This is a genomic window from Inquilinus sp. YAF38 (genome assembly GCF_052113205.1).
Classification (GTDB): Bacteria; Pseudomonadota; Alphaproteobacteria; order DSM-16000; family Inquilinaceae; genus Inquilinus.
Genome location: NZ_JBFRCU010000016.1, coordinates 1 through 55,395, shown reverse-complemented (window position 1 = coordinate 55,395; position 55,395 = coordinate 1). Strand labels below are relative to the sequence as shown.

Genomic DNA, 55,395 nt, shown 5'->3' with positions numbered 1-55,395 from the left:
CGGCGATGATCGAGGATCACGTCCGCAGCGGCGCCGACATCACCGTCGGCTGCGTCGAGGTGCCGCGCATGGAGGCCACGGCCTTCGGCGTGATGCATGTCAACGACCAGTGGCGCGTCACCAGCTTCCTGGAGAAGCCGGCCGACCCGCCGCCGATGCCCGGCCGCCCCGACATCGCCCTGGCCAGCATGGGCATCTACGTGTTCAGCATGCGCTTCCTGGCCGAGCAGCTGCGCCGCGACGCCGCCGACCCGACCTCGGAGCATGATTTCGGCAAGAACATCGTGCCGTTCCTGGTCGAGAGCGGCCATGTCCGCGCCCACCGCTTCTCCGAAAGCGCGATCCCGAACCCGAGCTACGTCGAGCCCTATTGGCGCGACGTCGGCACCATCGACGCCTATTGGGAAGCCAATATGGACCTGACGACGGTGACCCCGGCGCTCGACCTCTATGACCGCGACTGGCCGATCCACACCTATCAGGAGCAGCTGCCGCCGGCGAAGTTCGTGTTCGAGGATGGGGCCCGGGTCGGCAAGGCGGTGAACAGCACGGTGTCCGGCGGCTGCATCGTCTCCGGCTCCACCGTCCGCCAGTCGGTGCTGTTCTCCAAGGTGCGGGTCAACTCCTTCGCCCGGCTGCACGAGGCGGTGGTGCTGCCGGAATGCGACATCGGCCGCCACGCCCGGCTGACCCGGGTGGTGATCGACCATGGCGTGAAGATCCCCGAAGGGCTGGTGGTCGGCGAGGACCCCGAGCTCGACGCCAAGCGCTTCCACCGCACCGAGAGCGGCATCGTCCTGATCACCCAGCCGATGATCGACGCGCTGGATTGAGGTCTCGCCGACCACTCCTTTCACCGTCATTCCCGCGAAAGCGGGAATCTCTCGACCGCCTGTCTGTCCGCACGGTAAGAGATCCCCGCTTTCGCGGGGATGACGACCCATTTCTTCCAAGTGGAGGGTTGGCCGCATGAACGTCCTGCACGCGGTGTCGGAGATCTATCCGCTGGTCAAGACCGGCGGCCTGGCCGATGTCGCCGGGGCGCTGCCGCCGGCGCTGGCGGCGGCCGGGGTCGCGGCGAGGGTCCTGGTCCCGGCCTATCCCGCCGTGCTGCAGGCGATGCGCCGGCCGGAGGTGGTGCTGGAGGACCCGGCGCTGTTCGGCGGCGGCCCGGCGCAACTGATGCTGGCCGAGCTCGACGGCATCGCCGTCCCGGCCTATGTGCTCGACTGCCCCGGCCTGTTCGCCCGGCCCGGCAACCCCTATCAAGGCCCCGACCGGCAGGACTGGCCGGACAACCACCGCCGCTTCGCCGCCCTCGGCTGGGCCGCCGCCCGCCTCGGCCTCGGCGCCGATCCGCGCTGGCGGCCGGACATCGTGCACGGCCATGACTGGCAGGCCGGCCTGGCCCCGGCCTATCTGGCGTTCCAGGCGGCCGGTGCCCCCCCCCTGAACGTAAAGAGGCCGCGCACGGTCACGACGATCCACAATATCGGCTTCCCCGGCTGGTTCCCGGCCGCGACGGCGGCGGAGCTCGGCCTGCCGCCCGAAAGCCTGGCGATCGACGGGCTGGAGTATTTCGGCGGCGTCGGCTTCCTCAAGGCCGGGCTGCACTACGCCGACCGCATCACCACGGTCAGCCGCACCTATGCGCGGGAGATCCAGACGCCGGACTACGGCTACGCCCTGTCCGGCCTGTTGGCCGCCCGTGCCGCCGACCTGGTCGGCATCGTCAACGGCACCGATTACGGCGTGTGGGATCCGCGCCGCGACCCGCATCTGCCGGCGCCCTACGGGCCGGACGACCTGTCCGGCAAGGCACTGTCGAAGGCGGCGCTGCTCAAGGAATTCGGCCTGCCGGAGGATGACGGCTCGCCGCTCTTCGCCATGGTCAGCCGGCTGACCGGGCAGAAGGGCTGCGACCTGCTGCTCGAGGCGATCCCGGCGCTGCTCGCGGGCGGCGGCCGGCTGGTGCTGCTCGGCTCCGGCGACGCCGGGCTCGAGGCCGGGTTCCAGGCTGCGGCGGCGACGTATCCCGGCCGGGTCTCCGTCCGCATCGGCTATGACGAGGCGCTGTCGCATCTGCTGCAGGCCGGCGCCGACGTGCTGCTGGTGCCGTCGCGCACCGAACCCTGCGGCCTGACCCAGATGTACGCGCTGCGCTACGGCACCCTGCCGCTGGTGCGCCGCACCGGCGGCCTGGCCGACACCGTGGTCAATGCCACCCACGACGCCATCGTCGAGGACCGCGCCACCGGCTTCAGCTTCGACGACCCGACCGGCCCGGCGTTGGCCGGCACGATCAGCTGGGTCTGCGGCCTGTGGCGCGACCGGGCGCTGTGGGCGCAGCTGCAGCGCCGCGCCATGGCCCAGGATTTCAGCTGGGACCGTGCGGCGGTCGACTATGTCGCCCTCTACCGCGACCTGCTGGCGACGCCATGACCGAGGAGACCGGAACACTCCCGGCCGTCGACGGCACGCCGGTCGCCTGGCGCCGCCGCACGGGCAAAGGCGATGGCCGGCCGGGCCTGGTGTTCTGCGGCGGCTTCCGCTCCTCCATGGCGGGAGAGAAGGCGACCTTCCTCGACGGCGTCGCCGCCGACCGCGGCCTCGAATTCCTGCGCTTCGACTATCGCGGCCACGGCGCCTCCGGCGGCGCCTTCACCGATCTGACGCTGGGCGACTGGATCGCCGATGCGCTGCTGGTGCTGGACCGGCTGACCGAGGGCCCGCAGATCCTGGTCGGCTCCTCCATGGGCGCCTGGGTCGCCGCCTGCGCCGCGCTGGCCCGGCCGGGCCGGGTGGCGGGGCTGGTCGGCATCGCCGCCGCGCCGGACTTCACCGAGGATCTGATGCTGCCGGCCCTGGGCGAGATGGGCCTGGCGCGGATGCGGCGCAACGGCTTCGTCGACCGCCCCTCGGCCTATGGCGACGGCCCTTATCGCATCACCTGGCGGCTGATTCAGGAGGCGCGCTCGCACCTGCTGCTGCGCGGCCCGGTGCCCTTCGCCGGCCCGGTGCGCCTGCTGCACGGCATGGCCGACCCCGACGTCCCCTGGCGCCAGAGCCTGAAGCTGGCCGAGGCCCTGACCGGCCCGGATGTCCGCCTGACCCTGGTCAAGGACGGCGACCACCGCCTGTCCCGTCCGCAGGACCTGGCGCTGCTGGGCCAGGCGGTGGAGGAGGTGATATCGGAGGTGTGGAATCGCAGGTCGGGTTGAGCAAGGCTCAATCCAACCGAACCGTCATGGCGAGCCCCGAAGGGGCGTGGCCATCCAAGCGGTGCGCATCCCTGGATGGATCACGGCGCCGCGCGTCTCGCAATGACGGATTCCAAAGCGCCGAGAGTCGGAAATTCGCTCGATCCGTGTCAAAGGTCGACGTCGCGGAGCGGAACGTTCACCCGCTCGAACTCGATGTCGACCTTCGGTGCGGACAGAAGATATTCGGCTAGGCTTTGGCGCGGCTTGACCAGCGTCTGATACTCGGCCTCGGAAATCACCACCACCGTCGGCCGGCCGCGACGAGTCACATGTTGCGGACCTTCGGTCAGCGCCTTCTCGACCAGCTCGCTGAACCGGTCTCTCGCATCGCGCAGCCGCCAGCTCATTCGACCCTCCCGTCCAGGTGAGTGACGGCGGCCGCCGGCTCAAGGGCCAGGAACTCCTTCGTGATCGCCACCGCCTCGGCCAGGCCGATGCGCTGGACCTCGACGCCGGGCGGGAAGGCGGTGCACAGGCGGGTCGGCATCATCGGGTCCAGCAGCACGAAGACGCCGCGGTCGTCGGCCCGCCGCACCAGCCGGCCGAAGGCCTGCTTCAGCCGGAAGCGGGTCTGCATGTCGCTCCAGCGCTGCTTGCCGAAATGCAGGCCGCGGGCGCGCGACAGGATGTCGGGGCGCGGCCAGGGCACCCGGTCGAACACCATCAGCCGCAGCGCCCGGCCCGGCACGTCGACGCCGTCGCGCACCGCATCGGTGCCCAGCAGGCAGGCGTCGGTCTCGCCGCGGAAGATGTCGACCAGCGTGCCGACATCCATGCCGTCGAGATGCTGGGCATAGAGCGGCAGCCCTGCCGCCTGCAGCGCCGGGGCGATGGCGTGGTGCACCGCGCGCAGCCGGGTCACGGCGGTGAACAGCCCCAGCGCGCCGCCGCCCGCCGCCAGGAACAGCTCGCGATAGGCGGCGCCGACCTGCTCCAGGTCGTCCTTGCGCACGTCGCGCACGATCAGCACCCGGGTCAGCGCCGGATAGTCGAAGGGCGAGGCCACCTGGGCGCGGATCGCCGGGCGCGGCAGGTGGCCGGCGCCGGTGCGGTCCTCGGCCGCCCGCCAGTCGTCGGGATCGTCGCCGGCGCCGTCGGTCAGGGTGGCGGAGGTGACGACGACGCCATGCGCCTGCCGCACCAGCGCGTCGACGAAGGGCCGGGTCGGGTCGACATGGTGGCGGTAGAAGCCGAAATCGAGCTCGCGCCCCTCCACCCGCTCGATCCCGAACCAGTCGACCAGCCAGGGCGGCGTCGGCTCGCTCAGGGATTTCAGCATGCCGCGCCAGCCGCCGATCTCCATCTTCGCCCGCCGGTCCAGCGACCGGGCGGCGGCGTCCAGGCGCTGGCGCTGGTTCGGGTCCAGCGACCCGGCCTCCTCGTCCAGCCGGTCGCGGAACGCCTTGGCCAGGGCCTGCAGCGGCGCCTGCAGCTCGGCCAAGGCGGCGTCCAGGGCCAAGGCGGCGTCGACCAGCCCCTCGACCGGATCGCTGGTGTCGCATTCCAGCGTGTAGGGCCCGTCGGCGCCCTGGGCCCGGGCATAGACCTGGGTCCGGGTCAGCGCCAGGAAGCGCTCGGCCGGGCCGCGCGGGTCGTCGCCATGGATGCGCCGGCCCCAGCCCGGGCCGGGCAAAGCGCGGGCGGCGCGCTCGATGTCGTCGACCGTCGCCAGCGCCTCCTCGCCCGGCAGCAGGTCCTCGACCCGGCGCTTCAGCCCGCGGCCGCGGCTGGCCCGGCGCCCGCCCTCCTCATGGCCCAGCAGCCAGCGCCGCAGGTCGGTGGCCTCCAGCCCGGTCAGGTGCCCGGCGAAGGCGGAATCCGCCGCCTCGAACAGGTGGTGCCCCTCGTCGAAGACGAAACGGCTGGGCGCGTCGCGGTCGTCCACCCCGCCCAGCGCCGCCTGGATCATCACCAGCGCGTGGTTGGCGATGACGATCTGCGCCTTGCGCGCCCGGCGGATGCCGCGCTCGATGAAGCAGCGGCTGTAATGCGGGCAGCCGGAATGGATGCATTCGCCGCGCCGGTCGGCCAGGGCCGTGCTGTTCGGCCGGCCGATGATGTCGCCCAGCCAGCCGGGGAAGTCGCCGCCGGTCAGGTCGCCGTCGCGGGTCGCCGCGGCCCAGCGCGCCATCAGCCCCAGCGGCACCGCGTCGCGCGGGTTCAGCGCCAGGCCGCGCACCGCATCCTCGTAGTTCAGCAGGCACAGATAGTTCTCGCGCCCCTTGCGCAGCACCACCTGGCGGGCCTTCAGCACCGGGTCCGGGAACAGCCGGTCCATCTCGCCGTCGATCTGGTGCTGCAGGTTGCGGGTGTAGGTCGACACCCACACCGGCGCGCCGTTCTTCTGCGCCCAGACCGTGGCCGGGGCCAGGTAGCCCAGGGTCTTGCCGGTGCCGGTGCCGGCCTGGGCCAGCACCACGGTCGGCTCGTCCGGCGCCGGGCGGGGGGCGAAGGCGGCGGCCACGGCGCTGGCATAGTCGCCCTGCTGCGGCCGCGGCTCGGCGCCCTCGCCCAGCATCAGGGCCAGGCGGGCGCGGGCCTCGCGCGGCTCGACCCCATGCTGCGACGGCGGCGGGTTCGGCGGCTCGGCCTCCCATTCCGGCAGATGGGCCCAGATTTGGTAGGCGCCGCGCTTGCGGTGGTCCTCGACCGGCGCGCGCAGCCCCAGCGCCCGCGCCACGAAGGGCGCCCAGGGCCAGCCGGCCTCGCCCATCCGCGCCGCCAGCGCCGCCGGGTCGCTGCGCTCGTCGGCGGCCGGGATCGACAGGCCGCGCAGCAGCGTCTCGGCCAGCCGGGGCAGGGTGATCGCCGCATCCTCCAGGCTGGCCGGCACCGGCAGGCCCAGCGCTGCCGCGAGGCCGCGCGGCGTCGGCGCGCAGAACCGGCCGGGCCGGGCGAAGGCGAACAGCTCCAGCAGGTCGAAGGCGCCCATCACCTCCAGCCCACAGCGCCGGCCGACGGCCTTGGCGTGGCACAGCAGCAGCGGCGGCCCGTCGACCCGCCGGCGCAGCGCCGCCGGGTCCAGCATCATCAGCTCGCCATCGGCGGTCAGCAGCACGCCGCCCTCCGGCGCCAGCACCAGCGGCTCGGCATCCGGCAATGAGAAGGCGAGGGCGGGCGGCGCGATCATGCGCGCACTATAGGGGCGCGCCGCGCCGGCACCAGCCCCGACGCACGGGAATGGTCACGAATTGTTCTGGTCCGCTGGGATGCCTCCGCCATTCCTCACCGTCATTGCGAGGAGGCGAAGCCGACGAAGCAATCCATCGTTCCGCACGAACTGATGCATGGATTGCTTCGCTGCGCTCGCAATGACGGTGTGGGGGCGGCCCTTACCCCTGCGCCGTCGACGCCCGATAGATCTCGTCCACCGCCTTCGCCAGCGCCGCGTTGAACTCCGCATCGCTCATGTCGCGCTTCAACTCCTCGACCAGAGCGCGCGAGAAGCTGGCGATCATGCCGGGGTTGGCGGCCAGGCGGCGGCAGGCGTCGGCGCGGGTGTAGCCGCCGGACAGGGCGACCACCCGGGCCACCGCCTTGTGCGCGATCAGCCCGGCATAGAAGCCCGGCTCCTCCGGGATGGTCAGCTTCAGCATCACCTGCTGCCCGGCCGGCAGCGTGTCCAGCCCCTTCAGGATCTCTTCCCGCAGGATCCGCTCGGCCCCGGCCTTGTCGGGGCTCTTGATCAGCACCTCCGGCTCCAGGATCGGCATCAGCCCGTGGGCGGAGATCTGCGCCCCCAGCTCGAACTGCTGCGCCACCAGCGCGGCGATGCCGCTCTGCGACGCCAGGTTGGCGACCGAGCGCGCCTTGGTGCCGTAGACGCCCAGCGCCCTGGCCCGCTCCAGCAGCGCGTCCAGCCCCGGGATCGGCTTCATCAGGCTGACGCCGTCGGCCTCCGGGTGCAGTCCCTTGTCGACCTTCAGGAACGGCACCACGCCCCGCTCCTGCCACAGGAAGGTCGGCACCGGCTTACCCTCGGCCTGGCCGTCCATGGTCTTCTCGAACAGGATCGCGCCGATCACCTTGTCGCCGGTGAAGGCCGGCGCGGTCATGATCCGCACCCGCATCTCATGCATCAGCCGGAACATCTCGTCGTCGCCGCTGTAGGCGCTGTCCGGGATGCCGTACAGCCGCAGCGCGCCGGGGGTCGACCCGCCGCTCTGGTCCAGCGCGGCGATGAATCCCGGCTTCTCCGACATCTGCGCCGCCATCGCGTCCTGGGACATCCCGGTCTCCTCCTGGTTCCGGCCCGGGCGGGAGGGCTGGGCCTCGACCGCCGGCCTGTGGGCTGGCCCCCGTTGTGGCATGGCGGCGGCGGCCGGCGCAATCCTCGGCGTCCCGCCGGCCAGGGCAATCGCTTGAAGCGTCTCCGGTGGCGGATAGGGCGCAGATTACCTCTCCCGCCAGGCGGGAGAGGCAATGCAAGGCTGTCGACGTCGCACTGCTTTCACGCGATCGCCCCGACCCGCCGGCGCGCCAGCTACGAATTCACGACAACTTGTCGTTTATTCGGCCGATTCTACCTTGTGGGGCCGCCGCGCTGGGCTAGACTGGACCGACTCCTTGCCTCGAGGTCCGCCATGTCCCCCCGGTTCCCGCTGTCCCGTCGTGCCCTCCTGTCCGGCGTCGGCGCCACCGCGATGCTGTCGATGGTGCGGCCCCGCCGGGCCTGGGCGCAGGATCCGGTCAAGGGCGGCACCCTGACCGTCGCGGCCGACACCGAGCCGCGCAACCTCAACCCGGCCCTGGTCGCCTCCAACGGCGTGTTCTACGTCGCCAGCAAGGTGGTCGAGCCGCTGGCCGAGATGGCCACCGACGGCAAGCTGACCCCGCTGCTGGCCACCGCCTGGCAGGGCAGCGCCGACGGCAAGTCCGTCACCTTCGCCCTGCGCGACGGCGTCACCTGGCATGACGGCAAGCCCTTCACCTCGGCCGACGTCGCCTTCTCGGCGACGGAGCTGTGGAGCAAGCGGCAGAATCTCGGCCGGGTGGTGTTCAAGGACCTGGCAGGCGTGGACACGCCGGACGACCGCACCGCCGTGCTCCGCTTCGCCACGCCGATCCCGCTGCAGCTGGTCGAGAACGCCCTGCCGGCCCTGACCGCCGTGGTGCCGAAGCACCTCTACGAGGGCGTCGACATCGACACCAACCCGCACAACCAGCAGCTGGTCGGCACCGGCCCCTTCCGCTACGGCGAGCACAAGCCGGGCGAATACTACCTGCTGGAGCGGAACCCGACCTACTGGGCCCCGGGCGGCCTGCCCTGGCTCGACCGCATCGTCTACCGCGTGCTGCCGGACCGCGGCGCCATCGTCGCGGCGCATGAGGCGGGGGAGATCCAGCTCTCCGCCTTCTCCGCCGTGCCGCTGGAGGAGCTGGAGCGGCTGAAGGGCCTGCCGGAGCTCGCGGTGGTGCGCAAGGGCTATGAGGGCATCACCTACCAGCTGACGGTCGAGATCAACCACCGCCGCAAGGAGCTGCAGGACGTCCGCGTCCGCCGCGCCATCGCCCATGCGATCGACCGGGACTATGTGGTCGGCACCATCTTCCGCGGCTATGCCGACGCGGCCACCGGCCCGGTGCCGAAGACCGGCGTGCCCTTCTACACGCCGGATGTCCCCGCCTACGCCTTCGACCCGAAGAAGGCCGAGGCCCTGCTGGACCAGGCCGGCTATCCGCGCCAGGACGGCGGCACCCGCTTCGCCCTGCGCCTGCTGCCGGCGCCGTGGTTCGAGCAGACCCGCCAGATGGGCGACTACCTCCGCCAGGCGCTGCAGGCGGTGGGCATCGACGCGACGCTGGTGACCAACGACGCGGCCGGCCACACCAAGGCGGTCTACACCGACCATGCCTTCGACCTGGCGATCGGCTCGCCGGTCTACCGCAACGACCCGGCGATCTCGACCACCATCCTGTACCGCGGCGGCCTGCCGGCGGGCGTGCCGTTCTCGAACCAGTACGGCTATGACGACCCGGCGATGAACGACCTGATCGACCGGGCGGCGGTACAGCTCGACCGCGCCAAGCGCATCGACCTGTACCAGCAGTTCCAGGTGCGGGCGTCGGACCAGCTGCCGCTGATCGTGGCGGCGGAGTTCACCTTCATCACCGTCGCCAGCCGGCGCCTGCACAACATCGCGACCAATCCGAGATGGGCGACGTCGTCCTGGGCGGATACGTGGCTGGAGGGGTGAGATAACAAACCTTCAGCCGACAGATCTATACCAAAATCCGAATACTGTTTATATTTTGCGATCGGCGGCAATTTTTCGAATGCCTATTGAATGAGGTGATTATGGCTAACAATCTCCATATTTCATATGACCTTTATAGTCCGGGACAGGATTACGAGAAGGTAATTGAAAAAATCAAATCTCTCGGTGATTGGGCAAAGATACATAAATCATATTGGTATGTTAGATCGAATTATACTGCCAAACAAGCGTGTGATTTTTTGTGGGCTGTGATGGATTCGAGTGACACCGTCTATGTGGTTAACGCTAGCGACAATAGTGCTGCTTGGCAGAATGTATCAAAGGAAGTGTCGGATTTCATTCTGGATAGCTGGAATAAGTAGATATTGCCATGGTCGTTAAATTTGTAACATATATTGACGAATCCGGAGATACCGGAATTGATAAAATCAAACCATTCGACGCCAACGGCGCTAGTGAATGGCTAGTTATTTCATGTTTTCTAGTTAGAGTCGAAAATGATACCAAGACTCTGAGTTGGGTGAGGGAGATTTTATCCAAATTTAAGAACGTTCAATCTTCGCATCTGCATTTTGCCGATCTAATTTCGGCAAAGAAACTAATAGCCTGTGAGGTTATTTCTTCTAAAGACTGTCGATTTTTTGTGGTTATGTCGAACAAGAAAAATATAAGAAAGTATAAAAACAGTAAATTGGATGATGGAAATAAGTCCTGGCTATATTGGTGGATGTGCCGGCTTTTGCTAGAGAGGGTGACGGATTTTTGCGATCGGCATGTTCCTGCTGAAAAAAAAGGTTCTCAAAAACTTCGAATCGTATTCTCAAGAAGAGGTGGGATGAGATATATCGATTTTCATAATTACTTACAAAAATTATATTTGCAAAGCCGTACTGGTAGGCTAGTTATAGATACGGGTGATATCTACTGGCCAGTTATAGATTTTGACGAAATATTTGTATTGGACCACAAGGCGCGAGCAGGATTGCAACTTGCTGATGTCGTAGCCGGCGCGTTCTTTCAGGCCGTCGAGAGAAACAGGCCGGCAGAATGCGATCCGATATATGCAAAGTTGCTTAGACCTCGGATGGCGCGCGACCGGTATCGTAGAATTATGGGTTACGGTATCAAAACGATGCCGGATCTCTGGGAAATGCAACTGGCCCTAGAGCAACGCCCCATTTTCGAGCACTGCGGCTTCTTGCAGAAAGGGTGGTAGGCCCCCGGCCCCTGTACCACCTCCCATTGCTGGAAGGCTGCCACCGCGAATTGGCGACTTGGGGTGATTCCAGCGTTGCCTACCAAAGAAAATTGTAGCTCCTAGATTATGGATAGTCAAGATTCTAAAGCAGAATCAAATACTTAGATAACTCCTTGATTCGATTCGATTTTCAAATGTTCCTTTCTCTGACTCTCCGAGCGAGCTCGCAGGCGAATGCCTCGCCGCGGTGATCCGCAGCATACTGCTTGCCGACCTGATCGTCGGATCGGCTTATCCTTCTAGCTAGCGCCGAGCATGAGAAGCGGGCCGGCCCATCGACTTGCGGGCACTCTTGGTCGCTCCTGCAAGTCGCTCCGGCGCCTCCTTTTTTGGAGTGGGTTTTGCCGGCGGTTCGTCGTCCTCTTCGTTCAAATCAGCCATAAGCGCGGACACGTTGCTGAAGTGTGCTATCTCGCCCCTCTCCGCAGCACGCATACTGGCCTGGGTTTCGCGATTGGGTTCGCGAACCGCGAAAGGCAGCGCGCGCTCTGCCGCAACGCGGACTAGCATCATCCGGATCGCATCGGACACAGAGAGGCCCATCCCAGAAAGGACGGCGCTAGCCTCCTTCTTGAGATTGGAATCAACCCGAGCACGAACGACTTCGGTGGCAGCCATAAGATCACTTCCGTTTATGAGCTACGTTGTAGCCACAACCCTTTAATGTGCTCTTGCGCTCCCGGGATCAATACCCCCACCCCTTCCGGACCATCCCGGCAGCACGGGAAGCACGGTCAGCACATTTAAGCACAGCGAGGAATGAGAAGAACAGTTAAGGGTACAATTAACCTATTGATATCGCTTAATAAACTGGCAACCCATTGCATTATCCATTGCATCTTTCCGGATGTATTACGATGAACATCGAATCCTAATGGTTTGAGATCGCGCCAGGCCCGAAACTCGAGTTACGCCAGATGAAATCTAAATCATTGTTTCAAAACGATTTTCTCTTCATATTGTGACCCATCGGCGGTGACAGTGCTATCGGCCCAGATTTTTGGAGTTTCCCGACAATGGTAACGACAAGAGCGGCGAGTGCGATTGTGAAGAAGCAGCTCGCGATCCGCGATCTCCATTGGCCGGGAATGTTGCCCTGGCTGTGGCATCGCACAGCCTACAAGGGGTTTGCCACAATCCCGAAAACCTTCCCGCTGATCCTCAAGATCATGGACGAGATGACAAAGGGGGCACCGGTCTCGTCGACCTATATGACCCTTTGGTGCAACACCTGGGATAACAGCTTCGTGGTGCTCAACAAGCATGGCGATTTGGCCAACTCCTCTGGCTTTGGGGGGCAGCGTGGCGAGCACACGTGGATGACTCGGATGAAGAAGCTTCAGGAACTGGAGTTCATTGATATCAAGGCTGGCAAGTCCGGCCCGATGAGCAACGCCATCATCTGGAATCCGCACTACATCCTGCGCTGGCATCATCACATCAAGACTCCAGGACTCATTGAGTCGAGTTACAACGCACTGGTCGAAACCGCGCTCGACATCGGTGCCAGCGATATGTTGGTTCCCTGGGATCCAGTATCACCAAAAACGGCTCCGCCGCCGGCTCCCACAACCCCGGCGACGGCCACGGCGACGCCCGCTCCGCCGCCTCCGGCGGACGACGCCAAGGACGGCCTGTGATGCGCACGATTGGACGCACCACAAAGTTCAAGAGCGACTACAAGCGTGAGAAACGGACGGATGCCGCCTTGGACAATGTGTTGATCCCGATGATCGAGCTATTAGCGACCGACGCCAAGATGCCCGAGAGCTATCGCGACCACGCCCTTGGCGGCGATTGGAAGGGTTATCGTGATTGCCACGTGAAGTCCGATCTGGTGATGATATACGCTAAGCCGGATGACCAAACGCTGAGTTTGGTCCGTATCGGCTCGCATAGCGAGTTGTTCCGCTAGGACTATTTGTGCCACCCCAGGCTGCCCAGAGCTGCGGAATTGCGGTGACACTGTCCAAATTGGGTCGGGGACCGAGCAGGGACCATCAATGCCCAAGCTCGCAGGATCCGGTCCAGGACGGCGGCGGTCACCTCCGCCGACACGGTCCCGATCGGCTCGGCGTCGCGGGCCTCAATCGTCGCGATCTTGGAGGGCGGATGATGGACGGCGCCGGCAGGCCGGCCTCGCCAAGATCGGTGATCGGCACGTCCTCCGGCCAGCCGTGGTTCTCGGCGCTGGTGATCATCGCGACCCAGAGCAGTCCGTGCGCCGCCTCGCCCGGTCGGTCTAGGGGAACGGGACCTTGACGACCTCGCCCTGCCTAAAGCTTGGCATAGGCCCGCCTGTCCGCTTCGGACTCCCACTCCTCGAAGGTCCGGAAGGGGTCGTCGGCCGGCGCAGGTTTGGCCTTGCGCAGTATCACGTGGTCGCTCGCGATCTCATAAGCGATCTCGTCGCCGTCGCGCAGCCGCAGCGCGGCGCGGATCGGCTGCGGAATCGTCGTCTGCGCCTTGCTGGTCAATCGGCTGGTGATCATCGCGAGGTCCCGGTAAGGATCTTCCTTACTTTGGGCGAACCGATCCCTCGGTCAAGGGATACCGCTTCTGTCGGAACGGGGTGCCGCATTCCGGGCACCGTCCTATCGCGAACTCGACCGCGAAACTTCGACCGCCCGCCGCGCACCGACTGACCGGGCCCGGTGTGCGGGACGCCTCAGGGCATCGGATGCCGGCTCGACCCGCCGCGGTCAGCCTGCGCGTGCGCCGCTGCTGTCGAACAGGCCGGGAAGTCCGTGTAACCCACGTCGCCACGCCGGGTGTAATAGGTCGATGGGTCCGCTTCGGCTGGCGGCCAGCCGTGCTTGAGTCGCTCGGCGAGGTCCGGGTTGGCGATGTATGGCCGGCCGAAGGCGATCAGGTCCACCAGCCCGGTGTCGAGCGCCGCCTGGGCGCTCTCGCGGTCGGTGAAGCCGCCGCACCAGATGATCGTGCCGGGAAACGCCGCCCGGACCCTGGCCAGCACCGCGTGGTCGATGTGGCGCTCCTTGAACTCGCTGCTCTCCATGTTGCCCGCCGGCATCAGCTGGTAGACCAGATGCAGGTATGCGACGCTGCGGCGGCCCAGTTCCTCGCAGACATGTAGCAGGGTTTCTTCGGCGAGAGGGTCCGCGGGCATGGAGTTGTACTTGCCGAACGGAGACAGGCGAACGCCGACCCGCCCCGGGCCCAGTTCTCGCACCGCCGCGTCGACGACCTCCATCAGGAAGCGCGTGCGATCCTCGACGTGGCCGCCGCCGTAGCGGTCGGTTCGGGTGTTGAGCGCCGAGTTCATGAACTGGTCGAACAGATAGCCGTTGGCCCCGTGGATTTCGACGCCATCGAAGCCGGCCTGCCGCGCGTTGGCGAAAGCCTGGGCAAAGGTGCCGACCAGGGCCGAGACGTCATCGGTGCCGAGGCGCCTCGGCGTGCCGGCACGAATGAAGCCCAGCCTGCCATCCGCGCCATGGGCGAACACGTCCGAGTGCTCGGCCCTGTCCTCGGTCACGCCCCAGGGGGCCTCGCCATCCGGCATGAGCGACGGATGGGCCATCCGGCCGACATGCCAGATCTGCATGAAGATCGTGCCGCCCTGGCGGTGGACTTCATCGGTCACCAGGCGCCAGCCCTGCCGCTGGGCGTCCGTGTGGATGCCGGGCGTCAGGGCATAGCCCTTGCTGGACGGGGCGACGTCGGTGGCTTCGGTCACGATCAGGCCGGCCCCGGCCCGCTGGCCGTAATAGGTCGCCATCAGGTCATTCGGGACGTCATCCTCGGACGTCCGCGTGCGAGTCATCGGCGCCATGACGATGCGGCTCTTCAGCGCGACGGTGGCGCCGAGCACTTGCGATTCGAACAGGTCAACCATAGGTCTTCCTCCGGTTAGATCCTGCCCGAAGATGTATTCGGCAGCAGCCATCCCATCCACACACGCTTTGGTCAGTGGTCGGCCATGAAGATCATCAAGAGACTGCCGGGCCTGCCGGTCGAGCGCGCGCTGGGCGTCCTTTCAGGGCGCTGGAAGGCGGTCATCCTCGACGTGCTGTCGGATGGCCCGCAACGCATCTGCGAGCTGGAGAAGCGCATTGCCGGCATCTCGCAGAAGGTGTTGATCGAGCAGCTTCGAGCGCTGGAGGACCATGGGATGGTGCGCCGGCAGCCCAGCGCCGAGGACGGCCAGGGCATCGAATACCTGCTCACGCCGCTCGGCGAGAGCCTGCGGCCCATCCTGGCCTCCCTGATCGAATGGGGCGCCCATCACGCCCAGGAGCTCGGCGAGGTCCACAGGCTTCTCCCCTGCAAAGCCGTCGTTCGGGATCGCATTTCCTGACGCCTGTTGGAGCCGGGATCGATCGTCTCGGCCGCGTCGTCGGCGTGCCGGGCATCCGCCCCCTGACCGCCCGCATCACCTCCTCCGTTTCGTTCCGGGGGCAGTCCAGAGATGCCAAGGGATGGATTGCTCCGATGTAATCCCCTCGCCAGGGCAAATTCAGCGTCGCGATCTTATCTTCACCGGTACACGCCGCACCATGACGTCGGCGATCCGAGACTGGTGGAGTTGGAGATGAAGACCCCCTTCGACGGCCGGCGGCCCGGCCTGCGCCGGATGACGGCGGCGCTGCTGGTCGGCACGGCCCTGATCGGCGTGCCGGTCGGGGCGGTCCTGGCCTTCGGGGCCCCGGCCGTGGCGGAGAGCCAGCCGCCGGTGGCCGCCCCCGTCGCCACGGCCTCCCTCGTTCCGGCCGCCTCCGGCTCTTTTGCCGGGCTGGCGCACCAGGTGATGCCGGGTGTCGTCAATGTCGCGATCACCGGCCATCAGGGGCCGGCCCAGGTCGCGGATCGCGACGGCCCGCGCGGCCCCGGACCGCGGGGCGGCCAGGCGATCCATGGCGCCGGCTCCGGCTTCATCATCGATCCGGCCGGCTACATCGTCACCAACAACCATGTGGTGAAGGACGCCGACGAAATCTCGGTCACCCTCAATGACGGCACCGTGCTGCCGGCCAAGGTGGTCGGCACCGACCCGAAGACCGACCTCGCCTTGATCAAGGTCAAGGCCGACAAGCCGCTGACCGCGGTGGAATGGGGCGACAGCGATGCCGCCCAGGTCGGCGACTGGGTGATGGCGATCGGCAACCCCTACGGCCTCGGCGGCACCGTCACCGCCGGCATCGTCTCGGCCCGCGGCCGCGACATCAACTCCAACCCGCTGGAAGACTTCCTGCAGATCGACGCGCCGATCAACCCCGGCAACTCCGGCGGCCCCAGCTTCGACGCCGGCGGCAAGGTCATCGGCATCAACAGCGAGATCTACTCGCCCTCGGGCGGCTCGGTCGGCATCGGCTTCGCCATCCCGTCCAACCTGGCCAAGTCGGTGATCGCCCAGATCCGCGAGCATGGCAGCGTCCAGCGCGGCTGGCTCGGCGTGCAGATCCAGGCGTTGACGCCGGAGCTGGCCGAGGCGGCCGGCCTCGACTCGGCCAAGGGCGCCCTCGTCGCCGAGGTGCAGAAGAACAGCCCGGCGCTGAAGGCCGGCCTGCGCCAGGGCGACGTGATCGTGTCGTTCGGCGGCAAGCCGGTGGCGCAGTCGAAGGACCTGCCGCGGCTGGTGGCGGAGACCGCGTCCGGCACGGCCGTCCCGATGGAGGTGCTGCGCGACGGCAAGACCCAGACCCTCTCGGTCGACATCGCCCTGCAGCCGAAATCCGGGCAGGTGGAGAGCTGAGCATCGTCCGGCGGGACGGTCCGCCGCTTGGTCGCGGCGAGCCGTCCCGCTGAGGAAACGAAATGTGCATTGCGCGCATCCGCGATCTTCGTTCATGCTATGTTCTATGAATGAGGCGCGATCCGAACCGATCCGGCCGACCGACCCCGACATGCATTGGACGGGCTGGGCGCTGACCACGCTGCGCGAGGCGGCCGAGATCGACATGCGCTGCAAGCGCCTGACCGAGCGGCAGCAGGAGCGGGCGCATCACGACCCGAAGGCGCCGCCGCCGGCTTTTGGCCTGATCCAGGCGCGGCTGACGCGCTCTGTGCGTCTGACGGTCGCCCTGACCGACCGGATCCGCACCGGCTTCATGACGCGGCGGGACGAGCGCAAGGCCTCGGGCGAGGAAGCCCGCCGCCGGCAGCGTCGCGAGCGCGCGGCCCAAATGGTCGGCGAGGCGACGGCACAGCCCGAGCGCGGGGTGGACGCCGAATGCATGCGGGCGATGGCGTGGGAGTCGCTGGTCGAAGACGAGATGCTCGACGCGCAACTGGACACGCTGTCGGCGGAAGAATTGGTGCGGGAGGTCTGCCGCAAGATCGGCCACCCGCCGGTGCGGCTGCCGCAGAGCTGGGACGAGGGCACCGAGATGACGCCCGTCCCGCCGCGGGAGACCGAGGCGGCCGATCGCGAAACCACGGACGACTGGTCCGCCGAGTCGGACGAGTCCGACACCGGCCGGCCCGAGCCGGAACCGCCGAATCCGGACAGCAGCTAGCCGCCTCAGCACATCCCAACTCCGTCATTGCGAGGAGGCGAAGCCGACGAAGCAATCCATGCCTCCGCTCGAACGGCCCTGGATTGCTTCGCTACGCTCGCAATGACGGTGTGAGTTGGAGAACTAGGGACACAATCGATTGTTTTTGCCTCTCCCGTTTACGGGAGAGGTCGGAGGCGCTTGCGCCTCCGGGTGAGGGGGGTTTGTCGAGGCCGGGATCCGCCCTCACCCGGTCTCGCTGCGCGATCCCGACCTCTCCCGCGAGGCGGGAGAGGCACCACGAAGCAGCCTCCGGCGATCGCGGCCGGTCACCGCGCCAAATGTACATAAAATTGGTTCGAGGCTGCCGTCCACCTTCTCATTTCCGTCCTCATCCGGCATATTAGCGCGCGTATTGCGCTGCAGTATTTTCCTGGGGGTTTCGGTGAAGCATAAGGAGCCCAAGCACGTCGCCGAGTTCCGCTGGCGCCATCTCCGGCCCGGCGAGACCATCGAGCTGTTCCTGGAGAACAGCCAGCGCAACGGCATGCTGATCCTCACCAGCGAGCGCGCCTGCCTGTACCGCAAGGGCCTGTTCGGCGAGGCGCTGGAGGCGGTGCCGGTCAACCGGATCACCGCGGTCGAGGCCCGCTCCACCCTGGGCCATCACGTGATCAGGCTGCTCGGCCCGGGCGAGCCGCTGGTGTTCAAGACCTTCGAGCGGCGCGACCTGGTCGACGCGCTGTGCGCCCGGCTGGACCAGCTGCGCCGGGCCGACCCCGCGCCGGCGCCGGCGGAGGGCCCGATCGAGCATCTCAAGCGGCTGGGCGCCCTGCGCGACGCCGGCATCCTCACCGAGGGCGAGTTCGACGCCAAGAAGGCCGAGATCCTCTCGAAGTTCTAGCCGCCGGCGCCGGGGAGGGTCGGCGCCGACGGTCCGTGAATTCGCCGGTTCGCCGCGCTAAGCTGCCGCTCCCGCGGATCCCGGAGCCGCCCGATGAAACCGCTTCTCGTCCGGCGCCTGGTCCAGGCGGTGCCGGTGCTGCTGATCGTCGTCTGCCTGGCCTTCCTGCTGCTGCGGCTGGCGCCGGGCGACGCCGTCGACGCGCTGGTGGTCGAGATGGGCGCCGGCGACCCCGGGCTGATCGCCCGGCTGCGCGCGGAATACGGGCTCGACCAGCCCTGGCCGGTGCAACTCGGCCTCTACCTCTCCCGCATCGCCCGGCTCGACCTCGGCTGGTCGGTCGGCTTCTCCCGCCCGGTGCTCGGCCTGGTGCTGGAGCGGGCGGGCAACACCGCGCTCCTGATGGCCGCCGCCCTGTCCCTGGCGCTCTCCATCGGCACCCTGCTCGGCGTCGCCGCGGCCCAGAGCCACCTCAAGGGCCGTGGCCGGCTAGACACGCTGATCACCGGCTTCGGCCTGCTGCTCTACGCCATGCCCGGCTTCTGGATCGGGCTAATGCTGATCGTCGCCTTCGCCGTCAAGCTGCGCTGGCTGCCGCTGGCCGGCATTGCCACCGTGCCTGGCTTCGACACCGGCTGGGCCTATGTGGCCGACATCGCCCGCCACCTGGTGCTGCCCGCCGTGGCGCTGTCGCTGATGTATGTCGCGGTCTATCTCCGGCTGATGCGGGCCGGCATGCTGGAGGTGGCGGGCAGCGACTTCGTCCGCACCGCCCGGGCCAAGGGCCTGCCGCCCGGCCGCATCACCTGGCGCCATGTCGCGCGCAACGCGCTGCTGCCCATGGTCACGGTGTTCGGCATCCATTTCGGCATGCTGCTGGGCGGCAGCGTGGTGATCGAGAGCGTCTTCGCCATCCCCGGCCTCGGCCGCCTGGCCTATGAGGCGGTGACCAAGCGCGACCTCAACCTGCTGCTCGGCATCATCCTGGCCAGCGCGGTGATGGTGATCGCGGTCAACCTGGCGGTGGACTTGCTCTATGCGAGGCTGGACCCACGGCTGCGGGGGACGCGATGACTCCCAATCCCTCCCTTCATCGTCATTCCCGCGAAAGCGGGAATCCCTTCGTCCGCGGTTGGCCAGGGCGGCAGGAGATCCCCGCTTTCGCGGGGATGACGTCTTTCTTTCAAATCGAGTCCAGCCGCCCATCGAGGCCGCGCTGATGCGCGTCCTCCGCCGCTTCCTGGCCGACCGCAATGGCCGGCTCGGCCTCGCCGGCCTGGTGCTGGTGCTGGGCATGGCGCTGACCGCCGGCTGGATCTTCCCGGGCGACCCGATGGCGATCGCCGGCCCGGCGCAGCTGCCGCCGTTCCAGGACCCGGCGCATTGGCTGGGCACCGATCGGCTCGGCCGCGACGTGCTGGCCCAGCTGTTCCACGGCGCCCGCGTCTCGCTGCTGGTCGGCGCCGCGGCGGCGGCGATGGCGGTCGGCATCGGCCTCTTGGTCGGCACCACCGCCGGCTTCCTCGGCGGCTGGGTCGACGAGGCGCTGATGCGGCTGACCGAGGCGGTGCAGACCGTGCCCAGCTTCGTCCTGGCCCTGGCGCTGATCCTGGTGCTGGGCCCGTCGCTCGGCAACGTCGTTCTCGCCATCGGCCTCGGCGCCTGGACCAGCCCGGCCCGGGTGGTGCGGGCCGAGATCATGGCCCTGGCCCGGCGCGACTTCGTCGACGCCTATCGCTGCATGGGCATGGGCTGGGCGCGGATCGCCTTCGCCAAGCTGCTGCCCAACGCGCTGGCGCCGGTGCTGGTGCTGGCCACCGTGATCACCGCCAGCGCCATCCTGATCGAATCGGCGCTCGCCTTCCTCGGTCTCGGCGACCCGAACCGGGTCAGCTGGGGCAGCATGATCGCCGATGGCCGCGCCGTGCTGCGCAGCGCCTGGACCCTCTCCGCCATCCCCGGGGTGGCGATCGTCGTCGCCGTGCTGTCGGTCAGCCTGCTCGGCGAGGCGCTCACGGCCGCGCTCGACCCGCGGCGGAGGCGGCGGTGACGGCCGAGGCCGGGGCCCTGCTGTCGATGCGCGGCCTGACCGTCGACTATCTCGGCGAAGGCGGGGCGGTGCGCGCGGTCGACGGCGTCGACCTCGACCTCGCGGCCGGGGAGACGCTGGCGCTGGTCGGCGAATCCGGCTCCGGCAAGTCGACCGTGGCGCTGGCGCCGCTCGGCCTGCTGCCGCCCGGCGCCCGCATCGCCGGCTCGATCCGCCTGGCGGGGACGGAGCTGCTGGGCCTGCCCGAGCCGGCGCAGCGCCCGATCCGCGGCGGCCGCATCGGCATGGTGTTCCAGGAGCCGATCACCAGCCTCAACCCGGTGCTGACGGTGGGCGAGCAGGTGCGCGAGGTGCTGGCGGCGCATGGCCTCGGACACGGCCGGGCGGCGCGGGCGGTAGAGCTGCTGGCCGAGGTCGGCATCGCCGATGCCGCCGCCCGGGCCGGCGCCTATCCGCACGAGCTGTCCGGCGGCATGCGCCAGCGGGCGATGATCGCCATGGCGCTTGCCGCCGGTCCCGAGATCCTGATCGCGGACGAACCCACGACCGCGCTCGACGTCACCGTCCAGGCCCAGATCCTCGACCTGTTCCGCCGCTTGCGCGACCGCCGCGGCATGGCGCTGCTGCTGGTCACCCACGATTTCGGCGTGGTCGCCGAGCTGGCCGACCGCGTCGCCGTGATGCGCGCCGGCCACGTGGTCGAGACCGGCCCCACCCGCCAGGTGCTGGACGACCCGCAGCACGGCTACACCCGCGAGCTGCTGGCGGCGACCCTCTCGGTCGACGACGCGCCCAGGTGGGTGAGGGAGGGCCGATGACAGAGCCCCTCCTCGTCCTCGACAACGTCGTGAAGCATTTCGGCCGCGCCCCGGACGCCGTGCAGGCGGTCGACGGCGTGTCGCTGACGGTGGCGCCGGGCGAGGTGCTGGGGCTGGTCGGCGAGTCCGGCTCCGGCAAGTCCACCCTCGGCCGGCTCGCCGCGCGGCTTGCCGATCCGGATGCCGGCACCATCCGCTTCGCCGGGCAGGACGTCACCCGCCGCCAGGGCCGCGCCCTCGGGCCGCTGCGGGCGCAGATCCAGCTGGTGTTCCAGGACCCGGTCGCCTCGCTCAACCCGCGCGACACGATCGGAACGGCGGTCGCGGACCCGCTGCGCGTCGCTGGGGTCGGCCGCGCCGAGCGGCGCGACCGCGTCGCCTGGCTGCTCGACCGCGTGGGCCTGGGCCAGGGCCTCGCCGACCGCTACCCGCACGAGCTGTCCGGCGGCCAGCGCCAGCGCGTCGCCATCGCCCGCGCCCTGGCGCCGCGGCCGCGCCTGGTGATCTGCGACGAGCCGGTCTCGGCGCTCGACGTCTCGGTCCGCGCCCAGGTGCTGGACCTGCTGGCGGAACTAGGGGCCGAGCTCGGCCTCGCCTATCTCTTCATCAGCCACGACCTAGCGGTGGTGCGCCACGTCGCCGACCGGGTGGCGGTGATGCATCTCGGCCGCATCGTCGAGTCCGGGCCGACCGGGCGGGTCTGGTCCCAGCCCGGCCATCCCTATACGCGGGCGCTGCTGTCGGCCGTGCCGCGGCTGCACCCGGTGCCGGGGGCGCAGCGCATGCTGCTGCAGGGCGACCCGCCCAGCCCGCGCCGGCCGCCTTCCGGCTGCCGCTTCCGCACCCGCTGCCCGCTTGCCTTCGACCGCTGTGCCGTCGAGGATCCGCCGCCGGTCGACCTCGGCCCCGGCCAGCAGGCCGCCTGCCTGATCGCCGGGGAGGGATCGTGAACCGCTACTTCGCCCGCGCCAGCGCCAGCCACACCCCGCCGCCGATCAGGCACACGCCGCCGGTGCGCGACACCAGCCGCACGTGGCGGCGCGACAGCGCGCTGCCGGCGCGGCCGGTCAGCAGCGCGTACATGCCGTCGGACAGGGCGGCGACGACCAGGGCGGTGGCGCCCAGCAGCAGCACTTGGCTGGACTGGTCCCCTCCGGGCTGGATGAACTGGGGGATGAAGGCGCCGAAGAACAGCAGCATCTTCGGGTTGCTCAGCGCCACCAGCAGGCCCTGCAGCACGAAGCCGCCGCGCGGCGGGCGCACGGGCTCGGCCAGCGTGTCCGGGGTGCGCAGCAGCTTCCAGCCGATCCACACCAGATACGCCGCGCCGGCCAGGCGCAGCCACTCGAACCATTGGCCCATGGCCTCGACCACCGCGGCCAGGCCGACGATCAGCACGCCGAGCATCAGCACCAGCCCGATCTGCCCGCCGAAAATGTTCAGCAGGCCGGCGCGGGTGCCGTGGGTCAGGCTGTTGGCGACGATCAGCGTCACCGACGGCCCCGGGATGATCGCCACCAGGATGCAGGCGGCGATGTAGGCGAGATAGATCTCGATCGTCATGGCAATCCTCCTATCCCTTCGCGGCCATCGCCTGCTCGGCGATGATGCCGATCGAGGCCGCGGCTCCGCCCAGCGACCAGCCGCCATCGACCGGCAGCACCGCGCCGGTGATGAAGGCGGCGAGGGGCGAGGACAGCAGGCGGCAGGCGGCGGCGATGTCTTCGGCCACGCCCATCCGGCCCAGTGGCACGCTGCGCTGGACCAGGGCGCGGGCCTGCGGCGTCGGTGCCAGCCGGGCCATGCCCTCGGTCTCGTCGATCGGGCCGGGAATCACCGAGTTGATGCGGATGCCGTCGCGGCCCCATTCGATCGCCAGCACCCGGGTCAGCATGTCGACCCCGGCCTTGGCGGCGCAGACATGGGCCTGCATCGCCATCGGCGCCGCCGCCTGCGGGGCGGAGATGCTGATCACCGACGCGCCGGGCTTGCGCAGGAAGGGATGCGCCGCCCGCAGCACGTTGAAGCTGCCCAAGAGGTCGATGTCGACCACCGACTTGAAGCCGTTCGCCGACATGCCCAGCGCCGGGGCCGGGAAGTTCCCCGCCGCGCCGGAGACCAGCACGTCGAGGTCGCCATAGGCGTCATGCGCCGCCTTCAGCGCCGCCTCGGTGGCGGCGTAGTCGCGCACGTCGGCGGCCGTGCCCATGGCCTCGGCTCCCGTCTCGCGCAGCCGCGCCACCGCGGCCTCGACCTTCTCCGGGCTGCGGCTCATCACCGCCACCCGCGCCCCGGCCCGGGCGAAGCCCAGCGCGATGCCAAGGTTGATCCCGCTGGTGCCGCCGGCGACGAACACCGCCTTGCCGGCGAAGTCGATGGTCTCGGCCATGGGTCGCGTCCCCTAATGTGCCTCGGCCCAGCTGCGCCCGATCCCGGCTTCTGCGATCAGCGGCACCTCCAGCGTCGCCGCCGACTGCATCACCGCTTGAGCCAGCTCGGCGGTGCGCTGCGCCTCGTCCTCCGGCGCCTCGAACAGCAGCTCGTCATGCACCTGCAGCAGCATCCGGGCCTTCAGCCCCTCCGCCGCCAGCGCATGCGGCAGCCGGCCCATGGCGCGCTTGATGATGTCGGCCGCGGTGCCCTGGATCGGCGCGTTGATCGCCTGGCGCTCGGCGAAGGCGCGGCGGGCCGGGTTCGGGTCCTTGATCCCGGGCACATGGCATTTGCGGCCGAACAGCGTCTCGACCCAGCCGCGCTCGCGGGCGATGCGCTTGGTCTCGTCCATCCAGGCCTTCAGCTCCGGCAGCCGGTCGAGATAGGCGCGGATGAAGGCCGTGGCCTCACCCTGCGGGATGCCCAGCTGCGCCGCCAGCCCGAAGCCGGAGATGCCGTAGATGATGCCGAAGTTGATCGCCTTGGCCTTGCGCCGCACATCCGGCGTCATCTCCGCCAGCGGCACGTTGAACACCTGGCTGGCGGTCATGGCGTGGATGTCGGTGCCGTCGAGGAAGGCCTGCTTCAGCAGCGCCACATCGGCGATCTGCGCCACCAGCCGCAGCTCGATCTGGCTGTAGTCGACCGAGATCAGCTTGTGCCCGTCCTCCGCCACGAAGGCGTAGCGGATCTTGCGGCCTTCCTCGGTGCGGATCGGGATGTTCTGCAGGTTCGGCTCGTTCGACGACAGCCGGCCGGTGTTGGTCGCGGCCAGCGAGAACGAGGTGTGGACCCGCTGGCTCTTCTCGTTGATCTGGGCCTGCAGCGCGTCGGTGTAGGTGCCCTTCAGCTTGGCCAGCTGGCGCCATTCCAGGATCTGCGTGGCGATGCCGTGGCCCTGCGCCGCCAGCATCTCCAGCACGCTCGAATCGGTGGAGTAAGCACCGGTCTTGCTGCTCTTCTTGCCGCCGGCCAGGCCGAGGCGTTCGAACAGCACCTCGCCCAGCTGCTTCGGGCTGCCGACATTGAACGGACCCTTGGCCGAAAGGTGGATCTCCGCCTCCAGCGCCGCCATGCGCTCGGCGAACTCCATCGACAGCCGGGCCAGCGCCGCGCGGTCGACCTTGATCCCCGCCATCTCCATGTCGGAGATGACGCCGACCAGCGGCCGCTCGATGGTCTCGTAGACCGTCGTCATCCGCTCGCCCACCAGCCGCGGCTTCAGCAGCATGTGCAGGCGCAGGGTGATGTCGGCGTCCTCGGCGGCATAGGCCAGCGCCTTGTCCAGCGGCACCTTGTCGAAGGTGATGGCGTTCTTGCCGCTGCCGCAGACCGAGACATAGGGGATGGTCCGATGCTGCAGATGCAGCTGCGACAGCTCGTCCATGCCGTGGCCATGCGCCCCGCCGTCGAGCACGTAGGAGATCAGCATGGTGTCGTCCCACGGCGTGATCGGCAGGCCGACATCGGGCCGGCCCAGCACATGGGCGTCGTATTTCAGGTTGTGGCCGACCTTCAGCACCGACGGGTCGACCAGCACCGGCCCGAGGATGCGGCGGATCTCGGCCAGCGGGATCTGCTGCAGCGTCGTGCCGCCGAAGTTCAGCCCGTCTCCCTCCGGCGGCACATGGGCAACCGGGATGTAGCAGGCGCGGCCCGGCGCCGTGGCCAGCGAGATGCCGCACAGCATCGCCGCCTCGGCGTCCAGCGAGTTGGTCTCGGTGTCGATCGCCAGCACCCCGGCCTCGACCGCCGCCTTCGCCCAGCGCTCGAGCGCCGCGACGTCCTGCACCAGCTGGTAGTCCTGGGCGATCGCCTCCGGCTTGCCTGGCGCGCTCAGGTCCGGCTCGTCGCCACCGGTGGTGCCCAGCTTGTCGAAGGCGGCCTCGACCCGGGTGATGGTCGACCGGAACTCCATCTCCTCCAGGAACCGCACCAGCTTCGACCGGTCCGGCGGCCGGGCCACGATGCCCTCCAGCCCGAACGGCACCGGCGCGTCGCTGCGCAGCGTCACCAGCTGGCGGCTGATCCGTGCCTGCTCGGCATACTGGATCAGGGATTCGCGCCGCTTCGGCTGCTTGATCTCGCCGGCCCGGGCCAGCAGGGTGTCCAGGTCGCCATATTCGGTGATCAGCTGGGCTGCGGTCTTGATGCCGATGCCGGGCACGCCGGGCACGTTGTCGACGCTGTCGCCGGCCAGGGACTGCACGTCGATCACCCGGTCCGGCATGACGCCGAACTTCTCCATCACCTCGGCCGCGTCGATCGGCTTGTTCTTGAGCGGGTCCAGCATGGTCACGCCGTCGCCGACCAGCTGCATCATGTCCTTGTCGGAGGAGACGATGACGACGCGCGACCCTTCCTCCCGCGCCATCCGGGCGTAGGTGGCGATGATGTCGTCGGCCTCGAACCCCTCGATCTCGATCCCCGGCAGGTTGAAGGCCTCGCTGGTGGCGCGGATCAGCGGGAACTGCGGGATCAGCTCCTCCGGCGGGTCGGGCCGCTGCGCCTTGTAGGCGGGGTAGATCTCCTTGCGGAAGCCACGCTCCGACGCGTCGTAGATCACCGCCAGATGGTCGGCGTCGAGATCGGCCAGCAGGCGGATCAGCATGTTGGTGAAGCCGTAGACGGCATTCACCGGCAGTCCGTCCGACTTGCGCATCATCATCGGCAGCGCATGGAAGGCCCGGAAGATGTAGCCCGAGCCGTCGATCAGGTAATAGGTCTTCGGCGTGGTCGACATCGGCGGGCCCTCTTCAGACGGGAACAGAGCGCGACCATGCCGCGCCGGAGGGCGGGTGTCCACCCGGTCGGGGTGTCCGCTCAGGCCGGCTGGAACAGCTCGACCACGTTCCCCGAGGGATCCTCGCACAGGATCTGGCGGCCGCCGGGGCCGGTGACGATGTCGTTGCGGAATCGGACGTCGCGCCCGCGCAGATCGGCGACCAGCGCCTCGAGTTCGTCGACCTGCAGCACGAATCGGTTCCAGCCGCCCGGCTCGGGCGTGCGGCCGTCCGGCATCGGCCGGCTGGCCGATGCGCCGGGGCCGGCGACCCATAAGGTCAGTCCATCCCGCATCAGGATCGCCATGTTCGGCCCGAACTGCTGCTGCAGCCGGAACCCCAGGCTGTCTCTATAGAACGCGACCGCCTGGTCGACGTCGTGGACGATGTACCGGACCGACGCCATGGCGCTGCCTCTCGGATGAGTTCGACACCCAGAATAGTCCGAAGGCGAGACGCGTTAAAACTGCTTGCGATATCTAACTAGTTGCTATATGAAATCAGAAAGCAACCTGATCTGGAGGAACGCCGTCATGTCCAAGCTTGTCGTTCGTGCCTTTTCCATCTCCCTGGACGGCTATGGCGCCGCACTGGAGCAGAGCCTCGAAAATCCGTTTGGCAAGGGCGGCATGGTGCTGCCGCAATGGGCCTTCCCGACCCGCACCTTCCAGAAGATGTTCGGCAAGGAGGATGGCGAGACCGGCGTGGACGAGGATTTCGCCGGCCGCAGCTTCGAGAACATCGGCGCCTGGATCCTCGGCCGGAACATGTTCGGGCCGGTGCGCGGACCCTGGCCGGACGACCACTGGAAGGGCTGGTGGGGCGACACCCCGCCCTATCACGTGCCGGTCTTCGTGCTGACCCACCATGCCCGTCCGTCGATCGAGATGAAGGGCGGCACCACCTTCCACTTCGTCACCGACGGCATTGATTCAGCGCTGCGCCAGGCGCGGGAGGCCGCGGGCGGCAAGGATGTGCGGGTCGGCGGTGGCGTCGCCACCGTCCGGCAATACCTGGCCAAGCGCCTGATCGACGAGATGCACCTGGCCCAGACGCCCGTGCTTTTGGGCAGCGGCGAGAGCCTGTTCGCCGGGCTCGACCTCGCGGGCCTGGGCTATGCCTGCACCGACCGGGTCAGCTCGGCCCGCGCCACCCATCTCACGGTGACGAAGCAGGGCTGATCCGTCTCACCCCAGCAGTACCGCCAGCACCGCGTCCAGGCGTTGGCGGCCGGTGGAGGTGGCGGTCAAGCGGGTTGCGTCCTCGGCCAGGAAGCCGCCGGCGACCAGCCGGTCCAGCTTGCGGCGCTCGATCGCCCGGTCGAAGGGCAGGCCGATCTCGTCGGCGATGCGAGATTTCGGCACGCCTTCGGCCAGGCGCAGCCCCATCATCAGCATCTCGTCGCGGCGGGATTCGGGCGGCACCGCCTCGCGCTCATGCTCGGCATGGCCGGCGGCCTCGACCCGCTCCAGCCACACCTCCGGCGCCCGATGGGTGCGGGTCCCCCATTTGCCGTCGTTCAGCGTCAGCCGGCCATGCGCGCCGGGGCCGATTCCGACATAGTCGCCATAGCGCCAATAGGTCAGGTTGTGGCGCGATTCCTCGCCGGGCCGAGCATGGTTCGAGATCTCGTAGCCGGGCAGGCCGGCGGCGCCCAGCACCTCGGCCGTGGCCTCGTACAGGGCGGCCTGGGTGTCCTCATCCGGCAGCACCAGCTCGCCGCGCGAGTACAGGGTGTGGAAACGGGTGCCCTGCTCGATCGTCAGCTGATAGGCCGAGATGTGGCCGACGGCATGGTCCAGCGCGCGGCGCAGCTCCGCCGTCCAGCCGGCCACGGTCTGGCCCGGCCGGGCGTAGATCATGTCGAAGGAGAAGCGGTCGAAATGCCGGGCGGCCAGGCCGACGGCGGCCAGCGCCTCCTCGGCCGAATGGTTGCGGCCGAGGAAGCGCAGCGACGCCTCGTCCAGCGCCTGGACGCCGAGCGACACCCGGTTCACCCCGGCGGCGCGGAAGCCGGCGAAGAGGTGGGATTCGACCGAGGTCGGGTTCGCCTCCAGCGTGATCTCGACATCGGGCGCCAGGCCCCAGCGCTCGGCCGCACGGTCGATCACCGCCGCCGTCGTGGCCGGCTGCATCAGCGATGGGGTACCGCCGCCGAAGAAGATCGAGGTCAGCGTCCGGCCCGGCGTCAGGTCGGCGAAATGGTCCAGCTCCGCCACCAGCGCCCGGCGCCAGCGCTCATGCTCGACCTGCTCCCGGACATGCGAGTTGAAGTCGCAATACGGGCATTTCGACCGGCAGAACGGCCAATGGACATAGAGGGCGAAGCCGGGGGCCTTCGCCTGATCCCCCACCGTCGTCATTCCCGCGAAAGCGGGAATCTCCTGCTGATCGAGCCGTGAAGAGATCCCCGCTTTCGCGGGGATGACATCCAGATTATGGGGAGGCCTCTGTCTCACGTCTCAAAGCACCGCTCGACCAGCTTACGGAAGGCGTCGGCGCGGTGGCTCATGCCATGCTTCTCGGCCGACTCCATCTCGCCGAAGGTGCGGTCGTGGCCGTCCGGCACGAAGATCGGATCGTAGCCGAAGCCCTTGGTTCCGCGCGCCGGCCAGATCAGCTGGCCGCGGATCTCGCCCTCGACCGTCTCGCAATGCCCGTCGGGCCAGCACAGCGACAGGGCGCAGACGAAGCGGGCGCTGCGATCCGGGTTGTCGCCCAGCTTCAGCCGCACCTGCTCCATGGCATAGGCGAAGTCGCGGCCGGACCCGTCGGGCTTCTCGGCCCAGCGGGCGGAGTAGATCCCGGGCGCGCCGCCCAGGCCGGTGACGGACACACCGCTGTCGTCGGCCAGCGACGGCACGCCGGTGGCTTCGGCGACGAAGCGGGCCTTCAGCTCGGCATTGGCGATGTAGCTGTCGCCGGTCTCCTCCGGCTCCGGCACGCCATGCTCGGCGGCCGAGGTCAGGCGCGGCACGCGACCTTCCAGCAGGGCGGCGATCTCGGGGATCTTGCCCTTGTTGTGGCTGGCGATGACCAGGTGGTCGCCGGCGAAGCGGCGGGCAGGAGAGGCGGCGTTCGTCATGATGGGCATCAGATACGCGCGCCGGAGGCTGGAATCAAAGGCGGCGGTTGGTGCACTGTGTCGCCTCCAACGCATGGCGGTGAGGGGCGAGGACGATGAAGGTCGCATTCCTGGGCATGGGCGTCATGGGCGCGCCGATGGCGGGGCATCTGGTCAAGGCGGGGCACGAGGTCACCGTGTTCAACCGCACCGCGGCAAAGGCCGAGACCTGGGCGGAGCGTCACGGCGGAAAATGGGCGCCGACCCCGGCCGAGGCGGCGAAGGGTGCCGAGATCGTGTTCATGTGCGTCGGCAACGACGACGACATCCGCTCCGTGGCCCAGGGGCCGGACGGTGCCTTCGCCGGCATGTCCGGCAGCGCCATCCTGGTCGACCACACCACCGCCTCGGCCGATATCGCCCGCGAGCTGGAGGCGGAGGCCGACAAGCTCGGCTTCGGCTTCATCGACGCGCCGGTCTCGGGCGGCCAGGCGGGCGCCGAGAACGGCGTGCTGACGGTGATGTGCGGCGGGCGCGAGCCGGTCTTCGCCGTGGCCAAGCCGGTGATCGACAGCTATGCCAGGGCCTGCACCCTGATGGGCCCGGCCGGCTCCGGCCAGCTGACCAAGATGGTCAACCAGATCTGCATCGCCGGCCTGGTCCAGGCCCTGGCCGAGGGACTGAACTTCGCCCAGAAGGCCGGGCTCGACGGCAACCTGGTGCTCGACGTCATCTCCAAGGGCGCGGCGCAGAGCTGGCAGATGGAAAATCGCGGCCGCACCATGCTGCAGAACAAGTTCGACTTCGGCTTCGCCATCGACTGGATGCGCAAGGACCTCGGCATCTGCTTCCAGGAGGCCAAGCACAACGGCGCCCGGCTGCCGGTGACGGCGCTGGTCGACCAGTTCTACTCCGCGGTCCAGGCCAAGGCCGGCGGCCGGGTCGACACGTCGAGCCTGTTGCTGGCGCTGCAGGATTGATCCCGTAGGTTGGGTTCGCGGTACGCGAACCCAACAATGGCTCAGGCGTCGCGATGTTGGGTTCGCTGCCGCGAACCCAACCTACGATGCAGAGGATTCTCGTGCGACTCTTGCCTTGGGCTTATTCTCCTTTCGGGGAGGATCGCGCATGAGTTCGGATCTGTTCGATCGCCAGATGGCGATGTACACCAGCTTCCACCGCGACGGCCGCAACCGGCTGACCCATTTCTTCGGCATCCCGGCGATCATCCTGGCGGTGCTTGTGGCCTTGGCGACGGTGCCGCTCGGCAGCATCGGCGGCTGGCCGGCGACGCTGGCCGATCTCGTCGCCCTGCTTATCTGGCTGCTGTGGATCGCACTCGACCTCGGCCTCGGCCTGGCCATGGCGGTGGTGGTGATCCCGGGGCTGATTATCGCCCATGCCGTGGCTGCCGGCGGGTCGAACTGGGTCACCTGGACCGTCGCCGCCGTGCTGTTCGTCGGCGGCTGGGCCCTGCAACTGGTCGGCCATGCCTATGAGGGCAAGCGGCCGGCCTTCCTGTCGAACCTGTTCCAGCTGCTGATCGGCCCGATGTTCCTGATGGCCGAGACCGCCTTCGCCCTCGGCCTGCGCTCCGGCCTGAAGCACCGCGTCGAGGCCGCAGCGGACGCCTATTTCTCCAGGGCCGGGCGGTAGATGTCGAGGTCCGTGACCAGCAGCTCGTGCGAAAGGTCGGCGCGGATGCGCTGGCCGAGCCCGCCTTCGGCCGCCAGCGCCGCGCCGTAGGTCGAATCCAGCGCCCGGCAGACATCGCCGGGCTTCGCGTCCGGCARCTCGTCCGCCGCAAGCACCGACCACGCCTTGATGTCGGTTCCCCGCTTTCGGGCCGCCAGCGCGAAATCGACATAGTCGTCGTCCTGCATCACCCGCGCCGGCACCGGCTGGTCCCGGCCGTCAGCGATCGCGGTCAGGACACGGTGCAGGCGTGTGACGAACAGAAGGCCGATCTGCGGCGTCGGCGCCGCCATCGCCGCGCCGCCGGACACCAGGGCCTTGCACAGATCCTCATGGCCTTGGTCGAGCGCGCGGACGATGTCGCCTTGGGCAGCGATCACGGCGGACAGGTCGGCATCCGGCGCCGACAGGAGCTTGTCCTCGTCCCGTGCCTGAATCGCGACGAAGGTTCCGGCCACCGCGGCCCTCATCTGCTCGGGCGGCCTCTGTGCCTTGTAGGCGGCAAGGGCTTTGTCCATCAGCGCATCCAGATCGTCGGGGAATCGCGCGGACAGCAGCTCAATCAGGTCGGGCGCGCCGGGGCTGGCCTCGGCATAGCCCTGGCGCATCGACTGCAGCAGCCTGGCGCGCAGCGCGGCGTCGTCCTCGGCGCGCCCGACGCCTGCGGACAGCAGCACCAGCAGCGCCGCCGTGATTCCTACGAATGCCCGCCCCATTCCCTCTCCTCACGCAATGGCTCAATCCAGATAGGTCCAGCTGTCGGCGCCGTCGAAGCGGCGCACCGGCACGTCCTCGATCTCGGCCGGGTCGATCAGCCGGGCGTTGATCGCGACCCTCGCGGGATCGCCGGCCGCAAGACCCTCCCAGTGGGTGACGCAGCCGCAGGTCGGGCAGTGGTGAAGCGCCAGGGTTCGGTCGCCCTGGATGTAGGGCACCGTGGTGCCGGCGCCCTGGACGATGGTCAACTGTTCGCGCGGGTAATAAGCCCATATCGTGCCGAGCCGGCGGCAGATCGAGCAGTTGCAGGAGGTCAGCCGCTGCGGCCGCTCCGCGACCTGCAGCCGGACGGCGCCGCAATGGCAGGAGGCTTCGATCATGAGGACCTCATCGGCTCGGATTCCGGGATGATCCGCCTGCCATGCCCGGCCGCAACCTACGGCCCGACCACGCCCGGCAGTTCGGCGCCGCTGGCGCAGGATTCCAAGCCCTGGATGCCCTGCCAGAGATTGCCGGCGGCGATGCTCAGAACCTGCCCCGGCACCGGCTTGCCGCCGCGGACCGCGGTGAAGCGCAGCGTCGCCTCGTCGGCATCGAGCGTCTCCTGCAGCGCCGGCGAGTCCTCGAGCGTGAAGCGCCAGGTCGGCAGGCCCGGCGACACGACCGGCACCGCCACGGCGCGGCCGCCCAGCTGCAGCTCGGCGGTGCCGTCGGGATCGAAGCGGCCGCCCGATTCGGCCAGGCCGGGGGCGGAGACGGTGATCTCGATCCGGTCCTGATCGTCACGCCGGACCCATTCGGTCTGGCCGGGCTGTCTGTTGAGGCGCAGGAAGCAGACATTGCCCGGCAGCCGGTACAGCACCGGGCCGCCGCCTTCGGGCGCGTAGTCGATCAGCTTCTCGGCATGGGGCAGGGCGGCGACGGTCCGTGAGGCCGTCGCCAGCCCGTCACCGACCTGCGGCAGGCCCGGAACCAGGACAGCGGCGAACGCCGTGAGCAGCGCCAGGAGGCCGAGCATCAACCCTCTCCCGCGTGGTGGGGCCGCAGGATTTCACGGCCCCGGCCGCGGCTCAAGCGCCGCCGCATCCCGGAGGCCTCAGCCCTCGCCGAGCGCCGCCTTCTGGATCGCCGCCAGCTCGGCCGTGCCCCGCTCGGCCAGCACCAGCAGCGCCTCGAACTCGGCCCGGCTGAACGGGGTCTGCTCCGCCGTCGCCTGCACCTCGACCAGCCCGCCCTTGCCGGTGATGACGAAGTTGGCGTCGGCCTGGGCGGTCGAATCCTCGGCGTAGTCGAGGTCCAGCACCGCCTGCCCCTGATGCAGGCCGCAGGAGATGGCGGCGACGCTGTCGGTCAGCGGCAGCGCCTTGATCTTGCGGATCGCCACCAGGTGGCGCAGCGCCAGCACCAGCGCGACATAGCCGCCTGTGATCGCGGCGGTGCGGGTGCCGCCATCGGCCTGCAGCACGTCGCAATCGACCTTGATCTGGATCTCGCCCAGCGCTTTCAGGTCGGTGACGGCGCGCAACGACCGGCCGATCAGGCGCTGAATCTCCTGGGTCCGGCCGGTCTGCTTGCCGCGCGCGGCCTCGCGGTCGGTGCGCTGGTCGGTGGCGCGCGGCAGCATGCCGTACTCCGCCGTGACCCAGCCCTTGCCGCCGTTCTTCAGCCAGGACGGCACCCGGTCGTCGACCGAGGCGGTGCACAGCACATGGGTGTCGCCGAACTTCACCAGGCACGAGCCCTCGGCGTATTTGTTGACGTCGGTCTCGAGGCTGATGGCGCGCAAGGCGTCGATGGCGCGTCCGGACGGTCGCATGAGGTCGCTTTCTGTTCTCGGCGAGGGTCGCGCACGCTATCCTCACGGGTCCTGCCCGTAAAGCCCGGCACGTTGATTCGGGTCAGACGGTCCCTACATAGCGTGGCGACGGCCATGAGCATGCTGAACGAACTCTCGACCCGATCCGGCGGCCAAGCGTTCCGGGACCTCGACGAGCGCTCGCGGGAGATCTTCCGCCAGATCGTCGACGCCTATGTCCAGTCCGGCGAGCCGGTGGGCAGCCGCACCCTGTCGCGCCGGCTCGGCATGTCGCTGTCGCCGGCGACGATCCGCAACGTCATGGCGGATCTCGAGGATGCCGGCCTGCTCTACGCCCCGCACACCTCGGCCGGGCGGATGCCGACCGATGCCGGCCTGCGCCTGTTCGTGCACGGGCTGATGCAGCTCGGCGATGTCGGCGAGAGCGAGCGGGCCTCGATCGACGCGATGTGCGCCCAGGCCGGGCGCGGCGTGTCGGAGATGCTGGAGGAGGCGACCTCGGCCCTGTCCGGCCTGTCCGCCTGCGCCGGTCTCGTCCTGGCGCCGAAGACCGACCGGCCGCTGAAGCATATCGAGTTCGTCAACCTGTCGCCCGGCCGCGCCCTGGTGGTGCTGGTCACCGAGGACGGGATCGTCGAGAACCGGGTGCTGGAGGTGCCGCTGGGCCTGCCGGCCTCGACCTTCGTCCACGTCACCAACTATCTCAACGCCCGCATCGTCGGCCGCACCATCGGCGAAGCCCGGACCGATGTGCTGGGCGAGATCGAGGCGCAGAAGAGCCAGCTCGACAGCCTTGCGGCCAAGGTGGTCTCGGCCGGCCTCGCCACCTGGAGCGGTGGCGGGGGCGGCACGCTGATCGTCAAGGGCCAGTCGCGTCTGCTCAACGACGTCACCGCGCTGGAGGATCTGGAGCGCATCCGCGGCCTGTTCCAGGCGCTGGAGACCAAGGAGGCGCTGCTCAAGATGCTGGACGCGGCCAATGCCGCCGAGGGCGTGCAGATCTTCATCGGCGCCGAGAATGGGCTGTTCAGCCACACCGGCTGCTCGATGATCATCGCCCCGTACAAGGGCGGCGACCAGCGCGTGGTCGGCGCCGTCGGCGTGATCGGGCCGACCCGGCTGAACTATGCGCGCATCATCCCGATGGTGGATTACACCGCGAAGATGATAGGCCGTCTCCTCAGAACCAACGAGACCACGAACCAGGTAGCATGATGCACAACAAGACGATGTCGGCCGAGCACCGCCCCGAGGCGACGGAGCCGGAGACCGGGGCTGCCGGGCCCGAGGTCGAGGGTGTCGCCGACTCCGAGACCGCTGGGGTCACCGACGATGCGGCGCTGGCCGGGGCGCTGGAGCGCATCGCCGAGCTCGAGGCCGAGGCCGCCAAGCTGAAGGACCAGGCGCTGCGCGCTTTGGCGGAGACCGAGAATATCCGCCGCCGGTCGGAGCGCGAGCGCGAGGATACGGCGAAATACGCCATCTCCGGCTTCGCCAAGTCGCTGCTGGACGCTGCCGACAATCTGCGCCGCGCCATCGATGCGGTGCCGGCCGGGGCGGTCGAGGACGATGCGGCGCTGAAGACCCTGGTCGACGGCGTCGCCGCCACCGAGCGCCAGTTGCTGGCCGCGTTCGAACGTCATGGCGTGACCCGGATCGAGCCCGTCGGCGAGACCTTCGACCCGAACTTCCACCAGGCCATGTTCGAGCTGCCGGGCACCGGCAAGCCGGCCGGAACCATCGTCCAGGTGATGCAGCCCGGCTATGTGCTGCAAGGCCGGCTGCTGCGCCCGGCGATGGTCGGCGTGGCCCGGGGCGAATGATGCGCCGCCTCGGCCTGATCGCGGTGCTGCTGTCGGTGGCGGTCGGCGCCGCCGCCTGCGAGCGGTCGGAGAAGCCGGCCAAGGGCGTCTATATGGGAGCCGGCGCCGGCGTGTCCGTGCCGTCCTGACGCATTCACGGATTTGCACGCCCCGGGAATCGGCAGGACATACGTCGAGGTCACAACGCGTTGCCTCTCCCGCTTGCGGGAGAGGCAACGCGAACAACGCTCGACAGATGTGTGAATGTCGGAGCTTGACGCATGGCGGCACCAGCCGCGATGCCGCGGCCGGCGACACGAAACCGTCATCGAGAACAGGTAGCGTCGCCGCTCCCCGCGTGATCGCGGTATTCTGAGGCTCGCTGTTCGAGGCGCGTGTTGATGGCCGGACCGATCTATCGCCACCTGCTGGGCATCGGGATGATCGCCGCCCTGGTGGTCGCGCTGCTGCTGGCGGCCGGCGCCGGCGGGATCGGCGTCTGGCTGGCGGTGATCGGGGTGGCCGTCGTGATCGGCGTCGCCGGGATTTTCGCGTGGCGCCTGCTGCGCGACCTCGACCTGCTGCGCCGCCATATCGAGGCCTCGACCGCCGAGGCGCCCGAGCGGCCGCCGCGGCCTTCGACCGAGATCGGCCAGATCCTGTTCCTGCATCTGCAGCGGCTGCAGCGCCACGCCCGCGGCCGCGAGCGCAGCCTGGCGGTCGAGCTACAGACCGCGTCGGAGATCCTGGAGGCGCAGGACGACCCGATCCTGGTGCTGGCCGGCGATCGCAGCGTGCTGCGCGCCAACGAGGCCGCCGGGCGGTTGTTCGGCGACCGGCTGCTGGGCCGCGACATGGCCGAGGCGATCCGGCATCCGGAGATCGTCGCCGCGGTCGACGCCGTCCTCGCCGGCGGCCCGATCCAGACCGTGGCGCTGAACCTGCCGGTGCCGATCGAGCGCGAATTCGAAGTCCGGATTCAGCGCTTCGAGCGGCGCGGCGATCCCGGCGAGCGCGAATCCGATGACCGGCCGGAGCCGGCGCTGCTGGTCACCCTGTACGATCTCACCGCGACCAAGCGGGTCGAGCAGATGCGGGCCGACTTCGTCGCCAACGCCAGCCACGAACTGCGCACGCCGCTGTCCAGCCTGATGGGCTTCATCGAGACGCTGCGCGGCCCGGCGCGCGACGATACGGCGGCGCGCGAGCGTTTCCTCGGCATCATGCAGCAGCAAGCCGAGCGCATGTCGCGGCTGGTCAACGACCTGTTGTCACTGTCGCGGATCGAGCTGGACGAGCATGTGCCGCCGACCGGACGGGTTGCGGTCGGGCCGCTGCTGCAGTCGGTTGCCGACGCGCTCGAGCTCAAGGCTCAGCGCAAGGCGCAGCGGCTGGAGCTCGACCTGGCGCCCGACCTGCCCCAGGTGGTCGGGGATTCCGATCAGCTGTACCAGGTGTTCCAGAACCTGGTGTCGAATGCGATCAACTACGGCCGCCAGGGTGGCGTGGTCGGTCTGGCGGCGCGGAGCTCGGCCGAAGGCCGGCGGACCAGCCTGGTCGTCAGCATCAGCGACCAGGGCGACGGCATCGCCCGCGAGCACCTGCCGCGGCTGACCGAGCGGTTCTACCGGATCGACCCGGCGCGCAGCCGCGCCGTCGGCGGCACCGGCCTGGGCCTCGCCATCGTCAAGCACATCGTCAGCCGCCATCGCGGTCGGCTGGAGATCGACAGCGAGGTCGGGCGCGGCAGCGTCTTCACCGTTTTTCTGCCGGCCGCCCCAGGCGGCAAGCCGTCCGGCCGGGCCCTTCATAAAACTGTAACCGAACTGTCTTAAAAGCGTCTGCGGCGGTGTCTATAGCCTGCGCTCGGAACGGGGCGCTGGTCGCCTGACCGGGCGAAGCCATCAGGCTCGTCCCACCACCACAGGAGATTCGCGTGAAGCTTTTTTCACGAACCATCCTTCGCAGCGCGGTGCTCGGCGCGGCGGTTGCGCTCGTGGCGGGCGCGTCCCAGGCGGCTGATATTTCCGGCGCCGGCGCCACCTTCCCCTACCCCGTCTACGCCAAATGGGCCGATTCCTATAAGAAGGAAAGCGGCATCGGCCTGAACTACCAGTCGATCGGTTCGGGCGGCGGCATCAAGCAGATCAAGGAAAAGACCGTCACCTTCGGCGCGTCGGACATGCCGCTGAAGCCGGAGGATCTCGACGCCGCCGGCCTCGTGCAGTTCCCGATGATCATGGGCGGCGTCGTGCCGGTCGTGAACATCCCGGGCGTCGCGCCGGGCCAGCTGATCCTCAGCGGCGACCTGATCGCGCAGATCTATCTCGGCGACATCACCGCCTGGAACGACGACAAGATCAAGGCGCTGAACCCGGGCGTCGAGCTGCCGGACACCGCCATCGCCCCGGCCTACCGGTCGGACGGGTCGGGCACCAACTTCCTGTTCACCACCTATCTCTCGTCGGTGAACGCCAAGTTCAAGGACACGGTCGGCGCCAACTCCTCGGTGCAGTGGCCGGCCGGCATCGGCGCCAAGGGCAATGAGGGCGTCGCCAACACCGCCAAGCAGACCGAAGGCGCGATCGGCTATGTCGAATACGCCTACGCCAAGCAGAACAAGCTGACCTACGTCAAGCTGGTCAACAAGGACGGCAAGGCGGTCGACCCGACGATCAAGACCTTCCAGGCCGCGGCCTCGGCCGCCGACTGGGCCAACGCCAAGGGCTACTACGTCATCCTGACCAACGAGCCGGGTGCGGAGAGCTGGCCGATCACCGGCGCCAGCTTCATCCTGATGTACAAGCAGCCGCAGGATCAGGCCGCGTCGGCCACCGCGCTGCAGTTCTTCGCCTGGGCCTACGGCCAGGACAAGCTGGCGGAGGATCTCGACTACGTGCCGATGCCGGACGCGGTGGTCGACATGGTCCACAAGACCTGGGCCGACAGCATCAAGGGCGCCGACGGCAAGCCGGTCTGGACCGCCTCGAAGTGATCGCCGGCAACGGCTGATCGATTGGGCGCCGTGCGAATTTCCGCACGGCGCCGCCTGTTTCCCAGGGCAAGGTGATCGATGGTGGACGCCACCTATCAGAAGATCGGGCCGCGGATCGACGCGCGGACCGCGCAGCGGCAGCGCGCGACAGACACCGGCTTCCGCCTGGTCACGCTGTTCTTCGCCGTGCTGGTGCTGGCGATCCTCGGCGGGGTGATCCTGTCGCTGATCATCGGCGCCATGCCGGCGATTCAAACGTTCGGCTTCGGCTTCGTCTTCAACGAGGTCTGGAACCCGGTGACCGAGAAGTTCGGCGCGCTGGCGCCGATCTACGGCACGCTGATGACCTCGGTGATCGCCATGGTGATCGGCGTCCCGATCAGCTTCGGCATCGCCATCTTCCTGACCGAGCTGTGCCCGCCGGTGCTGAAACGGCCGCTCGGCATCGCCATCGAGCTCCTGGCCGGCATCCCCAGCATCATCTACGGCATCTGGGGCTTCTTCGTGCTGGCGCCGATCCTGCAGCAGACGGTGCAGCCCTTCCTGATCCAGACGCTCGGCAAGCTCCCCTGGATCGGCATCTTCTTTGCCGGCCCGCCCTACGGCATCGGCATCTTCACCGCCGGGCTGATCCTGGCGATCATGGTGCTGCCCTTCATCACCTCGATCATGCGCGACGTGTTCGAGACGGTGCCGCCGCTGCTCAAGGAATCGGCCTACGGCCTGGGTGCCACGACCTGGGAGGTGGTGTGGAAGGTGGTGCTGCCCTACAGCCGCGTCGGCGTGGTCGGCGGCGTCATGCTCGGCCTCGGCCGGGCGCTGGGCGAGACCATGGCGGTGACCTTCGTCATCGGCAACGCCCACCGCATCTCGAACTCGATCCTGGCGCCGGGCACCACCATCTCGGCCTCGATCGCCAATGAGTTCACCGAGGCCGTCGGCGACCTCTACACCTCGTCGCTGATCGCGCTGGGCCTCGTGCTCTTCGTCATCACCTTCATCGTCCTGGCGCTCGCCAAGATCCAGCTGCTGCGGCTGCAGCGCAAGACGGGGGGCTAGGACATGCCGGCTTCATCCGCGCTCTATGCCCGGCGCCGGGTCGTCAACAAGGTGGCGCTCACCATCTCGGTCGGCGCCGCCGCTTTCGGCCTCATGTGGCTGGTCTGGATCCTCGCCACGCTGGTGGCCAACGGCCTCTCCGCCATCACGCCGGCCCTGTTCACGGAATCGACGCCGCCGCCTCCGGGCGAAGGCGGCGGCCTGCTGAACGCGATCTTCGGCAGCCTGGTCATGACCGTGGTCGGCACGCTGATCGGTACTCCGGTCGGCATCCTAGCCGGCACCTACCTGGCCGAGTTCGGCAAGACCAGCAAGCTGGCCGAGGTGATCCGCTTCATCAACGACATCCTCCTCAGCGCGCCGTCGATCGTGATCGGCCTGTTCGTCTACGAGATCATGGTGTCGTCGATGGGCCATTTTTCGGCCTGGGCCGGTGCCGTGGCGCTGTCGATCATCGCCATGCCGGTGGTGATCCGCACCACCGAGGACATGCTGAAGCTGGTGCCGAACACCCTGCGCGAGGCCGCCGCGGCGCTGGGCTCGCCGCAGTGGAAGGTGGTGCTGATGATCTGCTACCGCGCCGCGCGCAACGGCATGATCACCGGCGTGCTGCTGGCGGTCGCCCGGATCAGCGGCGAGACGGCGCCGCTCCTGTTCACCGCCCTGAACAACCAGTTCTGGAGCACGGACATGAATGCGCCGATGGCCAACCTGCCGGTGGTCATCTTCCAGTTCGCGCTCAGCCCCTATGAGGACTGGCAGCGCCTGGCCTGGGGCGGCGCGCTTCTGATCACGGTGACGATCCTTCTCCTCAACATCATCGCCCGGGCGCTCTCCTCGCTCGGCGGCAAGCAGGGCTGACGGTCATGACAGGCAATGGTGCTCAGGTGACGACGCTCGACATGAACATCAATGTCGAGCGCCCGACCGATCTCGGCCGCGATCTGCGCGAGAAGATCTCGGTCCGCAACCTGTCATTCTTCTATGATGACAACGAGGCGCTGAAGAAGATCAGCCTGCCGCTGTACGAGCGCTGCGTCACCGCCTTCATCGGTCCCTCGGGCTGCGGGAAGTCGACGCTGCTGCGCATCCTGAACCGGATGTACGACCTGTATCCGAAGCAGCGCGCCGCCGGCGAGGTGCTGCTGGACGGCGAGAACATCCTCAGCTCGAAGCAGGACGTCAACCTGCTGCGCGCCCGGGTCGGCATGGTGTTCCAGAAGCCGACGCCGTTCCCGATGTCGATCTACGACAACGTCGCCTTCGGCATCCGGCTGTATGAGAAGCTGGACCAGGCCGAGATGGACGGCCGCATCGAGGCGGCGCTGCGCCGCGCCGCGCTGTGGGACGAGGTCAAGGACAAGCTGAGGAAGAGCGGCACCAGCCTGTCCGGCGGCCAGCAGCAGCGCCTGTGCATCGCCCGCACCATCGCGATGCAGCCGGACGTGCTGCTGCTCGACGAGCCGACCTCGGCGCTCGACCCRATCTCGACCGCGAAGATCGAGGAGCTGATCGACGAGCTGAAGACCGACTACACGATCGCGATCGTCACCCACAACATGCAGCAGGCGGCCCGCGCCGCCGACTTCACCGCTTTCATGTATCTTGGCGAGCTGGTCGAGTTCGGCGAGACGTCGGAGCTGTTCACCAGCCCGAAGAACGAGCGGACGCACAGCTACATCACCGGCCGCTTCGGCTGAGCCGGGGGTCAGAAGGATCAGCGCCATGGCAAACGAACATATCGTCAAGTCCTTCGACCAGGAGCTCGAGGCCCTGCGCCGGACCATCGTGCAGATGGGCGGCCTGGCCGAAAGCCAGCTCGAGCTCGCCATCCAGGCGGTGGTGCGGCGCGATGCCGACCTCGCCGGCCGGGTGATGCGCAGCGACGAGCAGATGGACGCCTACGAGGCCTCGATCGACGCCGCGGTGGTCCAGATCCTGGCCCTGCGCCAGCCCTTCGCGGCCGATCTGCGCGAGGTGATCTCGGCCTTGCGCATCGCCTCGGACCTCGAGCGGATCGGCGACTACGCCGCCAACATCGCCAAGCGGTCGCTGGCGCTGGCCCAGGTGCCGGTGGTCCGGCCGGTGGCGACGCTGCCGCGCATGGGCCGGATGGTGCAGCAGATCATCAAGGACGTGCTCGACGCCTACACCGAGCGCGATCTGGACAAGGCGCTGTCGGCCTGGCGCCAGGATGAATCGGTCGACGACCTCTACACCAGCCTGTTCCGCGAGACCCTCACCTACATGATGGAGGATCCGCGCAACATCACGCCCTGCACCCATCTGCTGTTCATCGCCAAGAACATCGAGCGGATCGGCGACCACGCCACTAACATCGCCGAGCTGATCCACTTCCTGCTCACGGGCAAGCCGGTGAAGGATGCGCGGCCGAAGGGCGACTCCTCCTCCTTCACCGTCGTCACTCCCGAGGCCAAGCCGGAGGAGAACGCATGAGGGCCGGCATCCAGCCGCTGGTTCTGGTGGTCGAGGACGAAGTCGACCTCGTCACCCTCCTGACCTACAACCTCGAGCGCGAGGGCTTCCGCGTCCTCGCCGCGTATGACGGCGAGGAAGCGCTGCTGCTGGCCAGCGAGCAGCGCCCGGACCTGGTGCTGCTCGACTGGATGCTGCCGCATCTCTCCGGCATCGAGGTCTGCCGCCAGCTGCGCCGCGGCGCCAAGACCCGCGACATCCCGGTGATCATGCTGACCGCGCGGGGCGAGGAGGGTGACCGCGTCCGCGGCCTCGATTCCGGCGCCGACGACTATGTCGCCAAGCCGTTCTCGACGCCCGAGCTGATGGCCCGGATCAAGGCGGTGCTGCGCCGCACCTCGCCGTCCAGCGCCGGCGACATCCTCAGCTACGCCGATCTCAGCATGGATCTCGGCGGACACCGTGTCCGCCGCGGCAACCGCGACGTGCATCTCGGCCCCACCGAGTTCCGGCTGCTGCGCCACTTCATGCAGCATCCCGGCCGGGTGTTCAGCCGCGAGCAGCTGCTCGACATCGTCTGGGGCCACGACGTCTATGTCGAGCCGCGCACCGTCGACGTCCATATCCGCCGCCTGCGCAAGGCGCTGAACGACGAGAGCGAGACCGACCTGATCCGCACCGTCCGCTCCGCCGGCTATTCGCTCGACGTCCAGGCGCAGGCCTGAGCCCGGGAACTTTCTGCAAAGACAGGCGGTTGTCCCCGACGAACGGCACGGAGGTGTGTCGAATGAGCAAGGATTCCTGGCTGTATCTCCGGTTGTGGTTCCGCTCGCCGCTGAAGGTCGCGGCCTGGGCGCCGTCAGGCCCCGCCGTGGCCCGCGCCTTTGCCCGGCACATCGATCCCCGTTGCAGCGATCCAGTGCTCGAGCTCGGCGCCGGCAGCGGCAGCCTGACCGAAGGGCTGCTGGCGACCGGGCTGCCGCCGGAGAAGCTGGTGGTGGTCGAGAAGATGCCGGAGTTCTGCGCCGTGCTGCGCCAGCGCTTCCCCGGCGTCACGGTGCTGGAGGGCGACGTGGCCGAGATCGGCCCGATGCTGGACAAGGCCGGCATCAAGCGGCTGTCGGTGGTGGCGTCCAGCCTGCCGATCATCTGGTTTCCGCTCGACCTGCAGCGGCAGATCATCGACGCGGCCTTCGCCCGCATGGGCCGGTCGGGCCGCTTCCTGCAGCTGACCAACCAGATCCTGTCGCCGCTGCCGCGGCGCAAGCTGGGGCTGCAGGGCCGGATGGTCGATTTCGTCTGGCGCAACCTGCCGCCGCTCGGCGCCTGGAGCTACCGCCGCCCGACGGGGCTGCCTGACGCGGCCTGATCCCTGGGCTTCCCCCTGACGGCGGCTGCGGGACCCGGACCGGGATAATCTGCAAGGCCACGCTGCTCGAGCCCGTCGAGCCAAGCCATGAACGCCAGCGTGGTCGGGCTCGACGACAGGGCCATTGCGCGATAGACCCCGATCACCGGATGGATCTGCGGGCACAGCGGCTGCAATTCGCCGCCGGCAATCAGCGGTGCGACGAAGGCGGACGTCGCCAGCGCGACGCCGAAGCCGGCCAGGCAGGCCACGATCGCCGCTTCGTCGGTGTCGAGGGTGGTGGTGCCCTTGGCCGGCAGGAACGGGATGCCGGCGATGTCACACCAGCGCTGCCACGACCAGCCGTCGAAAGTGTCGAGCAGGATCGGCATCTGCAGCAGGTCGGCCGGTGTCCGCGCATCGCCGAAGCGGCTGCCCGGACGGCAGACCGCGGCGATGCGGTCGTGCAGGATGATCCGGCCTTGGGTATGGGCCGGATCGGCTGCATCGCCCCGCGTGTAGCGGATCTCGACATCGGGGTCGACCGGCGCGCCGGACCCGATCGTCTTGACCCAGAGGTCGACCCCTGGATGCATTTGCCGAAAGGCGCCGAGACGCGGGATCAGCCAGCGCTGGGCCAAGGTCAGCGGTGCGCGCACGACCAGCCGCGACCCGCGTGAGGCGGCCATCCGCGACCCGGTGCGGATCCGGCCGAGCGCATCGGTGACGTAGGCCAGCAGGGCCTGGCCCTCATCCGTCAGTTCGATCGCGTTGTTGCGGCGCCGAAACAAGGCAACGCCGAGCGCGGCTTCAAGCGATTTCACCTGCCGGCTCGCGGCGCCGGGGGTGACGCACAGCTCCGCTGCCGCCATGGTCAGGCTGCCCAGCCGTGCCGCAGCTTCAAAAAACGGCAAGGCGTTGAGTGGCACGTGCCTCGGCCTCATTCCGATCTCCCTTGCTGGGCACCATGCATCCTCTGTCGCCGCAGTCCGTAACGAGCGATCGAGGGCCGCTCACCCGCAGCCTTTGCATTTTCCTCATTCAGAATTGAACAATACTCGATTGTCGGCACCGGAAATGCATTTTATAGATATGTCTTATAAAAGCATAAATCAAATATATATTTTCAAAGCTCGAATAATCATGAAGAAATTCAGAAATTTAACTTGATATTTCTGCAATCTGAAACCGGAGGGCCGACGATCGGCCTGGCCTCTCTTTGGGATGGAGGGATGGAATGGTCAATACAATCGTTGGAACAGACGCCAGTGATGACCTGGATGGGACGGTGCTTGACGATCTGATACTTGGATATGCCGGAAACGACCAGCTTTGGGGCTGGGGCGGGTGGGACACGCTCGATGGCGGCGACGGCGACGATGACCTCATCGGCGGGGCCGGGGCGGACAAGCTGAATGGCGGGAATGGCTCGGATTTCCTCATCGGCGGGTCGGGAGCAGATCAGCTGAACGGCGGTGCCGGGAGCGAGGATGCCGCCGTCTACAGCTACAGCACTGTAGCAGTGACCGTGACGATCGGCGGCACGGGGCATGGCGGCGATGCCGAGGGCGATGTGATCGGCAGCGACGTCGAGGCACTCTTCGGCGGCGGTTCCGGCGATACGCTGAACGGATCGGCCGGCGCCAACTCCCTGTTCGGTCTCGAGGGCAACGACGTGCTCCGTGGCGGCGCCGGGGCGGATCGGCTCGAAGGCGGCTCCGGCACCGATCTCGCCACTTATTGGGGCGCGGTGGCTGCAGTCACTGTCTACTTGACATCGGGCATCGGCAGCGGCGGCGATGCCCAGGGCGACACCTTTGCCGGGATCGAGAACGTCAATGGCGGCAAGGCCGGTGACACCATCGCTGGCAACGCTGCCGCCAACATCCTGAACGGTTACGAGGGCAACGACGCGCTCACCGGGGCTGGGGGCAACGACGTGCTCACCGGGGCGGGGGGCAAGGACACGCTGACCGGCGGCATCGGGGCCGACCGCTTCGTCTATGCCGCGATCGTTGAGAGCATGATCGGGGCCAATGCCGACCGGATCACTGATTTCAGCCACGCCCAGGGCGACAGGATCGACCTGTCCACGATCGACGCCAACACCGCAGCGGCCGGCAACCAGGCCTTCACCTTCATCGGCACGGGCCTCTACACCCACCATGCTGGCGAACTGCGCGCCGCCGTCACCAGCCCTGGCGTCACCACCATCGCCGGCGACGTCAACGGCAACGGCACCTCCGACTTCCATATCGTTCTGACCGGCGGCATCGCGTTGCAGGCCGCCGACTTCATGCTCTGAGTGCCGGATACCGTCTTTCTTCGGATCGACTCTCGCTCCTCATCGTCGCGGGCGTGGCGCCATGGCGACCGAGAGGGGCCTGTACCGTTGGGCGGCAACGCCCCTTCGGGACTCGCCGCGACCGGGTCGGCATGCTCGGCGGCCGGACGCCCGGCCAGATGGAGAGGGCCGGGCCGACATCGTGCCAAACAAAAGCCCGCGCCACCCTTCGGCGGCGCGGGCTTTCCTGTGAACAGACGGTCAGTTGCCCGGCGCGCTCGGCACGAACCAGCCGCTGGGCAGGCCGTTGGCCTGGCGCCGAGGCGTCTCGCCGGCGTCGGCGACCTGCTGCAGCGCCGGCGCGCGCGCGGGCTTGGCCGCGGCTGCGACACGGACCGGCGGGGCGTCGGGGATCGGCGCCATCCGGGTCGGCGCCACCGCGACCCGGGCGGCGGGAGCCGGGGCCCGTACGGCGGCCGCCACCTGTGCCGGCGCATCCGGGATCGGCGCCATGCGCACCGGTGCCGGACGGACGACCGGAGCTGCGGCGGCGACCTGGGTGCTGCCGTCGGGGATCGGGGCCATCCGCACCGGGGCCGGGGCGACCTGGCGCGCGACCGGGGCGGCCGCGGCGACCCGGATGCCGGCATCCGGGATCGGCTGCATCCGCACCACGCCGGGCTGCTGTATCACGCGGACCGGCGGCAGCGTCGAAGCGACCACGGTGCTCGACCCGTCCGGGATCGGCTGCATCGCGGCGACCACGGTGGTGCCGCGAGTCGACGAGCCATCGGGAATCGGCTGCATCGCCGCGACCACCGTCGTGTTCCGCATCGACGACCCGTCCGGGATCGGCTTCATCGCCGCCACCACGGTGGTGTTGCGGCTGGACGACCCGTCGGGGATCGGCGCCATGCGGATCGGCGCCGGCACCTTCTGCTGGATCTGGGCGGCGGCGTACTGGGTCATCCGGTCGGTGCCGCCCTTGCCCGGCATGATGCCGGCGATCTGCGGCGCGATGATATCCATGTAGCGCTCGGTCTCGCGCGGCAGCGGCCGGCCTTCCTCGACATACTGGCGGTACCGCTCCGGCCCGGCATTGTAGGCGCCGAGGAAGCCGGGATAGCCGTACAGGTCGTACATCTCGCGGATATAGGCGGCGCCGGCCAGGATGTTGTCGCGCGGCTCATAGGCGTCGGGGCCCAGGCCGTGGACGTAGCGCAGCTCGTCATAGGTGCCGGGCATCACCTGCATCAGCCCCATCGCGCCGGCCGTGCTGGTGATCGGCTGGCCACCCTTCCAATGGGTCTGGCCGCCGCTCTCCACATGCATCACCGCGCGGATCCATTCCTCGGGGATGTCGAAGCGGCGCGAAGCGTCGTGGATCTCGGCGCCCCAGGGGCCGCTGGCGACCACGGCGGGTTTCGGCTTCGGAGCCTCGGCGCAGGCGGCAAGCAGCCCCGCGAGCAAGGCCGTGGCCGCAACCGTCCTGGTCCAGCGGAATGTCCCTGGCATCTTCCCCTCCATGCTCCCCCAAACGCAAAAGCCCGGCGGCATCGCCGCGGGTCGCAAATTAACGCAGGCCCTCAACGTATACGGACAAGTCGTTCATTCAAAGAGGAAAAACACAAACACCCATCCCCCTGGGTCGCGGATTTCCTATGCGGAATGCTGACTGAGAGCGGGCAAATGGTCGAGCGAAATCGTCACATGAATGATGCCGGGCTCGTCCGGCACGTCGGCGCGGGCGAATCCGAGCTCTCCGGCCATGCGCAGCATCGTCGTGTTTTCCCGCAGCACCTCGCCGAAGATCCGCTTCAGCCCGCGGCCGCGGGCATAGTCGATGATCTCGGTCATCAACCGGTGGCCGAGACCCTGGCCCTTGAGGTCGGAGCGCACCATGATGCCGTATTCCGCGGTCTCGCCGTCCGGGTCGGCGATGATGCGCACGGCGCCCAGGATCACCCGGCGGCCGTCCTCCTCGGCCTCCACCACCAGCGCCATCTCGCGGTCGTAGTCGATCTGGGTCAGCCGGGCGGCGAATTCGTGGCTGAAGCTGCGCATGGCGCTGAAGAAGCGCAGCCGCACATCCTCGGGGCTGGACCGCTGCAGCATCTCCTGGATCGCCGGCTCGTCCTCGGGCCGCACCGGCCGCAGCGTGATCTCGCGCCCGTCGCGCAGCGCCAGCCGCTGCACCAGCCGCTGCGGATAGGGCCGGATGGCGAAGCGCGGCGTGCCCGGCGGCAGCGGCGGCTGCACCCGGATCGCGGCGCCGGGCACCAGCACGCCCCCGGCGCCGGCCAGCAGCGGGTTGATCCGCAGCGCCGCCACCTCCGACAGGTCGGCGGCCAGCTGCGACAGCTTGACCAGGGTCAGCGCCACGGCATCCAGGTCGGCCGCTGGCCGGCCGCGATAGCCCTGCAGCAGCCGCCACACCCGGGCGCGCATCATCAGGTCGCGGGCCAGCACCGCGTTCAGCGGCGGCAGGGCGGCGACGCCGTCATGCAGCAACTCGGCCGCGGCGCCGCCCTGGCCGAACAGCAGAACCGGGCCGAACACCGGGTCCTCGTCGATCCCCAGCACCAGCGGATGCGCCTCGGGCGGAATGGCGGCGCTCTCGGGCAGCAGCGGAATGCGGTAGGACTCCAGCACCGACCGCGACTCGGCTGGGCTCAGCTCGGTCCGGCCCTTGGCGAGCGCCGCCGCGATCACCGCCCGGGCGGCATCGGCGTCCGGCTCGAAATCCTCCGGCAGGGCGGGCGGCGTCTGCATCAGCAGCATCTGGTTCCGCCGGTGCCGGGCCAGATGCATGAAGGCGCGCGCCGCCTGGCCCGGCGTGTCGTAGCCAGGGATGCGGGCCTCGGCGAACAGCCGCCGGGTCTCGGCGGTGGCGCCGAGCCAGCTTGCCAGAACCGGCGGGCGGCGGCCGTCGCGCTTGGCCGCTGCGGCGACCACGCCGGTTAGCGCCCGCGCCGCCTCGACCGGGTCGGCGATGGCGCTGGGGCCGTTCACCACCAGCACCGCGTCACGGCCGGGATCGGCCAGCAGCGCCTCCAGCGCCCGGGCAAAGCGGTCGGCCGGCGCCGCGTCGCCCAGGTCGATCGGGCCGGATGCATCGGCGCCGGCCGCCCGCAACCGTGTCAAAGTCGCCAGCGTCGGCACAGCCAGGGTCCCGCCGGACTCGGTCAGGGCTTCCGCCGCCAGCAGGCCGAGTCCGGCGCCATTGGTGAGGATCGCGAGTCTTTCGCCGCCCACCTTCAGGCCGCTGGCCAGGGTCTCGACCGCATCGAACAGCTCGGCCAAGTCGAACACCCGCAGCATGCCGGCGCGGCGGAAGGCGGCGTCATAAACTGCGTCCGGACCGATCAGCCCGTCGGCGTCACCGGCCCCAGGGGTGCCGCGGCCGGGCCGAATCACCACCACCGGCCGGGTGCGGGCGGCGAGGCGGGCGGCAGACATGAATTTGCGGGCGTGGCTGATGGTCTCGATGTGCAGCAGCACGGCGCGGGTGCGGATATCGGCGGCCAGCCAGTCCAGCATGTCGCCGAAATCGACATCGGCCATGCCGCCCAGCGACACGACATGGCTGAAGCCGATGCCGCGCCGGGCGGCCCAATCCAGCACCGCGGCGGCGACCGCGCCGGACTGGCTGACGAAGGCGAGGTCGCCGTCCTTGGGCGCGACATGGCCCAGGCTGGCATTGACGCCGTGATGCGGCGCCATCAGGCCGAAGCCGTCGGGGCCGAGGATGCGCAGCAGATGGGGGCGCGCCGCGTCCAGCATCGCTTGGCGCAGCCGGGCGTCGTCCGGGCCCTCGGCCGCCGCCGGCCGGTCGGTGCCGACAATGGCGGCGGCTCGGGTGCCGCGGCCGCCGAGCTCGGCGATCAGCCCGGGCAGCGCGTCGGGCGGTGCCGCGATCACCGCCAGGTCCGGCGCCATCGGCAGGGCCGCGATCGAGGGGTAGGCGAAGGCGCTGCCGACCGACCGGGCGCCGTGCGTGACCGGCATCACCGGCCCGTGGAAGCCGCCGGCGGACAGGTTGCGGGCCAGCACGGCGCCGACCGGCCCGTCGGCGATCAGCGCGATCGAGGCCGGTTGGAACAGGGCGTCCAGGTTGCGCACCGACATCGCAGGCCCTCGCCGGAAACCACCAGGGTGGCGGACCAGGCGCGTGGGCTCAAGCGGGGATGTTCAGTGATGATGATCGAGAGAGGTCGCGGGTATAAAGAATGCGTAGCCTCTCCCGCTTGCGGGAGAGGCAATCGGTGAAGGTCCGAGGGATCCGGAAGGACTTTCGGATTACTCCGCGGCGTTCTTTTTGTCGGACTTGGCCCGCTCAATGCCCTCGACGATCATCTCCGCCGCCCGCTGTGGGCCGTCCCAGCCCATGATGCGGACCCACTTGCCCTTCTCCAGGTCCTTGTAGTGGGCGAAGAAGTGGCTGATCTGGTCGCGCAGGATCTCCTGCAGGTCCTCGTAGCTCTGCACCTTGTTGTAGTAGGGGTGCAGCTTCGACACCGGCACCGCCAGGATCTTCTCGTCCTGGCCGGCCTCGTCCTCCATCAGCAGCACGCCGACCGGGCGGGCGCGCAGCACGGCGCCGGGCATCACCGGCTCGCGGCCGACGACGATGACGTCGACCGGGTCGCCGTCGCCCGACAGGGTGTGCGGGATGAAGCCGTAATTGCCCGGATAGGCCATCGCGGTGTGCAGGAAGCGGTCGACGAACATCGCGCCCGATTCCTTGTCGAGCTCGTACTTCACCGGCACCCCGCCCATGGGGTTCTCGATGATGACGTTGACGTCGAAGGGCGGGTTCACCCCGACCGCGATCTTGCTGATGTCCATGTCGGCCCTGGTCTGTGGTCCTGTAGGGTTCCGGGCGCGGACCATAATGCGGACCGCGCCCGACCGCTAGTGCCCAGCCATTCCCTCTCCGCGCATCGCCCCGTCTTTTTTGTGCGATGCAGCGAAGCCGATTACCGTCGCTGCGCCAAGGCGTCGTAGGCAGCCAGCGCCGCCGCGGTGACGATCTCGTTCACCGTCGCGCCCATCTGCACCACCTGGGCCGGCTTCTGCAGCCCGCACAGCAGCGGGCCGATCAGCGAGGCGCCGGCCAGCTTCTGGATCATCTTGGCGCCGATATTGGCCGCGTTCAGCGCCGGCATGATCAGGAGGTTGGCCGGGCCGGACAGGCGGGCGAACGGGTACAGCCGCTTCATCAGCGCATAGTCCAGCGCCACCTCGGCGGTCATCTCGCCGTCATATTCGAAATCGACCCCGCCGGCCTTGGCCCGGGCGTCCATGATCGTCACCGCGTCGCGGATGCGCTGGGTGAACTCGCGCATCGGCTGGCCGAAATTGGAGGAGGAGACGAAGGCCAGCCGCGGCTCGTGGCCCAGCGACCGGGCCTTGGCCGCGGCCTGCAGCGCGATGTCGACCAGCAGGTCCGGGTCCGGCCGCTCATGCACCGTGGTGTCGGCGATCAGCACCGTGCCGCCGCGCACGGTCAGCATCGACAGGCCGAAGGGCACATGCTGCGGCGCCGGGTCGATCACCCGGGTGATCTCCTCGAAGCAGGTGGTGAAGTTGCGGGTCAGGCCGGTGACCATGGCGTCGGCGTCGCCATGCGCGACCATGCAGGCGGCGAAGATGTTGCGGCCCTGGTTGACCATGCGCGCTACGTCGCGCTGCAGCAGGCCCTGGCGCTGCAGCCGGCGCCAGACGAAGTCGATGTAGCGCTCATTGTGCTGCGACAGCCGGGCGTTGTGGATCTCGAGCTCGGCCACGGTCGCCTCGGGCAGGCCGATCCGGGCCATGGTCTCGCGCACCCGCTCCTCGCGGCCGATCAGGATCGGCGTGCCGTAGCCGGCGGCGCGGAAGGCGATGGCGGCGCGGATCGTCCGCTCCTCCTCGCCCTCGGCGAAGACCACCCGGGTCTCGGTCGATGCGACCTTGTCGAAGATCAACTGCAGCTTGTCGATGGTCGGGTCCAACCGGCGGCGCAGGCTCTGGCGATAGGCGGCGACATCGGCGATCGGCTTGCGGGCGACGCCCGATTCCATCGCCGCCTGGGCGACGGCCAGCGGGATCTCCTCGATCAGCCGCGGGTCGAACGGCACCGGGATGATGTAGTCGGGGCCGTAGCGCAGCCGGCGGCCGGAATAGGCGCTGTCGACCTCGTCCGGCACGTCCTGGCGGGCCAGCGCTGCCAGGGCATGGGCGGCGGCCAGCTTCATCGCCTCGTTGATGGTGCTGGCGCGGACGTCCAGCGCGCCGCGGAAGATGTAGGGAAAGCCCAGCACGTTGTTGACCTGGTTCGGATAGTCCGACCGGCCGGTGGCGATGATCGCGTCCGACCGCACCGCCTTGACCTGGTCCGGCGCGATCTCCGGGTCCGGGTTGGCCAGGGCGAAGATGATCGGCTTGTCGGCCATCGACCTGACCATCTCCGCCGTCATCGCGCCCTTGACCGACAGGCCGATGAACACATCGGCGCCCTTGACCGCGTCGGCCAGGGTCCGGTGCGGCGTGTCGACCGCATGGGCCGCCTTCCACTGGTTCATGCCCTCGGTGCGGCCCTGCCAGACCACGCCCTTGCTGTCGCACAGGATGATGTTCTGCGCCGGCACGCCGAGCGACTTGAACAGCTCGACGCAAGCGATCGCCGCGGCGCCGGCGCCGTTCAGCACCATGCGGGTCTCGCCGATGACGCGGCCGGTCAGCTCCAGCGCGTTGATCAGCCCGGCCGCGGCGATGATCGCGGTGCCGTGCTGGTCGTCATGGAACACCGGGATGTCCAGCAGCTCGCGCAGCCGGGCCTCGATGATGAAGCAGTCCGGCGCCTTGATGTCCTCGAGGTTGATGCCGCCGAAGGACGGGCCCAGGAAGCGCACGCAGTTGACGAACTCGTCGACGTCGCGGGTGTCGACCTCGAGGTCGATGCCGTCGACATCGGCGAATCGCTTGAACAGGACGGCCTTGCCCTCCATCACCGGCTTGCTGGCCAGGGCGCCGAGGTCGCCCAGGCCCAGCACCGCGGTGCCGTTCGAGATCACGGCGACGATGTTGCCCTTCGACGTGTAGTCGTAGGCGGTGGCCGGATCGGCATGGATGCGCAGGCAGGGCGCTGCGACGCCCGGGGAATAGGCCAGAGACAGGTCGCGCTGGGTGGTCAGCGGCTTGGTCGCGCTGATCTCCAGCTTGCCGGGGCGGCCCTGGGCATGGAAGGCGAGGGCGTCGTCGTCGAGCGATGGATTGGTCATGGTGTCCGGCGGCGCAGCTTGGAAGCGGGCCGAGTAATGGACCCTTCGGCGGCGGGGACCGTCAAGCCTTTCCGACCGCGGTTCCGACTGTGGCTTCCGTGCAACGCCGTGCCATCTTCGCGCGGCCTCTTGAAAAGGCGCTTGCGGAGCGCAGCGGCGATCCCGTATCTCTCGATCCTACTCCAAATTCCAGGGAGGATCGTGCAATGACCATCGTTCTCGCTTATCGCGGCAAGGCCGCCTGAACGTCTGCACGATCAGTCTTCGTCGACTCACGACCTGACACCTTCCCTGCGCTGACCTGATCGCTGCCGACACGCCGGACGCCCCTCACGGGCCGCCTCCGACGACTCCGCATCCGATCGTCCCTTCAACCATCCACCCCATTCCGCCCGGCATCCCGCCGTGCGGAGTCGCCCCGTCCGACCCGCATGGGCCCGACCCTTGTCGGCCGGACGGTTTTCCCACCTCCAAATCTCATGGAGACCATCATGTTCGTTTCGAACGAGAAGCGTGCCTTCCGTCCGTCGTTGTCGCTCGTCGTCGTCGCCTTTGCGGAGCTGGGCCGCGTCCTCGTGACGCCGCGCCGAAAACCCCGCGATGCCGACTCGCTGAGCGAGCATCTGAAACGGGACGTCGGGCTACGATCTTGATACGGGCGCGGGGCGGGGCCTTCGGGCTCCGCTCCGCCGCTTCCCGTCGATAGATCGACCGCCTTCCATCGGCCTCCGGCCGGGCGCGACCGCATGTCGCCGCCCGGGCCGCGGGGCATTCGACGCTGGATAGGACTACAATCATGTACGCATATCGTGCGCCGCCCCAGCCGGCAGCGCCGGCGGTGCGGCTTGTCCCCCTGGTCACGGCGCAGGACCGGGCCGTGTTCGGCTCGCTCCGGGTCGCGTCGGACCAGTCGGGCTTCGTCGCTTCCAATGCGGAGTCGATCGCCGAAGCCGACGCCTCGCCCTGGTGCGCGGCACTCGGCATCTGCGACGCCTTCCATGGCGGGCCGGTCGGCTTCGTCATGCATGCGCTGGACCCGCAGGACGGCCATCGCTGGATCTACCGGCTGATGATCGACGTCCGCTATCAGGGCCGCGGCTTCGGCCGCTCCGCCCTGCGGGCGACGCTCGCCATCATGGACCGGCTGCCCCGCAGCGAGCGGGTGCTGTTGGGCGTGGTGCCGGGCAACGCCGCCGCCCGCCGGCTCTACGCCTCCGAAGGTTTCGTCGAGACTGGCGAGACCCTCGGCGACGAGCTGGTGCTGCAGCGCATCCTGCACCGGGTCGAGGCCGCCTGACCGGCGGCCTCGACTTCCCCTTTTCCGATGGGTTGATTGGAATGCCGGATAGGTTAGTCGGACAAAGGAACATAAGCCCATATTATCATGCCCGGGCTTGACCCGGGCATCCAGAGGCTGTCGACATCTTCTGGATTGCCGGGTCAAGCCCGGCAATGACAGAAAAGTACAACGATGCCCCGGTGAGTCTCTCCACCCGATTTACTCTCGGAGCTATGGGCGCAACCGCGTTCCGACATCGCCGCGTGCGTGCTACGGTCCGCCCCTCGCCGATCCGATCCCGAATCCCGTGTCGACAGCCTTGCCCGACAGCAGCACCCCCGCGACGACCGATCCCGCCGTCACGCCGATGATGGCGCAGTATCTGGAGGCCAAGGCGGCCCATCCGGACTGCCTGCTGTTCTTCCGCATGGGCGATTTCTACGAGATGTTCTTCGACGACGCGGTCAAGGCCGCGGCGGCGCTCGACATCGCCCTGACCAAGCGCGGCCAGCACCAGGGCGAAGACATCCCGATGGCAGGCGTCCCCGCCCACAGCCACGAGGCCTATCTGGCCCGGCTGATCCGGCAGGGCTTCCGCGTCGCGCTGTGCGACCAGACCGAAAGCCCGGAGGACGCCCGCAAGCGCTCCGGCAAGACTCTCGTGCGGCGTGAGGTGGTGCGCATCGTCACCCCCGGCACGGTGACCGAGGACGGCCTGCTGGAGCCCCGCGCGGCGAATCACCTGGTGGCGCTGGCCGATGTCGCCGGCACCCTGGCCATCGCCGCGGTCGACATCTCCTCGGGCGAGCTGGTGACCGAGCCGACTTCGGCCGACCGGCTGGGTGCCGTCCTGGCCCGGTTCGACCCGAGCGAGATCCTGCTGCCCGAGCGGGTGCTGCAGAATCCGGAGCTGTTCGAGCTGCTCGGCGACTGGAAGATGCGGCTGACGCCGCAGCCCTCCGCCCGCTTCGACAGCGAGAACGGCCGGCGCCGCCTGCAGGACCTGTTCCGGGTCGGCACGCTGGACGCGTTCGGCAGCTTCGAGCGGGCCGAGGTCGCCGCCGCCGGCGCCCTGGTCGACTACATCCAGCTGACCCAGAAGGCGCTGCCGCGGCTGTCGCCACCGCGCCGCCTGCCGCGCGGCGCGGTGATGGAGATCGACGTCGCCACCCGCCGCAACCTGGAGCTGACCCGGACCCTGTCGGGCGACCGCCGCGGCAGCCTGCTGGCCGCGATCGACCGCACCGTCACCGGCCCCGGCGCCCGGTTGCTGGCGGGCCACCTGGCGGCGCCGCTGACCGATCCGGAGGCGGTGGCTGAGCGGCTCGACGCGGTTCAGGCGCTGGTCGAGGACGGCAAGCTGCGCGACGATCTGCGCACCCTGCTGCGCGCCTGCCCGGATGCGGAGCGGGCGCTGACCCGGCTCGGCCTCGGCCGCGGCGGCCCGCGC

General features: G+C 68.7%; 53 protein-coding genes and 1 pseudogene (1 of these 54 only partly in view). 33 read left to right on the top strand and 21 right to left on the bottom strand.

The window, feature by feature from the left end:
* From glgC to AB4Z01_RS09950, 3 genes are all read left to right on the top strand, one after another.
* On the top strand, positions 1–833 hold the 3' portion of the coding sequence (glgC, locus tag AB4Z01_RS09960; RefSeq protein WP_441692927.1) for a glucose-1-phosphate adenylyltransferase. The gene continues 430 nt to the left of window position 1, outside the view; only the last 833 of its 1,263 coding nucleotides appear in the window; its start codon lies off the left edge, out of view; it ends in the stop codon at positions 831–833.
* 136 nt (positions 834–969) lie between these two features.
* On the top strand, positions 970–2,442 hold the full coding sequence (glgA, locus tag AB4Z01_RS09955) for a glycogen synthase GlgA (RefSeq protein ID WP_441692925.1): 1,473 nt from the start codon (positions 970–972) through the stop codon (positions 2,440–2,442).
* Positions 2,439–3,221, top strand: coding sequence for an alpha/beta hydrolase (locus tag AB4Z01_RS09950; RefSeq protein ID WP_441692922.1), 783 nt, complete (start codon positions 2,439–2,441; stop codon positions 3,219–3,221). The genes glgA and AB4Z01_RS09950 overlap by 4 nt, the downstream gene beginning before the upstream one ends.
* Positions 3,222–3,370: 149 nt before the next feature.
* On the opposite strand, the gene AB4Z01_RS09945 is transcribed toward AB4Z01_RS09950, so the two are convergent.
* The 3 genes from AB4Z01_RS09945 to AB4Z01_RS09935 all read right to left on the bottom strand — a co-directional run bounded on the left by AB4Z01_RS09945 (position 3,371) and on the right by AB4Z01_RS09935 (position 7,492).
* Positions 3,371–3,610 carry a type II toxin-antitoxin system prevent-host-death family antitoxin gene (locus AB4Z01_RS09945; protein WP_441692919.1) on the bottom strand — a complete coding sequence of 80 codons (240 nt, stop codon included), beginning with the start codon at positions 3,608–3,610 and terminating at the stop codon, positions 3,371–3,373.
* The gene (locus AB4Z01_RS09940) at positions 3,607–6,393 is read right to left on the bottom strand and encodes an ATP-dependent DNA helicase (RefSeq protein WP_441692918.1); all 2,787 of its coding nucleotides are present in this window, start codon (positions 6,391–6,393) and stop codon (positions 3,607–3,609) included. Before AB4Z01_RS09940 ends, AB4Z01_RS09945 begins: the two co-directional genes overlap by 4 nt.
* A gap of 202 nt (positions 6,394–6,595) precedes the next feature.
* The gene (locus tag AB4Z01_RS09935; protein WP_441692915.1) at positions 6,596–7,492 is read right to left on the bottom strand and encodes a fructose bisphosphate aldolase; all 897 of its coding nucleotides are present in this window, start codon (positions 7,490–7,492) and stop codon (positions 6,596–6,598) included.
* Between the two features lie 354 nt (positions 7,493–7,846).
* Here AB4Z01_RS09935 and AB4Z01_RS09930 point away from each other — a divergent pair, with 354 nt between their 5' ends.
* Positions 7,847–9,460 carry an ABC transporter substrate-binding protein gene (locus AB4Z01_RS09930; RefSeq protein WP_441692913.1) on the top strand — a complete coding sequence of 538 codons (1,614 nt, stop codon included), beginning with the start codon at positions 7,847–7,849 and terminating at the stop codon, positions 9,458–9,460.
* 391 nt (positions 9,461–9,851) lie between these two features.
* The gene (locus AB4Z01_RS09925; protein WP_441692910.1) at positions 9,852–10,697 is read left to right on the top strand and encodes a DUF3800 domain-containing protein; all 846 of its coding nucleotides are present in this window, start codon (positions 9,852–9,854) and stop codon (positions 10,695–10,697) included.
* A 285-nt stretch (positions 10,698–10,982) separates the two neighbouring features.
* Here AB4Z01_RS09925 and AB4Z01_RS09920 read toward each other — a convergent pair whose 3' ends face one another.
* Positions 10,983–11,357 (bottom strand): type II toxin-antitoxin system RelB/DinJ family antitoxin, encoded by a 375-nt coding sequence (locus AB4Z01_RS09920; RefSeq protein ID WP_441692907.1) that lies wholly within the window; start codon positions 11,355–11,357, stop codon positions 10,983–10,985.
* A gap of 428 nt (positions 11,358–11,785) precedes the next feature.
* Between AB4Z01_RS09920 and AB4Z01_RS09915 the strand changes: the two genes are divergently transcribed.
* Entirely contained in the window at positions 11,786–12,379 is a 594-nt protein-coding gene (locus AB4Z01_RS09915; RefSeq protein ID WP_441692904.1) for a hypothetical protein, read from the top strand.
* Positions 12,379–12,654 (top strand): type II toxin-antitoxin system YafQ family toxin, encoded by a 276-nt coding sequence (locus AB4Z01_RS09910; protein WP_441692902.1) that lies wholly within the window; start codon positions 12,379–12,381, stop codon positions 12,652–12,654. Before AB4Z01_RS09915 ends, AB4Z01_RS09910 begins: the two co-directional genes overlap by 1 nt.
* A gap of 361 nt (positions 12,655–13,015) precedes the next feature.
* On the opposite strand, the gene AB4Z01_RS09905 is transcribed toward AB4Z01_RS09910, so the two are convergent.
* Positions 13,016–13,231: an AbrB/MazE/SpoVT family DNA-binding domain-containing protein gene (locus AB4Z01_RS09905; RefSeq protein ID WP_441692899.1), complete on the bottom strand. Its 216-nt coding sequence runs from the start codon at positions 13,229–13,231 to the stop codon at positions 13,016–13,018.
* A 176-nt stretch (positions 13,232–13,407) separates the two neighbouring features.
* Positions 13,408–14,598 carry an alkene reductase gene (locus AB4Z01_RS09900; RefSeq protein WP_441692896.1) on the bottom strand — a complete coding sequence of 397 codons (1,191 nt, stop codon included), beginning with the start codon at positions 14,596–14,598 and terminating at the stop codon, positions 13,408–13,410.
* Positions 14,599–14,682: 84 nt separating this feature from the next.
* Here AB4Z01_RS09900 and AB4Z01_RS09895 point away from each other — a divergent pair, with 84 nt between their 5' ends.
* The 8 genes from AB4Z01_RS09895 (at position 14,683) to AB4Z01_RS09860 (ending at position 21,919) form a co-directional block, all read left to right on the top strand.
* On the top strand, positions 14,683–15,060 hold the full coding sequence (locus AB4Z01_RS09895; RefSeq protein ID WP_441692893.1) for a winged helix-turn-helix transcriptional regulator: 378 nt from the start codon (positions 14,683–14,685) through the stop codon (positions 15,058–15,060).
* Positions 15,061–15,294: 234 nt separating this feature from the next.
* Positions 15,295–16,455, top strand: a complete 1,161-nt coding sequence (locus AB4Z01_RS09890; RefSeq protein ID WP_441692890.1) for a Do family serine endopeptidase — start codon at positions 15,295–15,297, stop codon at positions 16,453–16,455.
* A 106-nt stretch (positions 16,456–16,561) separates the two neighbouring features.
* Complete coding sequence (locus AB4Z01_RS09885; RefSeq protein WP_441692887.1) at positions 16,562–17,218, top strand: hypothetical protein; 657 nt, start codon at positions 16,562–16,564, stop codon at positions 17,216–17,218.
* A 424-nt stretch (positions 17,219–17,642) separates the two neighbouring features.
* On the top strand, positions 17,643–18,101 hold the full coding sequence (locus tag AB4Z01_RS09880; protein ID WP_441692885.1) for an SHOCT domain-containing protein: 459 nt from the start codon (positions 17,643–17,645) through the stop codon (positions 18,099–18,101).
* Positions 18,102–18,194: 93 nt separating this feature from the next.
* The gene (locus AB4Z01_RS09875; protein WP_441692882.1) at positions 18,195–19,175 is read left to right on the top strand and encodes an ABC transporter permease; all 981 of its coding nucleotides are present in this window, start codon (positions 18,195–18,197) and stop codon (positions 19,173–19,175) included.
* A 145-nt stretch (positions 19,176–19,320) separates the two neighbouring features.
* The gene (locus tag AB4Z01_RS09870; RefSeq protein WP_441692879.1) at positions 19,321–20,151 is read left to right on the top strand and encodes an ABC transporter permease; all 831 of its coding nucleotides are present in this window, start codon (positions 19,321–19,323) and stop codon (positions 20,149–20,151) included.
* On the top strand, positions 20,148–20,969 hold the full coding sequence (locus AB4Z01_RS09865; RefSeq protein ID WP_441692876.1) for an ABC transporter ATP-binding protein: 822 nt from the start codon (positions 20,148–20,150) through the stop codon (positions 20,967–20,969). The genes AB4Z01_RS09870 and AB4Z01_RS09865 overlap by 4 nt, the downstream gene beginning before the upstream one ends.
* Positions 20,966–21,919, top strand: a complete 954-nt coding sequence (locus AB4Z01_RS09860) for an ABC transporter ATP-binding protein (protein WP_441692875.1) — start codon at positions 20,966–20,968, stop codon at positions 21,917–21,919. Before AB4Z01_RS09865 ends, AB4Z01_RS09860 begins: the two co-directional genes overlap by 4 nt.
* Positions 21,920–21,923: 4 nt before the next feature.
* On the opposite strand, the gene AB4Z01_RS09855 is transcribed toward AB4Z01_RS09860, so the two are convergent.
* The 4 genes from AB4Z01_RS09855 to AB4Z01_RS09840 all read right to left on the bottom strand — a co-directional run bounded on the left by AB4Z01_RS09855 (position 21,924) and on the right by AB4Z01_RS09840 (position 26,591).
* Positions 21,924–22,532, bottom strand: coding sequence for a LysE family translocator (locus AB4Z01_RS09855; RefSeq protein WP_441692872.1), 609 nt, complete (start codon positions 22,530–22,532; stop codon positions 21,924–21,926).
* 10 nt (positions 22,533–22,542) lie between these two features.
* Complete coding sequence (locus AB4Z01_RS09850; protein WP_441692870.1) at positions 22,543–23,358, bottom strand: SDR family oxidoreductase; 816 nt, start codon at positions 23,356–23,358, stop codon at positions 22,543–22,545.
* A gap of 12 nt (positions 23,359–23,370) precedes the next feature.
* The gene (polA, locus tag AB4Z01_RS09845) at positions 23,371–26,145 is read right to left on the bottom strand and encodes a DNA polymerase I (protein WP_441692868.1); all 2,775 of its coding nucleotides are present in this window, start codon (positions 26,143–26,145) and stop codon (positions 23,371–23,373) included.
* 80 nt (positions 26,146–26,225) lie between these two features.
* Positions 26,226–26,591, bottom strand: a complete 366-nt coding sequence (locus tag AB4Z01_RS09840) for a VOC family protein (RefSeq protein WP_441692866.1) — start codon at positions 26,589–26,591, stop codon at positions 26,226–26,228.
* A gap of 127 nt (positions 26,592–26,718) precedes the next feature.
* Between AB4Z01_RS09840 and AB4Z01_RS09835 the strand changes: the two genes are divergently transcribed.
* Entirely contained in the window at positions 26,719–27,366 is a 648-nt protein-coding gene (locus tag AB4Z01_RS09835; protein ID WP_441692863.1) for a dihydrofolate reductase family protein, read from the top strand.
* Positions 27,367–27,372: 6 nt separating this feature from the next.
* Here AB4Z01_RS09835 and hemW read toward each other — a convergent pair whose 3' ends face one another.
* Both hemW and rdgB read right to left on the bottom strand, forming a co-directional pair.
* Positions 27,373–28,539, bottom strand: a complete 1,167-nt coding sequence (hemW, locus tag AB4Z01_RS09830) for a radical SAM family heme chaperone HemW (protein WP_441692861.1) — start codon at positions 28,537–28,539, stop codon at positions 27,373–27,375.
* A gap of 101 nt (positions 28,540–28,640) precedes the next feature.
* Positions 28,641–29,270, bottom strand: coding sequence for an RdgB/HAM1 family non-canonical purine NTP pyrophosphatase (rdgB, locus tag AB4Z01_RS09825; protein ID WP_441692858.1), 630 nt, complete (start codon positions 29,268–29,270; stop codon positions 28,641–28,643).
* Between the two features lie 95 nt (positions 29,271–29,365).
* Here rdgB and AB4Z01_RS09820 point away from each other — a divergent pair, with 95 nt between their 5' ends.
* Entirely contained in the window at positions 29,366–30,229 is an 864-nt protein-coding gene (locus AB4Z01_RS09820) for an NAD(P)-dependent oxidoreductase (protein WP_441692856.1), read from the top strand.
* A gap of 148 nt (positions 30,230–30,377) precedes the next feature.
* Positions 30,378–30,905, top strand: coding sequence for an Mpo1 family 2-hydroxy fatty acid dioxygenase (locus AB4Z01_RS09815; RefSeq protein WP_441692853.1), 528 nt, complete (start codon positions 30,378–30,380; stop codon positions 30,903–30,905).
* Here the strand turns inward: AB4Z01_RS09815 and AB4Z01_RS09810 are convergent.
* From AB4Z01_RS09810 to rph, 4 genes are all read right to left on the bottom strand, one after another.
* Positions 30,881–31,660, bottom strand: a complete 780-nt coding sequence (locus tag AB4Z01_RS09810; RefSeq protein WP_441692850.1) for a hypothetical protein — start codon at positions 31,658–31,660, stop codon at positions 30,881–30,883. The genes AB4Z01_RS09815 and AB4Z01_RS09810 overlap by 25 nt on opposite strands.
* A 21-nt stretch (positions 31,661–31,681) precedes the next feature.
* A complete protein-coding gene (locus tag AB4Z01_RS09805; protein ID WP_441692848.1) occupies positions 31,682–32,041 on the bottom strand; it encodes a GFA family protein in 360 nt (119 codons plus the stop codon).
* 56 nt (positions 32,042–32,097) lie between these two features.
* The gene (locus AB4Z01_RS09800) at positions 32,098–32,679 is read right to left on the bottom strand and encodes a hypothetical protein (RefSeq protein ID WP_441692846.1); all 582 of its coding nucleotides are present in this window, start codon (positions 32,677–32,679) and stop codon (positions 32,098–32,100) included.
* A 78-nt stretch (positions 32,680–32,757) separates the two neighbouring features.
* Positions 32,758–33,477, bottom strand: a complete 720-nt coding sequence (gene rph, locus AB4Z01_RS09795) for a ribonuclease PH (RefSeq protein WP_441692844.1) — start codon at positions 33,475–33,477, stop codon at positions 32,758–32,760.
* 114 nt (positions 33,478–33,591) lie between these two features.
* Here rph and hrcA point away from each other — a divergent pair, with 114 nt between their 5' ends.
* The 11 genes from hrcA to AB4Z01_RS09740 all read left to right on the top strand — a co-directional run bounded on the left by hrcA (position 33,592) and on the right by AB4Z01_RS09740 (position 43,138).
* The gene (gene hrcA, locus AB4Z01_RS09790; RefSeq protein WP_429224233.1) at positions 33,592–34,692 is read left to right on the top strand and encodes a heat-inducible transcriptional repressor HrcA; all 1,101 of its coding nucleotides are present in this window, start codon (positions 33,592–33,594) and stop codon (positions 34,690–34,692) included.
* Positions 34,689–35,300, top strand: coding sequence for a nucleotide exchange factor GrpE (gene grpE / locus AB4Z01_RS09785; protein WP_441692841.1), 612 nt, complete (start codon positions 34,689–34,691; stop codon positions 35,298–35,300). The genes hrcA and grpE overlap by 4 nt, the downstream gene beginning before the upstream one ends.
* Positions 35,297–35,428 (top strand): hypothetical protein, encoded by a 132-nt coding sequence (locus tag AB4Z01_RS09780; protein WP_441692839.1) that lies wholly within the window; start codon positions 35,297–35,299, stop codon positions 35,426–35,428. Before grpE ends, AB4Z01_RS09780 begins: the two co-directional genes overlap by 4 nt.
* Before the next feature lie 252 nt (positions 35,429–35,680).
* Positions 35,681–37,114, top strand: a complete 1,434-nt coding sequence (locus tag AB4Z01_RS09775; protein ID WP_441692836.1) for an ATP-binding protein — start codon at positions 35,681–35,683, stop codon at positions 37,112–37,114.
* Positions 37,115–37,215: 101 nt separating this feature from the next.
* Positions 37,216–38,274 carry a phosphate ABC transporter substrate-binding protein PstS gene (gene pstS / locus AB4Z01_RS09770; protein ID WP_441692833.1) on the top strand — a complete coding sequence of 353 codons (1,059 nt, stop codon included), beginning with the start codon at positions 37,216–37,218 and terminating at the stop codon, positions 38,272–38,274.
* Between the two features lie 78 nt (positions 38,275–38,352).
* The gene (gene pstC, locus AB4Z01_RS09765; RefSeq protein ID WP_441692830.1) at positions 38,353–39,333 is read left to right on the top strand and encodes a phosphate ABC transporter permease subunit PstC; all 981 of its coding nucleotides are present in this window, start codon (positions 38,353–38,355) and stop codon (positions 39,331–39,333) included.
* A 3-nt stretch (positions 39,334–39,336) separates the two neighbouring features.
* Positions 39,337–40,194 (top strand): phosphate ABC transporter permease PstA, encoded by an 858-nt coding sequence (gene pstA / locus AB4Z01_RS09760; protein ID WP_441692827.1) that lies wholly within the window; start codon positions 39,337–39,339, stop codon positions 40,192–40,194.
* A gap of 5 nt (positions 40,195–40,199) precedes the next feature.
* Positions 40,200–41,033 (top strand): phosphate ABC transporter ATP-binding protein PstB, encoded by an 834-nt coding sequence (pstB, locus tag AB4Z01_RS09755; protein WP_441692824.1) that lies wholly within the window; start codon positions 40,200–40,202, stop codon positions 41,031–41,033.
* Positions 41,034–41,058: 25 nt separating this feature from the next.
* Positions 41,059–41,790 (top strand): phosphate signaling complex protein PhoU, encoded by a 732-nt coding sequence (gene phoU, locus AB4Z01_RS09750; protein ID WP_441692822.1) that lies wholly within the window; start codon positions 41,059–41,061, stop codon positions 41,788–41,790.
* Positions 41,787–42,494 (top strand): phosphate regulon transcriptional regulator PhoB, encoded by a 708-nt coding sequence (gene phoB, locus AB4Z01_RS09745; protein ID WP_441692819.1) that lies wholly within the window; start codon positions 41,787–41,789, stop codon positions 42,492–42,494. Before phoU ends, phoB begins: the two co-directional genes overlap by 4 nt.
* A 62-nt stretch (positions 42,495–42,556) precedes the next feature.
* A complete protein-coding gene (locus AB4Z01_RS09740; protein WP_441692816.1) occupies positions 42,557–43,138 on the top strand; it encodes a class I SAM-dependent methyltransferase in 582 nt (193 codons plus the stop codon).
* On the opposite strand, the gene AB4Z01_RS09735 is transcribed toward AB4Z01_RS09740, so the two are convergent.
* Complete coding sequence (locus tag AB4Z01_RS09735) at positions 43,102–44,061, bottom strand: LysR substrate-binding domain-containing protein (RefSeq protein WP_441692813.1); 960 nt, start codon at positions 44,059–44,061, stop codon at positions 43,102–43,104. The genes AB4Z01_RS09740 and AB4Z01_RS09735 overlap by 37 nt on opposite strands.
* A gap of 344 nt (positions 44,062–44,405) precedes the next feature.
* On the opposite strand from AB4Z01_RS09735, the gene AB4Z01_RS09730 reads away from it, so the two are divergent.
* Positions 44,406–45,422: a calcium-binding protein gene (locus AB4Z01_RS09730; RefSeq protein ID WP_441692810.1), complete on the top strand. Its 1,017-nt coding sequence runs from the start codon at positions 44,406–44,408 to the stop codon at positions 45,420–45,422.
* A gap of 240 nt (positions 45,423–45,662) precedes the next feature.
* Here the strand turns inward: AB4Z01_RS09730 and AB4Z01_RS09725 are convergent, their stop codons facing one another.
* From AB4Z01_RS09725 to AB4Z01_RS09710, 4 genes are all read right to left on the bottom strand, one after another.
* A complete protein-coding gene (locus AB4Z01_RS09725; RefSeq protein WP_441692807.1) occupies positions 45,663–46,916 on the bottom strand; it encodes a lytic transglycosylase domain-containing protein in 1,254 nt (417 codons plus the stop codon).
* A 144-nt stretch (positions 46,917–47,060) separates the two neighbouring features.
* A complete protein-coding gene (locus tag AB4Z01_RS09720; protein WP_441692804.1) occupies positions 47,061–49,529 on the bottom strand; it encodes a bifunctional acetate--CoA ligase family protein/GNAT family N-acetyltransferase in 2,469 nt (822 codons plus the stop codon).
* A 171-nt stretch (positions 49,530–49,700) separates the two neighbouring features.
* Complete coding sequence (gene ppa, locus AB4Z01_RS09715; RefSeq protein WP_441692801.1) at positions 49,701–50,249, bottom strand: inorganic diphosphatase; 549 nt, start codon at positions 50,247–50,249, stop codon at positions 49,701–49,703.
* A 131-nt stretch (positions 50,250–50,380) separates the two neighbouring features.
* Complete coding sequence (locus tag AB4Z01_RS09710) at positions 50,381–52,666, bottom strand: NADP-dependent malic enzyme (RefSeq protein ID WP_441692799.1); 2,286 nt, start codon at positions 52,664–52,666, stop codon at positions 50,381–50,383.
* Positions 52,667–53,157: 491 nt separating this feature from the next.
* Here AB4Z01_RS09710 and AB4Z01_RS09705 point away from each other — a divergent pair, with 491 nt between their 5' ends.
* From AB4Z01_RS09705 to AB4Z01_RS09695, 3 genes and pseudogenes are all read left to right on the top strand, one after another.
* Positions 53,158–53,319, top strand: a complete 162-nt coding sequence (locus AB4Z01_RS09705) for a hypothetical protein (RefSeq protein ID WP_186002653.1) — start codon at positions 53,158–53,160, stop codon at positions 53,317–53,319.
* Between the two features lie 143 nt (positions 53,320–53,462).
* Positions 53,463–53,963, top strand: coding sequence for a GNAT family N-acetyltransferase (locus tag AB4Z01_RS09700; RefSeq protein ID WP_441692794.1), 501 nt, complete (start codon positions 53,463–53,465; stop codon positions 53,961–53,963).
* Positions 53,964–54,312: 349 nt separating this feature from the next.
* Positions 54,313–55,395 (top strand): annotated as a pseudogene (locus tag AB4Z01_RS09695) (DNA mismatch repair protein MutS); the annotation flags it as partial.

Excerpts from the sequence above, each read along its gene's own strand:
- glgA (WP_441692925.1), top strand. The coding sequence starts at position 970 with ATGAACGTCCTGCACGCGGTGTCGGAGATCTATCCGCTGGTCAAGACC.
- AB4Z01_RS09950 (WP_441692922.1), top strand. The coding sequence starts at position 2,439 with ATGACCGAGGAGACCGGAACACTCCCGGCCGTCGACGGCACGCCGGTC.
- AB4Z01_RS09945 (WP_441692919.1), bottom strand. The coding sequence starts at position 3,610 with ATGAGCTGGCGGCTGCGCGATGCGAGAGACCGGTTCAGCGAGCTGGTC.
- AB4Z01_RS09940 (WP_441692918.1), bottom strand. The coding sequence starts at position 6,393 with ATGATCGCGCCGCCCGCCCTCGCCTTCTCATTGCCGGATGCCGAGCCG.
- AB4Z01_RS09935 (WP_441692915.1), bottom strand. The coding sequence starts at position 7,492 with ATGTCCCAGGACGCGATGGCGGCGCAGATGTCGGAGAAGCCGGGATTC.
- AB4Z01_RS09930 (WP_441692913.1), top strand. The coding sequence starts at position 7,847 with ATGTCCCCCCGGTTCCCGCTGTCCCGTCGTGCCCTCCTGTCCGGCGTC.
- AB4Z01_RS09925 (WP_441692910.1), top strand. The coding sequence starts at position 9,852 with ATGGTCGTTAAATTTGTAACATATATTGACGAATCCGGAGATACCGGA.
- AB4Z01_RS09920 (WP_441692907.1), bottom strand. The coding sequence starts at position 11,357 with ATGGCTGCCACCGAAGTCGTTCGTGCTCGGGTTGATTCCAATCTCAAG.
- AB4Z01_RS09910 (WP_441692902.1), top strand. The coding sequence starts at position 12,379 with ATGCGCACGATTGGACGCACCACAAAGTTCAAGAGCGACTACAAGCGT.
- AB4Z01_RS09905 (WP_441692899.1), bottom strand. The coding sequence starts at position 13,231 with ATGATCACCAGCCGATTGACCAGCAAGGCGCAGACGACGATTCCGCAG.
- AB4Z01_RS09900 (WP_441692896.1), bottom strand. The coding sequence starts at position 14,598 with ATGGTTGACCTGTTCGAATCGCAAGTGCTCGGCGCCACCGTCGCGCTG.
- AB4Z01_RS09895 (WP_441692893.1), top strand. The coding sequence starts at position 14,683 with ATGAAGATCATCAAGAGACTGCCGGGCCTGCCGGTCGAGCGCGCGCTG.
- AB4Z01_RS09890 (WP_441692890.1), top strand. The coding sequence starts at position 15,295 with ATGAAGACCCCCTTCGACGGCCGGCGGCCCGGCCTGCGCCGGATGACG.
- AB4Z01_RS09885 (WP_441692887.1), top strand. The coding sequence starts at position 16,562 with ATGAATGAGGCGCGATCCGAACCGATCCGGCCGACCGACCCCGACATG.
- AB4Z01_RS09875 (WP_441692882.1), top strand. The coding sequence starts at position 18,195 with ATGAAACCGCTTCTCGTCCGGCGCCTGGTCCAGGCGGTGCCGGTGCTG.
- AB4Z01_RS09870 (WP_441692879.1), top strand. The coding sequence starts at position 19,321 with ATGCGCGTCCTCCGCCGCTTCCTGGCCGACCGCAATGGCCGGCTCGGC.
- AB4Z01_RS09860 (WP_441692875.1), top strand. The coding sequence starts at position 20,966 with ATGACAGAGCCCCTCCTCGTCCTCGACAACGTCGTGAAGCATTTCGGC.
- AB4Z01_RS09855 (WP_441692872.1), bottom strand. The coding sequence starts at position 22,532 with ATGACGATCGAGATCTATCTCGCCTACATCGCCGCCTGCATCCTGGTG.
- AB4Z01_RS09850 (WP_441692870.1), bottom strand. The coding sequence starts at position 23,358 with ATGGCCGAGACCATCGACTTCGCCGGCAAGGCGGTGTTCGTCGCCGGC.
- polA (WP_441692868.1), bottom strand. The coding sequence starts at position 26,145 with ATGTCGACCACGCCGAAGACCTATTACCTGATCGACGGCTCGGGCTAC.
- AB4Z01_RS09840 (WP_441692866.1), bottom strand. The coding sequence starts at position 26,591 with ATGGCGTCGGTCCGGTACATCGTCCACGACGTCGACCAGGCGGTCGCG.
- AB4Z01_RS09835 (WP_441692863.1), top strand. The coding sequence starts at position 26,719 with ATGTCCAAGCTTGTCGTTCGTGCCTTTTCCATCTCCCTGGACGGCTAT.
- rdgB (WP_441692858.1), bottom strand. The coding sequence starts at position 29,270 with ATGACGAACGCCGCCTCTCCTGCCCGCCGCTTCGCCGGCGACCACCTG.
- AB4Z01_RS09820 (WP_441692856.1), top strand. The coding sequence starts at position 29,366 with ATGAAGGTCGCATTCCTGGGCATGGGCGTCATGGGCGCGCCGATGGCG.
- AB4Z01_RS09815 (WP_441692853.1), top strand. The coding sequence starts at position 30,378 with ATGAGTTCGGATCTGTTCGATCGCCAGATGGCGATGTACACCAGCTTC.
- AB4Z01_RS09805 (WP_441692848.1), bottom strand. The coding sequence starts at position 32,041 with ATGATCGAAGCCTCCTGCCATTGCGGCGCCGTCCGGCTGCAGGTCGCG.
- AB4Z01_RS09800 (WP_441692846.1), bottom strand. The coding sequence starts at position 32,679 with ATGCTCGGCCTCCTGGCGCTGCTCACGGCGTTCGCCGCTGTCCTGGTT.
- rph (WP_441692844.1), bottom strand. The coding sequence starts at position 33,477 with ATGCGACCGTCCGGACGCGCCATCGACGCCTTGCGCGCCATCAGCCTC.
- hrcA (WP_429224233.1), top strand. The coding sequence starts at position 33,592 with ATGAGCATGCTGAACGAACTCTCGACCCGATCCGGCGGCCAAGCGTTC.
- grpE (WP_441692841.1), top strand. The coding sequence starts at position 34,689 with ATGATGCACAACAAGACGATGTCGGCCGAGCACCGCCCCGAGGCGACG.
- AB4Z01_RS09780 (WP_441692839.1), top strand. The coding sequence starts at position 35,297 with ATGATGCGCCGCCTCGGCCTGATCGCGGTGCTGCTGTCGGTGGCGGTC.
- AB4Z01_RS09775 (WP_441692836.1), top strand. The coding sequence starts at position 35,681 with ATGGCCGGACCGATCTATCGCCACCTGCTGGGCATCGGGATGATCGCC.
- pstC (WP_441692830.1), top strand. The coding sequence starts at position 38,353 with ATGGTGGACGCCACCTATCAGAAGATCGGGCCGCGGATCGACGCGCGG.
- pstA (WP_441692827.1), top strand. The coding sequence starts at position 39,337 with ATGCCGGCTTCATCCGCGCTCTATGCCCGGCGCCGGGTCGTCAACAAG.
- phoU (WP_441692822.1), top strand. The coding sequence starts at position 41,059 with ATGGCAAACGAACATATCGTCAAGTCCTTCGACCAGGAGCTCGAGGCC.
- phoB (WP_441692819.1), top strand. The coding sequence starts at position 41,787 with ATGAGGGCCGGCATCCAGCCGCTGGTTCTGGTGGTCGAGGACGAAGTC.
- AB4Z01_RS09740 (WP_441692816.1), top strand. The coding sequence starts at position 42,557 with ATGAGCAAGGATTCCTGGCTGTATCTCCGGTTGTGGTTCCGCTCGCCG.
- AB4Z01_RS09735 (WP_441692813.1), bottom strand. The coding sequence starts at position 44,061 with ATGAGGCCGAGGCACGTGCCACTCAACGCCTTGCCGTTTTTTGAAGCT.
- AB4Z01_RS09725 (WP_441692807.1), bottom strand. The coding sequence starts at position 46,916 with ATGCCAGGGACATTCCGCTGGACCAGGACGGTTGCGGCCACGGCCTTG.
- AB4Z01_RS09720 (WP_441692804.1), bottom strand. The coding sequence starts at position 49,529 with ATGTCGGTGCGCAACCTGGACGCCCTGTTCCAACCGGCCTCGATCGCG.
- ppa (WP_441692801.1), bottom strand. The coding sequence starts at position 50,249 with ATGGACATCAGCAAGATCGCGGTCGGGGTGAACCCGCCCTTCGACGTC.
- AB4Z01_RS09710 (WP_441692799.1), bottom strand. The coding sequence starts at position 52,666 with ATGACCAATCCATCGCTCGACGACGACGCCCTCGCCTTCCATGCCCAG.
- AB4Z01_RS09705 (WP_186002653.1), top strand. The coding sequence starts at position 53,158 with ATGTTCGTTTCGAACGAGAAGCGTGCCTTCCGTCCGTCGTTGTCGCTC.
- AB4Z01_RS09700 (WP_441692794.1), top strand. The coding sequence starts at position 53,463 with ATGTACGCATATCGTGCGCCGCCCCAGCCGGCAGCGCCGGCGGTGCGG.